Origin of the sequence: Streptomyces sp. WAC07094, assembly GCF_036320405.1 — a bacterium.
Taxonomy (GTDB): domain Bacteria; phylum Actinomycetota; class Actinomycetes; order Streptomycetales; family Streptomycetaceae; genus Streptomyces; species Streptomyces lannensis.
In genome coordinates, this window is record NZ_JAVMJZ010000004.1 from 1 (window position 1) to 56,211 (window position 56,211).

Below are 56,211 nucleotides of genomic sequence, written 5' to 3' on the forward strand. Positions count from 1 at the left end.
GGTTCAGCTGCCGACCGTGGTGGCTGGGGAGTCGCTGGCGTAGGGGGCGGGTGTGCGGGTGTCCAGGGCCGTCTGGTGTGGGAAGGAGGAGAGCACGGGGGTGGGCTGTGGGGCGGGGGCGTCTTGCAGGGCCTGGTAGAGGCCGGCGGTGGCGGCGGCGTCGTCGGTGACTTCCACGCCGGTCTGGCGGGTGCCCCACTTGCCGCGGGTCATGGTGAGTATGGCGTAGATGCGGATGGGCAGCAGCAGCACCAGGTGCAGCAGCCCGTATAGGGGGGCCAGGGAGTAGATCCCGAGTCGGCCGACGAAGGTGACGCCGGGCCGGGGCACGTCGAGGTAGCGCACGCTGCGCGCGTATCCCATGACGGCGGTGAAGACGAGGTAGCCGGCCAGGTGGGTGGGGATGTTGCCGGGGTCGGTGGCGGGTTTGACGGCCAGTGAGGTCAGTGCGGCGCCGGTGAACACCAGCCAGGTCGCGACCTCCAGGAACGTCAGGTACCAGCCGGGGCGCAGGCGCGGCAGGTTGCGCAGCGCCCACTGGGACTCGCGGAAGAAGGATTTGTTCCACCGCACCTGCTGGCGCAGGAAGTGCCCGAGGCGTTCGGGGACGGCGGTGTAGGCGACGGCGGTGGACTGGAAGAGGACCTGCCCGCGCATCAGGGAGTAGTTGGTCAGGCGGCGGTCGTCGCCGAAGACGGCCGGGCGGCCCAGGAACTTTTGGGTGAGGAAGTCGTCCAGGTTGGCGTGGACGACGTCCGCGCGGTAGACGACCAGGGAGCCGCAGCAGCACAGCACCGAGCCGAGCCGTGAGTAGGCGGCGCGCTCGAAGAGGAAGGCGTTGCCGTAGCGCAGGTCTATCAGCCGGGTCAGCAGGTTCTTGCGCTGGTTGAGGGCGAGGACGAGACCGGTGACGGCCTTGACGCGCCGGTTGGACAGCGGCTTGATCAGTTCCTCGACCGCCTGGGGGTCCAGCACGGTGTCGCTGTCCACGCACAGGTAGGCGTCGGCGCCGGGACTGGCCCTGAAGCCGACCGCGAGGGCTTCGCGCTTGCCCTTGTTCTCCCTCTGGCGGTGGATGCGCAGGCCGATCCCGGCCCGGGCGAACTGCTCGGCCATCTCCTCGGCGGCCCGCACGGCGGACAGGTCGCCGCTCGCGTCGTCGACCACGTGCACCAGGGACACCGGGCGGGACTGCGCCAGGATGCTGCGCAGGCTGCGCCGCAGGGTGCTGGGGTCCTCGTTGTAGGTGGGGATGATCGCGACCAGGTCGAGCCGGCCCGGGGCGGCGCCCCGGACGTCGGCGGTGCGTGCGGCCTGGTAGGGCCGGTAGGTCAGGGACAGCAGCAGCTTCACGGAGAGCAGCCCGATGGCGGCCATGCCGTACAGGTGGAGGGTGCCGCTGATGACGTAGGCGGCCGCCGAGCCGGTGACGACGAAGGCGAGCAGGGACAGGCGCGGCAGCCTGGAGGTCCAGGACGTCGGGCGGTCGGCCCGGTGCAGGCCGCGGGTTTTCCTGAAGGAGAGCTGGGGCACGTGGGCACGGCTTTCGTCTCGGTCGGGCGGGCGTGGCGGCAGTGCGCCGCACCGAATGCGCCCGGCTTTCCCCCCACGCATTCGCCGACAGTTAAATACGCGACACGAAACAACAGATAGGGCATAGCGGGGTGATATGACCCACAGTGTGGTATAGGCGTCCTATGTAAATAGGCGGATCATTCCGCCCTGCGGGCGCGGCGGCACCCCCGCGCCCGCCCGCACCCCCTGCAGGCGGGTGAGGGTGCTCGGCCCGGGCTTACAGCGTGGCGAGTGCGGGTGCGGGGGTGGGCACGGTGGCGGGCGGGAGGGCGAGTTCGGCCCAGATGGTCTTTCCGTCGGACTGCTGGCGGGTGCCCCAGCGTTCGGCGAGCTGCGCGACGATGAACAGTCCGCGTCCGCCCTCGTCGAAGGTGCGGGCCCGGCGTAGGTGAGGTGCGGTGTGGGCGCCGTCGGACACCTCGCAGATCAGGGTGTCGTGCCGGATCAGGCGCAGCTGCACGGGGCTGCCGCCGTAGCGGATGGCGTTGGTGACCAGTTCGCTGACCACGAGTTCCGCGAGGAATGCCGCCTCCGGCAGCCCCCAGTGGGCCAGCTGGAGCGAGGCCAGGTCGCGGGCGCGGGCGACCTCGGCGAGGTTGTCCAGCAGCTCCCAGGCGACGGTGTGCCGGTCGTCCAGGGCCTGGGTGCGGGCGATGACGAGGGCGATGTCGTCGCGGGTGCGGTCGACGACCAGCCTGTCCAGTACGTGGTCGCAGGTGTCCTGCAGGGTGGGCTTCGGCTCGGACAGGGCTTCGAGCAGGCGCTCGAGGCGCTCGTCCAGACAGTAGCGGGGAGCTTCGACGAGGCCGTCGGTGTACAGGGCGAGCAGGCTGCCCTCGGGCAGGTGCATCTCGGCGGTCTCGAAGGGCAGGCCGCCCACGCCCAGCGGGGGACCGGCCGGGACGTCGAGGAAGCGGGCGCACGTGCCGGGGTGCACCACGGCGGGCGGGGGGTGGCCGGCCCTCGCGGCGGTGCACCGCCGCGAGATCGGGTCGTAGACCATGTACAGGCAGGTGGCGACGAACTCGCCGACATCCGCTTCGGCCGCGTCCTCGGCCCCGCCCGTCGGGGTGGGACAGGTCTCGCTCTGCAGCCGGATGACGATGTCGTCGAGGTGGGTGAGCAGCTCGTCGGGCGGCAGGTCGATGTCGGCGAGGGTGCGCACCGCGGCGCGCAGCCGCCCCATCGCCGCCGAGGCGCGGATGCCGTGCCCGACCACGTCGCCCACGACCAGGGCGACCCGCGCCCCGGACAGCGGGATCACGTCGTACCAGTCGCCCCCCACACCCACCCCGACATCAGCGGGCAGGTAGCGGGCGACCGCCTGCACGGCCGGCTGCGGCGGGACCACCTGGGGCAGCAGGCTGCGCTGCAGCGCCACCGAGGTGGCGCGCTCGTGGGTGTAGCGGCGGGCGTTGTCCACACACACCGCGGCGCGCGCCGCGATCTCCTGTGCGAGCAGCACGTCGGCGGCGTCGAAGGGGTCCCGGTGGCGGGAGCGGGTGAACAGGGCCGCACCGAGGGTCACGCCGCGGGCGCGCAGCGGGACCGCCAGTGCGGAGTGCGGCGCCTTGGTGCCGGTGCCGTCCGGATCGGCGGGCCAGCACTCCTCGCCGTCGGCGGCGCCGGGGAACTGGCCGTGCACGGGGACGCCCCGCAGCAGGCTCAGGGCGGGCATCGAGCCCCGGCAGTAGGTGACGGTGCCGCCGTCGGGCGATGCGGCGGCGAGCGCGGCCGGCACCGACCGCCGGGCGGCGCGGCGCAGGGTGACCGGGCCCGCGTGCGGCCCCGGGGCAGGCTCCTCGCCCTTGAGGACGGGATCGAAGAGGTCGACCGCGGCATGGTCGGCGAAGCGGCGCACGGCGACCTCGGCGAGCTCCTCCGCGGTGCGGGCCACGTCCAGGGTGCCGCCGACCCGGGTGCTGGCCTCGCTGAGCAGCGTGAGCCGGTCCCGGGCGACCATCAGACCTTTCAGGCGCCTTTCCATGGCGATACGGGTGCGGCAGACGGCCAGGCTGACCAGGATCGAGGCGGCCAGCGCGGTGATGACGGTGATCCGGCTGGCATGGGACATGGACGGCAGCAGGATGCCGTAGGCGACGATCCCGACGACGAGGTTCGTCAGGCCCAGGATCAGGGTCAGCCGCAGCGGCAGCAGAGCGGCGCCCACGATCGGGATCAGCGTGGAGTACTCGGCCATCCCCATGACCTGCATGCCCCCGGCCGCCAGAACCAGCCGCGCACCCGCGACCACCACCACGGCGAGCAGCAGGACGACGAAGGCGGCCCGGACGGGCGGGACGGCGGTCCCGACCCGACGGGGGACCAGCGGGGTGCGGTGCATGACGTCCTCCTCGGGCCGCCTGCCGTAGGCGAGACGACCGGAAAACAGGCGGGCAGTGGCATCCGCGCGGGGCTACTACCGGCGACCGGCGAAGCGCTCGTCGGCGCCGGCAACCGAATGCAGCCAGATTCCTATTTATTATCTGATACCGGAAATTTACGCCGCCTCTGTGTGGCGCTTCCACAGCGAGGGCGTCGGGCGCTACGGCTGGGGTGGAGAGCCGGTCGTGATGCGGGCGAGCGCGCGTCTCGGCAGCACGCGCGGCACCCGAAGGGCGTGTCCGGCAGGGCAAGCCGCGGGGCGGGGGAGTGCGCCACACAGTGGTTGCGGCATCCCACCATGATCCGCGAATGGCTATGTGTCCGCCCGCCGGGCAGGTGGCCGATGACCGCGATCGTGGGAGGCCGGCGTCGGGTCAGGCGGCTCAGGGTGACGCCGTTGGGAAAGGCGGTGCGCTCGGCCATGTCGAAGACCGTGGGGTCGAAGGCGGGGATCCCGGCGCCGGCGACCACGGGATGGCTCTTGATCACCAGGTTGTCGATCTCGGGCAGGAGAGTACCCGCGAGCCTGCCGCTGCCGCACAGCCAGACGGCAGGGCGACCCTGGGTTCCTTGGGGAGGCATGCGCCGCACGCGGGGCGCCGGCTTGGCCTCGCCCCCGGAAACAGGGCTGGGCCCCTGTCCGCGGTCCGTACCGCGGACAGGGGCCCTTGTGTCGGTGGCCTGCTTCTACTTCAGGCCGAAGGCGCGGATCAGGGTCTGGCTCACGCTGTTGCCCTTGGTGTCCCGCGCTGTGGTGCGCAGGCTGGCGAAGCGGGCCCGCAAGGGCGCGGCGAGCTGCGCCGTCCAGCTGTCGCCGGATTGCCGCAGTGCCGTCCGGTGCCACGTTGCGCCGTCGTCGTAGGAGACGTCCAGCGTCACCGCGCGAATGGCTCCCTTGCCCGCCGCCCCATTCAGGTGGGAGGGCGTGAGCGTCAGTCCGGTTCGGCGGTGGGCCGTGCCGGACGGGTCGGTGGGCACCGCGTAGTCGAGTTGGACCAGCGGCAGGGTCGTGAGGGCGGTGTAGTCCGCAGTGCCGGAGGTGAAGCCCCACTCGGTGCGCGTGCGGGTCGAGTACGGACGCTCCGGCAGGTTCCGATCGCCCTCGACCACGATGCGGTAGGGCAGCGGGCCTGGTGAGAGGCCCTCGACGGTGACGATCCCCTCGTTGACGTCCTCTCCGAGCAGCTGATCGCCCTGGTACAGCGAGATCTTCGAGGTGTTTCCGTCGGCCCAGACAACGCCCGCGTGCCCGCCCGCGTCGCCCCAGGCCGGCACTACGGAGGTGCTGATGATGTCGCCGACCCGGTAGGGCGCCTGCCAGGTGATCCCGTCGTTGAGCAGGCGGGGGTGGTGGACGGGAGAGAACCAGTCCTCGCGGGTCGTACTGCGCGCCGTGTAGGCGTGGGCCGCGCCCCGCAGGCCGAGGTCCCGCATGGCCGCGGCGGAGGCCCAGCGAAGGCCCGCGCCCGCCGTCACCCAAGACGTCAGCGTGCCCTGGGCCCGGATGGGCGTGGAGGTGCTGAGCATGGCGTTGCCGGAGACCACGGAGACGTCGTCGCGGTACTGCACGGCCTCGCCCTGCTCGGTGTTGCGGAAGGACTCCTCGATCCGGGCAAGGTCGCCGCTGCGGGGACGGTAGGACGGATCCCGGGCAATGGCGCCTTCGCTCTGGCGGACCAGGTCGTACAGGTAGCGCGGGTAGGGGTGCGAGACCACGCGCAGCGTCGCCGTGCCGGGCTTGCGGATCCGCTCCAGCAGCTGCGCACTGTCGTCGGTGCCGAGCGAGGCCACCGGCAGCGGTGCGGCGTCGGGCAGTTGCGCCCAGGGATCCAGCTTGCCGTAGCCGTCGTTCAGGATGAGCAACTGCCTGGCGCCGGCCTTCGCCGCTGCGGCCGCCTGGTCAGGGGCGGAGACGGTGTCGCTGCGGCGCACGACGGCTACCTGGCCGCGCACCTTCACGGTGCGGAAGTCGGCCACCGAGCCGTCGGCGGCCCAGACGGCTCGGTAGGTTCCCGTGCCCTGCGGCAGCTTGGGGGACAAGCTCTGGATGGTGACGTCCTCATAGGTCCGGGATCCGGAGGAGAACGTCAGGGGCGGCTCGATCTGCCGCCAGCGCGTCGCGAAGTGGTACGAGCCCTCGGTCACCTTCGGCGTCGGCGTGACCCAGAGGCTGTCGTACAGCCAGTAATCGGGCATGTAGCTGTCCATGAACGGGTACAGGCCGCCGTTGGCGCGGTACTGGTCCACCCTCATGAACTGGTTGGCACTCGGCTGCGGGGTGAAGGCGGCCGCCCGGCGCAGGTCGGCGGCGTCGAAGCGGACGGTGCGATCGGCATCGAGGTCGACCTGCGGCGCCGAGAACACGGCGGAGCCCAGCGTGTGCGTGCCGTCGATGCCGGGGACGTCGGCGTACATCCAGGCCGCGTAGGTGCTCGGCGGCAGCCGCAGGTCCGTGCGGCCCGAAGCGTCGATCTCGTACACCTTGGGCAGGGTGTTGCGCTCGACGTCCTTCAGTACGAGGGTGCCGGGCAGGGCGGCGCCGCGCCGGTCCTTCGCCGTGACCGACAGTGTGACCCGTTGCCCCTCCTTGTTGAGGCCGACCGACGTACGGGCCAGGACCGTGCCGTCGCTGCCTGCCGCGGTGAGCCGGCTGGAGTAGGCGGCATTGTCCGCCGCCGCGTCGAGGTGGCTGATCACGCCGACGGTTGCGGTGCCGTGCGCGGGCACGGTCAGGCGCGAGTCGGTGAGGGTGAACAGACCCTCGGGCAGCTGGTCCTGGCCCAGCAAGAGATCCAGGGTCACCGGCGCGGCGGCGGTGTTGGTGTAGGTGACGTCCTTGCGGACCGTCTGGCCGGGCGTGTACGGGTAGCGGGTCTGCGCGAACGCGCTTCCCGACGCGAAGAGCGTGGACTTCACGGCGGCGGCGATGTCGACCCGGCCGCTGCCGGCCTGGAAGGGGCTGAACCGCTGGGTGCTCGAAGTGGTGCTGACCAGGGCGTCCTTGAGTTGCTGCCCGGTCCAGTCGGGGTGTGCCGCGGCCAGCAGGGCGGCGGCGCCGGCGACGTGAGGCGTCGCCATGGAGGTGCCGCTCATCGTCTGGTAGGCGCCCTCGCCTTCGGGCGCGTACTGGGAGCGGGCCGCGAGCACGTCCACGCCGGGGGCGGTCAGATCCGGCTTGATGGCGTTGTCGCCCACCCGCGGGCCGCGGCTGGAGAACTCCGCCAGCTGGTCCACGCCCTTGCCCGGGCCGTGGACCGCGCCCACGGTGAGCGCGGCGTCGGCCGCCCCGGGCGCGCTGACGGTGTAGGCCTCCGGTCCGGAGTTGCCGGCGGCGATGACGAAGAGGGCGCCGGTTTCCTTGCTGAGGTGGTCGACGGCCTGGCTGAGGGGGTCGGTGCCGTCGGTGGGCCCGCCGCCCAGGCTCATGCTGACGACCTTGGCATGCTGGGTGCGGGCGGCCCATTCCATGCCGGCCAGGATCCAGGAGTCCTGGCCGCTGCCGCTGTTGTCCAGGACCTTGCCGATGTGCAGCGAGGCGCCGGGGGCGACGCCCTTCTCTCTGCCGCCGGAGGCCGCGCCGGTTCCGGCGACGGTGGAGGCGACGTGAGTGCCGTGACCGTGCCGGTCGGTGACGTCCTGGCCCGGCACGAAGCTCTCCGCGGCCGCGATCCGGCCGGCGAAGTCCGGGTGCGTGGCGTCGATGCCGGTGTCCAGGACGGCGACGTCCACGCCTTGTCCGGTGTCCCCGCCGGCCCACACCGCGGGCGCCCCGATCTGCGCAGTGGTGTCGGCGAGGGTCGCGGTGACCTTGCCGTCCAGCCACACCTTGGCGATGCCGCCGGCCAGCCGCCCCTGCGACGGCGCGGAGGCCGCGTCGCTCCGGGCCCCGGCCGCGGGGGCCGGCGTGCTGCCGGTCAGGGACGACCAGAAACCGGCCGCCGTGGCGTGGTCGGCGGATATCGCCGCGCCCTGGATGCTGGAGAGGGTCAGGGTCTTGCGCGCTCCGTCCGGCGTCTTGGCGGCGCGGGAGCGGGCAGCGGCGTCGGTGTACGTCACGATCAGCGGCAGCCGGTCGCTGCGGGCATCGTCGTAACCGTCCTTCAGCAGCCCCGAGACGTTGAACAGTTGCTCGTCCAGCGTTCCTGACGCGATGTAGGGCAACGCGGCGTCGGGATACACATAGGTGTCCGGCCCGACCGTCATCACATGCGCGCCACCGGTCCTGCCACGCGGGTCGGTCACCGATGTGACCGACTGTGCACGGCCGTTGGCGGTGACAGTGACCTTGTCACCCGTGATCAGCGTGACGGTGCGGACGATCGCGGGGCCGCCGGCCGCCGCGGCGGGGGAAGGGAACGTCGCCGCGGTATCGGCCGACGCCGCAGGACTCAAGGCCGTCAGCACCACCAGGGCGGCGACGGCGGCGGTCAACCCGCGTCTGCGGGAAGGAGGCAGGGGCAAGGGGAACCTCACGAACTAGATGTGCCGGAGTTGTTCGTAGTCAGCCATCCGTTCGCATCACTGTGAAGACAGTGCTTTGGCACATGAGTGCCATGTCACCAGGTTGACACGGCCCAAATCCCTGCAATGCGCCATACATCATGCGCAGTTGGGAGAGACGCCGCTGGACTGTCCACACGCTGCCGAAAGCCGCGCGCGGTCGCATGCTACGGGCCCCGCCGACGCTCCAGACGCCGTAAGGCCCCGGTCCGTTGCTCTGCGCGTCACCTCGGCTTGTATTTTTCTGTCCGCATCACACGCGCACAGGCCAGAGGCGGACAGCGATGACGGAAGCCGACCCACCCTGGGAGGCAGTGGGGCTCGACGCACAGGCGGAGGCCGTCTACCGCCGGCTGCTGACCCACGGAGGCGGGACCGTCGACGACGTGGTCGCCTCATGCGGACTGCGGCCCGAGCAGGCACTGTCGATGCTGGAGCGGCTTCACCACTCCGGACTGCTCAGCCGCCGATCCTCGGGTGAGTTCCTCACCGTCGATCCCCGCCATGCCGTGCGGGCACTCGTGGAGTCGCACGAGCGTCAACTGGCCGCCGTACGCGACGCGGCGGAGCCGTTGGGGGCGATATTCGACGAAGTCAGGCGCTCCCATACGGCCGAACCCGCCACGAGGACGATCAGCGGGCCGGAGGCGGTCGGAGACTGCTACTACCGCCTGAAGCAGCGCGCCCGTCACGAGATCTGCGCTCTGGACCGGCCGCCGTTCCTGCTGGCTCCCAACGGGCCGCTCGACGAGGCGGCGGTCCGGCGCGGGGTACGGGTGCGGGTCGTCTACGCGGCGGCCAGCTTCGACGCCGAAGGCGGCTGGGAGGAGTTGGGCAGTCTCGTCTCGCGCGGCGAAGAGGCCAAAGTCGTGCCCGCACTGCCGATCAAGCTGGCGATGGCGGACCGGTTCGCGGCGATGGTCTCGCTGAGCCTGGACGGCGAGGGCACCGAGTGCCTCTACACCGAGGCGCCCCCCTGCTGGACGCCCTGACGGAGCTCTTCGAGCGCTACTGGGCCACGGCGGCGTCCTTGAGCGGTCCCGGTCTCGAACCCTCGCCGCCACCAGGCCCACCCGCCGAAGACGGCAGCGCCCGGATGCCCACCGACGAGGAGCGCAACCTGCTCGCCCTCTTCGCCGCCGGGGTCAAGGACGACGCCATTGCCCGCCAGTTCGGGATCTCGACGCGGACGCTGCGCCGACGGATCCAGGACCTCTATGCGGAGCTCGGGACGACGAACCGTTTCGGCGCCGGCGTTGCGGCGGCCCGACGCCATTGGGTGTGACGTCCCGGAGACGGCGGCACGAAACTCCGTTACCGGCCGGCGCGCACGCCACTGGTCCGGCCGGCCTGACGCGGATCCCCCGTTCGTGCGGGGCGCGTCCGCCCGGAGCGCCCGGGCGGACGCGTGACCCGCCTTCCTCCTCGGGTGACGGTGGTGTGCTCGCGGCAGGCGACGATTCCCTGGTGGAGCCCGGTGAACCGCACGGTGCCACTCGGCTGCCCACTTGAAACGGAAGGACTCCTCCGGTAAAGTGGAGGTGATTCTCCGCTTGAGATGGGGTCAGGGCGGGCGATGAACGACCTCGAACGCCGAGGCCCACTCTCACGCGCTTTGGCCCCGTCCGTTCCGTTTCCGCGTAGCGCCCGGCGATGGCGCGGCACCCACCTGCCGACGGGGCCTTTGGGTGATGAGCCCCGCCGGACTCGGCCTCGTAGGCCGCCACCTGAAAGCAAGGGAGTCCAGCACGATGAAGAATTCCCACGGTTCCCCCAGGCTCCGCCGCGTACGACTTCCCGGCACGGTGGCAACTCCGCCTTCTTCACCCGACAGGCGGGCGGCGTCCGGAGGCGGTGCGGACACCGTCGTCCGCGCGGCACGCAGAGACGCCCGCCGCACCGACGGACGCCCGTCGACCGGCGGGTCGCCGGCGCCCGAGCAGCCGGCGGCATCGCCCATCGCCGCGGGCGCGACAGCCGCCGCGCACTGCGAACCAGCTCCGTGAGCATTCAGCCGGCGGCCCCCGCCGTCACCCGCACTGCGTTCCGGCGACCGGGAGGACCGCTTGCGGCCCCCTTGGTGCTCGGCGGGCGGAGCGCTTGACCTGAGGTTGATGTAGATACAACATGAGGGGGTGAGTGCTTCCGTCGACGCGATCGTGCAGGACTGTCTGGCCGTGCGTATCCGGCTGATAGGCCGGGCGGTCACCAGTCTTTACGATGGCGCCCTTGAGGGTCATGGGGTGACCATTGCCCAGGTCAACCTGCTGGCCGCTCTGGGCAAGGTGGGCCCGTGTCCGCCCTCCAGGCTTGGCGAGGTGCTCCAGTTGGAGAGGTCCACGGTCAGCCGGAATCTGCATCTGCTGCTGAACCAGGGCTGGATCGAGGCCTCGGCGTCCGACGCGAAGGGCATGCGTGAAGTCGCCCTCACCGGCGCCGGCCGAGCCAAGATCGAATCCGTGATGCCGCAGTGGCGCCAGGCCCAGCAGCAGGCTGCTCGGCTTCTGGGGGCGGGCGTGGCGGCGGTCCGGGAGATTGCGGGCGGCATGGGGTATCCGCCAGGCGCATAGCGCTCAGGGAGGGGTGGTCGCAGGCCCGCTCCAGCTCCTCATGTTGTATATACAACGAGAGAGGGAATGTCATGAGTGTCTCCTTCGTGAACAAGGTTGTACTGGTCACGGGTGCATCGCGGGGAATCGGTAGAGCCGTTGCGTTGGCGTTCGCCCGGCAGGGGGCGCTGCTGGTTCTTGCGGCCCGCTCGGCTGAGCGGCTTGCCGAGGTGGAGAGCGAAGTCCGCGCTCTGGGGTCGGACGTGCTGTCGGTCCCGACGGACGTGACCTCCCCCGAGGCTGTGACGGCCCTGGTGGACGCCGCGGTGAGCCGGTTCGGGCGGATCGACGTGCTGGTGAACAACGCCGGGATCGGGAGGGTGGGCTGTGTCGAGTCGGCGGCGTTCGAAGACAACGTCCGCCAGACGATGCAGGCGAGCCTTTTCGGAATGATCAACGTGACGCAGCGCGTGCTTCCGGTGTTCCGGCGGCAGGGTTCAGGGGCGATCGTGAACATGTCGTCCGTGATGGGGCGAAAGGCGTTCGCTCGATTCGGCTCGTACGCGATCGTGATGCACGGGGTCTCCGCCTTCTCGGACGGTCTCCGCCAGGAGGTGGCCGGCAGCGGTATCCGAGTGTCGGTGATCTATCCGGCGCTCACCGCCACCGACCTGCTGCGGGAGGCGAAGGAGGCGGAGATGCCGCCCCCGTTCCGGCACATGACGCCGCTGTCGGCCAACGAAGTGGCACGAGCCGTGGTGGCCGCAGTGCGGCGAGGGAAGCGACGTGTAGTGCTGCCGCGCACGGCGAACATGCTGCTGCTCGGCGAGGCGTTGTCGCCTCGCATCGGCGACTTGATCGCGACCGCTCTGACAAAGCGGCGCATCGCCGGGCTGCTCAGGATGAGCAGCGGGAAGACCTACCACGAAACGATCGCAGGTCACCCGGGCTGATGAAGCGACGCCGGTACACACCTCGTATGTCGCCGAGGCCGTCGTCGCCCTCCCTCTGGCCTGATTCCTGATCCACCCGACACCACGCCGGTCAACGCCGCACTCCCACCCCGGCCCCCTAGTGAGCCGGCACGCATCTCCATGCCGGAGTGCTAAAGGCCGGGCCGGGGGATGCAGCTGAAGGCCGGTCGTGCTCATCTTGACGAGCCGTTGCCCACCGTTGTCCAGCGGATTCCCCGCCGTCGTCACGTGACGCAGCCGTTCGGACACACCCGTGGCGAAGGCATCCCGAATATCATGGGATGAGGCTTTTTCGGTATATGTCGGGGAGCTGTAGATGGATGCCTTGGACGAGCTCCTTCGAAGGCCCACCCCGTCGGCTCTCGTGGCCCTGGACGGATCTGTCCTCGGCCTCAATGCCGCGATGGCCAGGGTGCTGGGCAGGTCGGTGGAGCAGTGCCTGGGGCACGGCTTCGGTGATCTGTTGCCCGCAAGCCAGCTGACTGCGGTCGAGAGTCTCGTGGCCCACGCCGCCACGACGGACACGGTCGCGATGCGGGTGCTGGAGTTCCCCGGGCCGGCAACGGCATCTGTCGTCTGTCTTGTCGAGGCACGATCGGTGAACGATCCCGCAGGCCGGGAGCCGCTGGTCTGGGTGCACTCGTTGGACGCGGCAAACGACCGGGGCGGCCTGTTGATCCCGTTCCGTCTGGCGGCCAAGGCCGCCGATCTCGGCCTGTGCATGTATTCACCCCAGGAGCGCGAGCTGGAATGGCTCGGTGGCGCACCCGCCTTGGCGGCGCTGTTCCCGGAGGCCTCCATGCCGTTGTCCGAGGTGGTGCGGCGAGTCCACCCCGAGGACCGGGAGCCTTTGCGGCGGCTCGTGACGTCAACGGCCGCCCGGTCCCCCTGGATCAAGGTGCGGTTCCTCACCGAACGCGACGGCTGCCACCATCTGGTCTGCCAGAGTCGCCGGATCATTCTCGGCTCCGGCGGTCCTGAGCGGGTCCTCGGAGTGATCCGTGACGAGACCACGTGGGAAGCACGCCGACGCAGAGCACTGGTCGCGCTGAGTGCCGAGCGCCAGCGCGCCGACGAGATCGCCGCCTTCTCCTCCGCCGTGATGACCGCAGTCACGGAACAGGAAGTACGGCAGGTGGTCCTGACCCGGCTCGCCGCGACGTTCGGTGGTACCGGCGCCGCGCTGGCGCTCGTCACGAAAGACCGCCTGCGCGTCTCCTCCGATGCCGGGATCCCGCTACCGGTGGCCGCCGTGCACGGCCTGCCGCTGGACGCTCCCAGTCCGCTGCCCTACGTGATCCGCACGGGCAAGCCGCAGTTCATCCCCGACCAGGAGGACTACATCCGCTGCTGGCCCAACGGGGCCATGGTGCCGTACTTCGACCAGCTCGACACCGGCTATGCCATCTCGATCACCCCCCTCGGCCCGGCGGGTGAGCAGCCGCTCGGGGCCTGGCTGGTGACCTACGACAGCGCACACCACTCGTCCCTGGACGAGCGGGCCCTCATGGTGACGCTTGCCGACCTTGCAGGCCAAGCACTCAAGCGCGTCAGGTTGCAAGAGGCACGAGTCGAGCTGGCCGCGGCGCTTCAGCAGACCATGCTCCCCACGCTGCCCGAGCACCTGCCAGGGCTGGAGGTCGCCGCCCGCTACCGCCCGAGCCGAGACGGGCTCGACATCGGCGGAGACTGGTACGACGCCTTCGTCACGCCCGACGGTGCCGTCGCCCTGGAGATCGGTGACGCCCAAGGACACGATGTGGACGCCGCCGCGGCCATGGGACAGGTGCGCGCCTCCATGCGCGCGATCGCCGCCCACGAACCCGATCCCGCAACCGTGCTGATGCGCACCAACGAGTTGCTCCTCACCATGCAGGCGGCACGATTCGCCAGCTGCACCATGCTGTCCATCGACCCGGGCGACGGACGGGTCACCGGTGCCAGCGCCGGCCATGTGCCGCTGCTGTACGCACGCGACGACGGCAGCCACAGCATCCGTGAACTGCCGGGCGGCCCGGTACTGGGAGTCCTGCCCGGCGCCGACTACCCGGAAGAAACCTTCACACTGGACAAGGACGCCGCGCTGGTCATGGTTACCGACGGCGTGGTCGAAGGACCAGCCCTGACACTGGACGCCGGACTGGAGCGAGCCGGGAAACTGGCCGCCCAAGCCGTCCATGACGGGCTGAACGCCGAGGAGACCGCCGACCTCATCCTCGACGACGCGGTCGCGGAAAACCACCTCGACGACGTGGCCGTGCTGATCATCCGACGCACATGACAGCACCCGCGGCCTCATGTGCTCCCTGTGCGGTCCTTGCGGCGAAATTGATCAGGCGGAGCAGCCCACAGCCCACAGTCTCCGCGGGGATGTCACGCCGGATGACACCGGTCCGCAGCAGCACGCACAGGATGCCGGCGACTGCCGCTCGGTTGGGAACAGGCGACCGCCCCGGATGGCGGCGGGTGGCAGCAGCGGAGCCAGCCGCCCTCACGCGTCGTCAGGAACAAGACCGGCACGCCCTCCGGACACCTTGCTGACCAAGATCACCGAGTGCAAGAGCCGTAGCTCAACTCATTTTGAAACGATCAGTTGGTCGTAAGCGATGAGGGAGAGCTCAGGCGGCAGCCATTCGATCCTCCGCGAATGCGGAGCGCTTGCCCAGGTTGCGCCAGGCGATGGCGCCCAAAACCGGGAACAGGACCATGATGATCAGCCAGCCGGCCTTGGGCATCATGCGAATGCGCGACACCGGCGTCCTGATGCAGTCGACCAGGGCAAAGACGTACAACACCGCGACTACGAGGTAAATCGCGTAGACCAGCAAGGACGTCATCGGGTCACCTCGTGTGCCAGGGCGTCTGCCCGTTTGTGTGCGGCACCGCCTGGCCCCACTGCCCGCCCATGCTAACCGGCTTCGCGCAGCGAGGCTGCACGTCCCTTTCATCCCTGGGCAGCGGTGCGCTCGATGCCGGCACGTGTCTGGGGATTGGCGCTGTGGTGCCACGGGGAACGCAGCAACGGCGATGCGGCCGGCCGTTTTGGACATGAGCATCGCGACGGCCGCCCGCACCTACAGGGCAGGGTGCCGGGTCAGCAGCCAGATCAGGGTGAGTGCGATGACGGGCCGGTGACCCAAGACATATATCCGGTTGAGGGTCGTGGGAGGGTGTGTTCGTCGACCACCGGCTGCTGCAGCCAGGGCTCACGAGGCGGCGGGTGATGGCTTCACCACCTCGCTTGCGCGAGTTGCCTCTGCCTGCGTAGCTCGTTCGTTTGCGAGGCCGGTTGGGCGAGGGCGTTGTCGGCGGGCGGCGTACCACGCGGCAAGCACGGGCCGCAACGATGCGGGCCACCCGGTAGGTTGCTTCTCGCCGGTCAGTCCCCGACCCGTATCAGCCCGCTTTCGTAGGCGAAGATCACCGCGTGGATACGGTCCCTCAGGCCGAGTTTGGTCAGGACGCGGCCGAGGTGGGTCTTGACGGTCGTCTCCCCGACGAAGAGGCGGTCGGCGATCTCGCCGTTGGCCAGTCCTTTGGCGACCAAGGCCAGGACTTCTCGTTCCCGCTCGGTGAGCGCCGTCAGGCGGTTGTGCTGGGCGGCCGCGGACGCGGGGGCCTGCAGGACGAAGCGTTCGACCAGGCGCCGGGTGAGTGAGGGCGCCACCATGACCTCGCCGCGCAGCACCGCACGGACGGTCACCAGGATCTCCTCGGCGGGGGCGTCCTTGACGAGGAAGCCGCTCGCGCCGGCACGCAGCGCCGCGTAGGCGTACTCGTCGAGGTCGAAGGTGGTGACGACGAGGATTTGGGGCCCGTCGGGTTGCGCGCAGAGGTGTTCGGTCGCGGCGAGCCCGTCCAGTCCCGGCATGCGTACGTCCATCAGGACGAGGTCCGGCTCCAGGGCGGCCACGCTCGCGATCGCCGCGTCGCCGTCGGCGGCCTCGCCCACCACGGTGAGATCGGGCTGGCTGTCGATGACCATGCGCAGCCCCATCCGGATCAGCTGCTGGTCGTCGCAGATCAGCACCCGGGACGATGACGCCGTGGGAGCCGGGGTCGGGGTTCGGCCGCTCATGGGGTCGCCGTGGCGGGCTCGGGCTTGGTGGGGCGCAGCGTGGCGGTGACCCAGTAGCCGCCGTCGGGCGTGGGCCCGGCGTCGACGCTCCCGCCGTACAGGGCGGTGCGTTCGCGCATGCCGGTGAGTCCGCGACCGGAGGAGAACAGCGGGGCGGGGCGCTGTGCGGCGGCTTGCCCTCCGGCTCCGGCGGAGTTCTCCACCCGGACGCGGACCAGCCGCCCGGGCCCTTCGGTGCCGGTGTCGACCCGTACCTGGATGGTGGCGTCCGGCGGCGCGTGCTTGACGACGTTGGTGAGCGCCTCCTGCACGATGCGGTACGCCTGCATGGCCAGATCCGCGGGAAGGCCGCCCCGCTCTCCGTGAAAGTCCAGCCGGGCGCGCATGCCGCTGGTGTTGAGGCGTCCGACCAGCCGCCGCAGTTCGGCCGCAAGGGACTCGGTGGTCCCCCCGGGCGCAGGACCGGGGCCGTCGGCTGAGGCGTCCGCGTGGGGAGTACGCAGCACCTCCAGCAGCCGGCGCAGTTCGCCCAGGGCCTCACGGCCGGTCGCACTGATGACACCGAGGGTGCGGTCGACGACGGCGGGATCGACCTGCCGCATCAGCCTGCCGCCCTCCGCGTTCAGCACCATCACGCTCACACTGTGCGCGAGGACATCGTGGATCTCGCGGGCGATACGCGCCCGCTCCTCGGCGACGGCGATCCGGGCCAGGGCCACACGCTCCGACTCGGCCAGCTCGGCCCTCCTCTCGAACTCGGCGATGTAGGCACGCCGGGCGCGGACGTACTCGCCGAACACCCACGCCCCGGCCAGCAGGAGTGCCACCGCGAGCGAGGTGAGCCAGGCACCGCGGCCGTCCTGGCCCGTGGATTGCCGCTGCCACGCGGGAATCCACAGCACAACACAGCCTGCGGCACAGAGCACCGTTGCCGCGGCGGCCCGGCGCAGTCCACGCACCGTGAGGGTGGCCAGGACCGCGGCCAGGGCGACGGCGCCGCGGCCCGGTTCCCCTCCCCACACCTGTCCGAGGTACTGCGCCCAGAACGCCGCCGTCACCAGGGCCGCGACGAGCACCGGCCGGCGGCGGCGCCACAGCAGAGGCAGCACCAGGGCGGCATACATCCCCGCCTGTACCCAGACAGGCCGCCAGCCCGGCTGCGGGCGGATCACCGGGGGCACGGCCACCAGCACGACGAGCAGGATGTCCGTCAGCCACGGGTGGCTGCGTCGCAGGCGGGGCAGGGTCTCGATCAGCCGATGCACCGCCTCACGCTACGGCCGGGGCCCGCTGGCCCGCATCGTCCTGCGGGGCGTCGCGGGGTCCTCCCGCGGTCGTACGGACACGGGCCGGGGATACGACGTGCGGTCACCCGGGGCACTTTCAGCATGGCCGCCATGTCGATCACCACCGAGTTCCTGAGACGACCGATCACGACCGGCGCCGTGGCCGCCAGTTCACGACGGCTGGCGCTTGCGATGACCGAGGGCATCGGTCTGGAGCGTGCCCGGCTCGTCGTCGAACTCGGGCCGGGGACCGGGGTGTTCACCGACGCGATCCTCGCTCGGCTCGCGCCCGGCGCACGAATCGTCGCGGTCGAGCTCAACCCGGTGCTCGCGGCCCGGCTGGCGGCCACCCGGCGCGATACACGGCTCACCGTGGTCCAGGGTTCGGCCGCCGAGCTGACCGCGACGGTGGGCGAACCGGTCGACGCGGTGGTTTCCGGGCTGCCGTGGACGGTCATGCCGCGCGAGCGGCGCGCGCACATCCTGGACGCCGTGACCGAAGTCCTCGCGCCCGGTGGCCGGTTCACCACCTTCGCCTATCTGCACGCGGCCTGGACTTTGCCCGCCCGTCATTTCACCACCGAACTCGCCCACCGCTTTGCCCGGTTGGAACGCTCGAGGACGGTGTGGCCGAACCTTCCTCCCGCTTTCGTGCACCGGGCCACCAAGAAGCCATGAACTGTTCGAGCCCTGCTCCGGCCGATCGCGTCACGCGGACGGCCGATGCGGCGGGGATACCTCGTGCGTGCCGGGTGCGGCATTGCGTGGCCGTCATCGGCCCGCCGGTGCCTGCGCGGCGGCTCCTCGCCCTGCAGGGGAGTGCTGCCATGGGCGCGGTTTCGCCATGAGAAAGGGTGCCGACGCCTTCCGGTCCGGTGTCTGATCCTGGATGTGCGGGTGGTCCTTGCCGGGCCTGCGTGGCAGCGCCAGGAGCGTGCCGGGGCGAGGAGGCGGTGCGCGGTCGTGGGCGGCGTGTGCGGCATGGCCGTGGACCTGTCTGCTGCGCGGATCGGAGCCTGGCTATGGCAGCCCAGTCCGCACAGCGCGGGTAGGACCGTTCCCCGTACCGGTGCGGCGCATGGATGCGGGAACTGCCCGAGCTGCGCCCGGTAACGGTGCGGCGGGCATCGTCCTGCTTCGGGCGGCGGGATGTCGCATGCTCCCGTCGGTCAACCATTGCCCTCCTCCTGGCGGAGGACGGGGATGGGCCCGGTGGTTGACGCCTGGGCGAGAAGGGCGGATGAGACTTGAACTCCATTGCCGACGGGGGAGTTCATGTGGACCGATGGGATCGGGCGGGACGGGCAGCGGGATACGGGGCGGCACTGGCGCTCACACCGTACTTACTGATCAAGGTGTCGTGGGTGGCCGGTTCGCTGCTGGGGCTGCTGCCGGTGGGCGCGGGTTTCGGCAAGGCGGAGTGGGTGGTGCTGAACAGCGCAACGATCGGCATGGCGGGTATCGGGATCGTGGTCGCGCTCGCGCTGGTTCGGCCGTGGGGGATGCGCATCCCGGCGGCGCCGTTGACATTCTGTGCCTGGGTCGCAACGGGGTTCCTCGTCCCGGTGCTGCCCTACGCCGTCCTCAGCTCACTGCTGGGCTCGGCACAGGGCGATCCGCACAGCGGGAGGCAGGCAGGCCCGTCCATGCCGGCCTGGGAGGCCGCACTGGTCCAGATCGGCTTCGTGGGGATGGGGCTGGGTCTGGCCGTCGCCCTGCCGGCGTACTTGCGGCGGCGCTGGCCACAGGCATTCGCCGGAAGGCTCGGGGACGGCGGCAAGGGCTCCCTTGGGGTGCCGCCGTGGACAGCCGTGATCGGCGCCGCCGTCGGCCTCATCTGGCTGTACTGGGCGCTCGGCGGCACAGCGGGTGTCGCGCACCGTCCAGAGCGCGATCTCACCTGGCACCTGTTGTCCGGCGTCTTCGGGTTCTGGGCCCTTGTCGCTTCCGCCGCCACCTGGGCTGCCGCGCGAGGACGGCCCGCACACATGCCCCGGTGGGCTCCGATAGTGCTGGGCTGGCTCGGGTCGGGTTCATTGTTCGCCTGGAGCGGCTGGAAGCTCCCCTTCACCCTGTACGTGGCGATCGCGCAACCGGCCGATGCGGTGCTGCCGGAGGAACTCGCGCTCGCCGCGGTCCTGCACCTGGCAGCGGTGGCGGCGGGCGCCGCGATGCTGAGGACGCTCGTGCGCACCCGGCCGGTCCCCGGCACACCCGTAGCCGCCGCCTGACCCTGCCGTGCGACGGACAGAGCCCCTGGCAGTGCTGTGGCCGTGAGCCCGGCGACCACGCGTTGACCCTCCCCTTACGTCAGGCTGAAGGCTGTATGCGGACGAAAGGGGGAGGCGGATGAGCTACTCCGTGGGGCAGGTCTCGGCGTTCGCCGGGGTGACGGTACGGACGCTGCACCACTACGACAAGGCGGGGCTGCTCTCGCCCAGCGGCCGCAGCCACGCCGGCTACCGGCTCTACAGCGAAGCGGACCTGGTCCGTCTCCAGCAGATCCTCTTCTACCGCGAACTGGGTTTCTCCCTCGATCAGATCGCCGCGATCTTCAAGGATCCGCAGGCGAACGCCCTGGAGCAGCTGCGGGCCCGGCAGCGGCAGCTGAGTGAGGAGATCGCCCGGCTGCAGCGGCTGGCCGAGGTGGCACAACGGGCGATACAGGTCCAGCAGACCGGGGTGGCGCTGACTCCTCAGGAACGCTTCGAAGTCTTCGGCGAGGTCACCTTCGACCTGAGCTACGCCACCGAGGCGGAGCTGAAGTGGGCCGACTCGGACGGACAGCGCGAGGCGATGGCGCGCGCAGCCGCCCACACCAAGCAGGACTGGCGGCACCTCATGAACGAGGCCGCCGCCTGGCGCGCGGAGCTGCTCGCGGCCTTCGACGAGCAGGAGCCCGGCGAGGGCGAGCGGGCCATGGACCTCGCCGAGGAGCACCGCCTGCACATCTCACGCTGGTTCACCTCCTGCCCGCCCGACATGCACCAGCGCATCGCGGACGACTTCACCGCCGACCCGCGCGCCTTCGCCCTGGTCGTACCGCCCTCGCAGCAGCGCCCGGGCCTGGCCGCCTACCTGCGCCAGGCCATCCACGCCAACGCGGCCCGCCACACGGGCGGACCTGGCGGCATAGAGGAGGACGGATGAGGATCCTGATCGCCGCGGCCGGATCACGCGGCGACGTCGCCCCCTACACGGGCCTGGGCGCCGCACTGCGCCGAGCCGGCCACGACGTCGCCCTGGCCGCCGCGGACGGCTTCGCCCCTCTCGCACGCGACGCGGGGCTGGCATGGCGCCCTCTTCCTGCCGACCCACACGCGCACGGCGTCGTCAGGGGCAAGCGGGAACTGATGCAGGCCGCTGCCGGATTCGTCACCGAACTCGCTCAAGGCTTCGTCGACGCACTCGCCGACGGCACGGACCTGCTCCTGCTGTCGACGACCACGGCCCCGCTCGGCTGGCACCTCGCCGAGGCCACCGGCACACCGAGCCTGGGCGTCTACCTCCAACCCACCGCCCCCACAGGCGACTTCCCGCCCGTCGTCACCGGCACCCGCTCACTGGGCCGCCCCGCCAACCGCATGGCCGCACACCTCGCCTGCCGCATGGCCGACCACGTCTACGCGCAGGCGGTCACCACACTGCGCCGCCGCCTCCACCTGCCGCCCCTGTCCCCGTCCCGGATGCGCCGGCGCCGGGAAGAGGCGAACTGGCCGATCCTGCACGGCTTCAGCACCGCGCTGGTGCCCCGCCCCCGCGACTGGCGCCCGGGCCTTGAGGTGGTGGGCAACTGGTGGCCCCACCACGATCCGGTACAACGGCTGCCCACGGCCCTGGAGGACTTCCTTCGCGCCGGGCCCCGACCCGTCCTCATCGGCTTCGGGAGCATGGCGGCCGGCGACGGGGACCGGCTGAGCCGCCTCGCCGTGCACGCCCTGCGCCGCGCCGGGCTGCGCGGCATCCTCCAAGCCGGCAGCGCCCACCTCGCGGCCGACGGCGACGACGTCCTCACCATCGGGGACGTCCCCCACGCGCTGCTGTTCCCCCGGCTGGCCGCCATCGTCCACCACGCCGGCGCCGGCACCTCGGCCGCCGCACTGCGCGCCGCAGTGCCCGCGGTCCCCGTACCGGTGAGTGCGGATCAGCCGTTCTGGGCCGGGCGGCTTGCCGCACTCGGCGCCGCGACCGACCCGATCCCCTTCCGTGGGCTGACGGCCGAACGCCTCGCCGACGCCCTCGAGAGGGTGGTGAAGCAGCAGTCCTACACCCGGGCCGCCGCGAGAGCGGCACGCCACATGGCGAGCGAGGACGGAGCCGGCCGGACGCTCACGGCCATCCAGCAGCTGACCTGTGCCTGATCCGCCTGCCGCCCTCGTCGCAAGCCCCTTGCGCTCCAGCGACCCCCGGCAACGCGCTCAGAACCGCTCGATCAGCTGGTCGGCGATCGCATCGAGGTCCTGTCCGATGAGATCGGGTTGCGGGCCGACGTCGAGTGGCGCGTTGCCCTCGCGGAGGACGAGTGCCGTCTGCCGGCCGGCCGCCGCGGCGCCGATCGTGTCCCAGACGTGGCACGCCACCAGGCAGATGGCGCCGGGATCGACCTCGAGTGCGCCGGCCGCCGCGACCCGATACGTGAAGACGGCCACGAACTGCCTGGCCGGACTCCCCATCGCGGGCATCCTCCTCCGGTCCGCCCGATAAGCCGAGCGAAACCGCCTGGTCCGGCCGGCGACCTGTGGGTTGTTCAGTGGCCGATGCTGTCCAGTTCGGCCACGTCCTCCTCGGAGAGGGAGAGTCCGGCACCTGCGATGTTCTCGCGCAGGTGGGCGGTGGATGAGGTACCGGGGATGAGCAGGATGTTCGGCGAGCGTTGCATCAGCCAGGCCAGCGCGACCGACATCGGCGTCGCCTCCAGCCGGATCGCGACCTGCGAGAGGGCCTCGGACTGCAGCGGCGTGAAGCCTCCCAGGGGGAAGAACGGCACGTAGGCGATGCCGTCAGCGGCGAGGTGGTCCACGAGGTCGTCGTCGTGGCGGTGGGCGAGGTTGTACATGTTCTGCACGCACACGATCGGGGCGATGCCGCGTGCCTGGGCAACTTGCTCCGCGGTGACGTTGCTGACGCCGAGGTGGCGGATCAGGCCCTCTCGCTGGAGGTCGACGAGCGTTTCGAATGCTTCGGTGATCGAGCCGGGCTGGGGGCCCTGAGCGTCGCCCATGCGCATATTGACCAGGTCAAGGGCCTCGACGCCGAGGGATTCGAGGTTCTCGTGGACCTGCTTGCGCACGTCTTCCGGGCGCCGGGCCGTGGGCCAGCCGCCCTGCGCGTCGCGGGTCGCGCCCACCTTGGTGGCGATGAACAGCGACTCCGGATAGGGGTGCAGCGCTTCGCGGATCAGCTCATTGGTGATGCGCGGTCCGTAGGCGTCGCTGGTGTCGATGTGGGTGATCCCGAGGCTGACTGCCTCGCGCAGGACGGCCAGGGCGCCGTCGTGGTCGGCGGGCGGACCCATGACCCACGCTCCGGCGAGCTGCATCGCGCCATAGCCGAAACGCGTGACGGCCGAGTCACCCAACGTCCAGAGTCCGCCGGGAAGAGGTGTGGAGGGCGTGTTCATCGTGATGCCTTTCACTCATTGCCAGGGGTGGTGTCTCCGGCCCCCTTGCACCAGCATTGGAGACAAACTTCCTATCGGGAAGTAGGCACTCTGAAGTGCCTAACTAACCCAGAGGGTGCGAGGCGAGAGCAGTGACGACGACAAAGGCCGACAAGAAGGCGGAGTACAACGCTTTTTTGGCGGTGTGCCCCAGCCGTCAGCTCCTCGACCGGATCTCAGACAAGTGGGTGGTCCTGATCCTGTGCGCACTGGGCGGTGACGCGTCCGAACAGCCCGGCGCATCGCACGCCCCGAAGGCGATGCGCTTCTCCGAGCTCGCCCGGCTCCTGGCCGGCGTCAGCCAGAAGATGCTGACCCAGACCCTACGAGCCCTCGAACGCGACGGCTTGCTCACCCGCACCGTGACACCCACGGTCCCCGTCACCGTCACCTACGAGCTGACTGACCTCGGCCTCTCACTCCACCACCTGACACGCGGGCTCAGACAGTGGGCGCAGACCCACATGGACGAAGTCTTCGCCAACCGCGAGAAGCACGACACACGAGCCTCCTAGCGGGGGACAGCGTTCTGCGTCCCTGCTGCGGGCTGAGATGAACCCGACCCTGAGCTACGTGCAGTGGACGCGAATTGAGCCGCCATTTCCGGGACCGGACGCCGCGACCGGGCCTAAGGCCGAAACAACCGGCGGCTGATCCAAACGAAACCACCTAGTCCCGCATGCTGCGGGACAGCCACGGCGTCAGCCGTATCATCCCCGCCACCAGCTCCTGGTAGGTCTCGTCGCCGGGCAGCGGCACCACGAGCCGCAGGCCCGGGGGAAACACCCGGCCCTTGGTGTAGGCGAGGCCGCTGTAGAGGGACCGGAGGAACGCGGGGACCGAGTCGCGCGGCACGTCGTGGAAGTCCACCCCGTCCACGGTGATCTTCGCGTCGTCCTCCGGGAACAGGAGCACGCTCACCGACGGCGACCCCCCGAGTTCCACGAACGCCTCGTGCGGCAGTGAGCCGTCGGCGTCGAGCACGGTGAAGACGCCGGCCGACGTGCGCCGCGAGGTCTGGTCCGCGCCGATGTCGTCGGTGACGGACACCTCCAGCGCGTACTCCGTCGCGATCGCGCGGATCGCGGTGACGGCGGCCTCGGTGGTCGGCAGATGCGCATGCTCCATGACCCTGATCATGCCCGACACCGGCCACGGGGCGCCCTGTTGAGGACGAATCCAACTCTGCGACGCGGGAGGGCCGTTGCGGCCGCCCCGGATGCGGGGAGAGGGGCACGGGTGGAGCGCGGCGCACACCTGAAGGCGCCGTCTGTCGTGGGCGGCGGCCGGGTTGCCTGCTCGCGTGACGGGTGTTTGTGCTGGTGGGGGCCTTGCCCGGAGGGAGGGGGAGTGGGCCGTGCAGTGAATGTGGTCTGCGCTACAACCATCCGGCGGCCCGCGCGGTCTTACCTGATGACCGATACGCGTGGACAGTGCTCTTCACGGGGTGTGAAGGCTTTCGCGGCGTTTTGTCGTGTCTTGTGTGCTGTCCGGCGTGCCTGATCGTCATCAGCGACACCGTCATTCGGAGCAAGGGGGAACTTTCTCATGCGTGCTCGCAGCATCCTGGTCGTCGCGGCGGCCTCCGCCGCCGCACTGATCCCGGCGGCCTCCGCCGTCGCGGGGACGGGCCCGGCCCCGGCACCCGCCAAGCAGCACCTCACGGCCCGTTCCACCGCCCCGTCGGAGGCGGGCAACCCGCTCACCACCACCGCGCAGGCCGCGGGCGTGTGCGCGGACGCCTACCAGATCGGCGCCACCGCCTACATCAACCGGGCCGGCGCCCACGTCGCGTCCGTCAAGCAGTTCTACTCGCCCTCCTGCAAGCGCAACTACGGCTACGTGTGGGTGTGGCAGAGCTTCCGCAGCAAGATCAAGGACTACGACGTCAGCACCGGCGTCTACAGCTACTCCCGCGACCAGATCGTCGGCCAGGACTGGTGGAACGCCACCAACGGCCAGGAGTTCTGGTCGCTGCCGGCGGCCACGGTGAGCGAGTGCACCGCGGCGATCGGCACCCTGCGCGCCCCGGGTGACCCGGTGGCCGGGCAGGCCGTCACGGCCAAGCGCTGCTGAAAAAGCGTCACCCCTGCCCGGGGTCCGGCCGGCGCGCGGCGGCCGGACCCCGGCACGGTCCGCTCCCGGAGGGCAGAACGGGCTGCGTTCATGCCGGTGCGGTGACCCGCAGGACGGCCTGGCTGCCCTCCACGATGTACAGGTCGCCACTGCGGCGGTCGACGGCCACGTCGAACGGTCCGGCGAGCGCGGCCGACAGGGCGGGTCCGCCGTCGCGGCCGGTGGTGCCGAACGAGCCGCTGCCGGCCACGGTCGTGATCCGGCCGCCCTGCACACGGCGGACGACGTTGTTGAGGGTGTCCGCGATGTACAGGGTGCCGGCGTCGTCGACGTCGATGCCGTGCGGTGTGTTCAGTGCGGCGGCTACGGCAGCCCCGCCGTCGCCCGCCCCGCTGTCACCGGGCCGGCCGGGGGTGCCGGTGCCGGCGACGGTGCGGATCCGCCCGTCCGCTGCGATGCACCGGACGCGATGATTGTAGGTGTCGGCGATGTACAGGGCGCCGGACGCATCGACGGCTATCCCGCAGGGATGGTTCAACTCGGCCCGCTCCGCGCGGATGCCGTCGCCGTTGTAGCCGGCGGTGCCGGTGCCGGCGAGGGTGCGGATGGTCCCGTCGCCCGGGATCATCCGGATGCGGTTGCTGTAGGTGTCGGCGACATACACGGTGCCGGCGCCGTCCACCGCGAGGGCGTGCGGATGGTGGAGCGAGGCGTGCACGGCAGGGGTGCGGTCGCCGCTGTATCCGGCCCGGCCGTCACCGGCGACCCCGACGAGCACACCCGCCGGATCCACCTTACGGATGCGGTTGTTGTAGGTGTCGGCGATGTAGACGGTGCCGTGCGCGTCCACCGCCACACCGTGGGGGTGGTTGAGGTGCGAGCGGGCAGCAGGCAGGCCGTCGTCGTAGCCGATGCTGTTCATCACCCCGGCGACCTGTTCGGTGGCGCCGGTGACCTGGTGCTGGCGCACGACGGCGTCGAAGACGGTGACGTCGAGGGCCGGCTGCGCGGACGGGGTGCGGATCTGGAACTGGCAGGCGGCGCCGGACACCGTCGTGGTCAGTGCGAGGGTCTGCGGCGAGCCGGTCAGCACCACGGGCGCGGTGCGGACGTCTTCGGCGCCGTTGTAGAAGCCGAGATACACGGTGCCCGACCCGCGCACGCCGACACAGCAGTCGACGCGCGCGCCGGCGAGCACGCTCGGCACCGCGTACAGCCAGGTGTTCGCCGCCACGTCGGTGCCCGTGAAGCGGACGGCGCTGCGCCCGTCCACGGTGGCGGGCTCGAGCAGCAGGCGGGCCGGGCCGGTCGCGGAGGTGGCCTTCCAGACCAGTTGGCCGGTGGGCGCGCCGAATCCGCCGGCGAGTTCCTGATCGCTCCACGAGGACGGCGCCGCGATCCGCCCGACGACGCCGGCGGCACCGGCCGCAACGTAGATCCGGCCGGCCGCATCGACGCCGATGCCGTGGTTGTCCCCGAGGACGCTCTTGCCGCCGGCGATCGGCACGGCCTGGCGCAGGTCGAGACCGGCCGCCGGGCCGCCGAAGCCGCGGCGGTCGCTGCCGTCGCCGGCGATGGTGCTGATCGTCGCCACGTCTGCCCTTTTCTCCCTGAGCCCCGTCCTGGTGCGTCTTGGCTGCTTCAGCCGCTTTGGCCGACGGCGGTGACGCGGTTCAGCGGCAGCGGGACAATGACCTGACGCTGTCTCAGGTAGCGGATGAAGCCCTCGCGGTCGCGCTCGCCCCGGACCGGGTCGGTGAAGGAGGTGACCGCGCTCGTGCCGTCCGCGCCGATCAGCGTGTAGCTCAGGCCGGCCAGCCGGTAGCTGCGCCCGGTATCCAGCACGGTGTCGTCGATGAACACCGCCTGCGGGTCTATCCGGGAGCCGGGCGGCTTGCCCGGGTCGACGCTGTAGCGCACGTTGTGCGAGACGGCCAGCGGCGCGAAGGCGACGGTGCCGCCCTGCCCGGCCGTCCACTGGCCCTCCAGCGCGGCGTGGACGGCGGCCCCGGTGACGGTGACGCTCAGCACGACAGCGCCGTAGCCGAACGCGTTCCACGCCTCGCCGAAGAGCACCACACCGTCCTCGTCGCCCGGCACATCGCCTTGCGCGTAGGTGAGCCCGTCGCCGCCCAGAGCCGCCGATCCCGTGGCCGGGGCGGTTGAGAAGAGTGCGAGGTCGGCGCGGGAGCCGTCCTGGTTGGCCAGCCAGTACACCGCGTCGGCGGCGAGGTCGCCCATCGTGCTTTCGCCCAGCGCGTTGGCGGTGCGGGAGAAGCCGGCGCTCTGCCGGGCCACGGGCTGCGCGTAGCGCCGGGTGGCCTGATCGACCCAGTAGTCGGCGATGGCCTGGATCTCCGGGTCGGGCGGCACGTCGTGCGTGGTCGGGTGGTTGACCGACGTGGTCAGCTCCCGCACCACCTCACCGGTGCGCGGGTCCAGCCGCAGCACGATCTCGCTGATCAGCTGTCCGTGGCAGCCCGCCTCGACCACCGGCCGGGGCCGGCCGAGCGGGTCGGGCAGCATGCCGTTGAACGCCGCGTGCCAGTGCCCGGTGACGATGGCCGCGATATCGGGGGAGGCCTGGGCGGCCAGCTGGAAGCAGAACCCCGTCGGGTCGCTCAGGCCGTTGAAGTCCGTCCCCGCCGCGCCCCCGTCGTGCATGCTGACGACGATCGCGTTCACGCCCCTGGCCTTCAGTTCGGCCGCGTAGGTGTTGACGGTGGCGATCTGGTCGAGCTCGCCGAGATGGGGCTGGTACGACGTCGAACCGGTCACCGTCCCCAGCACGGTCAGGTGGATGAACCCCACCGGCAGCCTGCGCCCCTTGCCCGCCTCCACCCACACGATCGAGTACGGCGGCACGATCGACAGCCCCGAATCCGCGTACACGATGTTGGACGTGTAGAAGGGGAAGTTCGCGCCGCCGAATCTTTTGCCGGTGGAGTCGGTGAAAGAGCCGTCGAGTCCGGGGACGCCGTAGGGTTTGCCCTTCTCGATGTGGTCGATCAGGTATTCGGGGAAGCGCTGGTCGAGTTCGTGGTTTCCGACCGTGCTGAACTTAAGGCCGAGCTTGTTCAGCACTTCCACCGTCGGCTCGTTGGCCAGGGAGTCCGCCTCGAAGGTCCAGCCGGAGAAGTTGTCCCCGGACGAGAAGAAGATCGAGTTCTTCCGCCCGGCCCGCAGCCTCTTCAGATGGGCCGCCAGATATCCGACACCGCCCACCACGACCTGGTCCCCGGCATGGTCGGTCAGGACGTTGTAGCCGCCGACCTCCGCCGGCTGGAGGTAGCCGTGCAGGTCGGTGATGTTGAGCAGCTGCACCTCGACATGGCGGTCCGGATTCAGCTCGATCGCGTTCGCCGACGCGTACGCGTGCTGACCGACACCGGCCCATCCAGGTGCACCGACCAGCGCAGAGGCGATTGCCCGGGTGCCGGCGCGAAGAAAATTGCGCCGCCCGATGTCGTCACCGTGGGACATGCTCACCGAACTTCCCGTCCGACACGATCAGTGCCGGAAGGGAAGTTATCCACGCAACGGGACAGGCGAATGAATGCCCAGTGGTTTCCCGATGCACGCATCATGGTCCGCACCGAATGCCCGGGTGAACGGAACGATGCCGGCGGGGTGTTGCCACGTAAAGAGCCGAAAACCTTGGTGAACTCTTCCGTCGAGGGACGACGTCTCCATCGGTTTTCACCGAAAAACATAGCCGGAGCCGCCCCTCTTCCCTCCGCGGGTGGTCTCGGCGCTTCCCGGGCCAGGACAACTGCGCGCACCGGCTACCGGAAGTCGGACATACAGCAAGCGCGTGCAGGGCCCGTGCCGGCGAGGACACCGGTGACCGCACCGGGACGCCGCCCGCCGGCGAGCGCCCGCGACGCAAGCGATCCCGCTTCGGGGTGCAGGCGGAGCCCGCCTTGCCGCTCTCGCCCCGTCACAGTCCGGAACCGAGATACCGCAGAGCGCACATCCCCCCGCCCGGTGACGCTGCCCCTGCCCCCTCATCAGCGCTCCCTTGGCGCCGGAAGCCGCCCTTCCGTTGGGCCGTCCCGGTCCCGACGCGCTCCGATATCGCCGCTGCCCGCCCCGGAGGACACTGGTGGCGTACCGAGCTCTGAGGCGAGTCGAAAGCTGATGACTATGGGTGCATCTCGTACCACCGAGCGCGGCGGCCACCCCGAGGTGGCCCACCCAGAAGACCCGGCGGCCCACATCATCGTCGACGACAGGGGCACGGTGGCCGGATGGAGCTCCGCCGCCCAACGGCTCCTGGGCTACCCCGTCCACGCGATGCTGGGACGCCCGGTAACGGACCTGCTGGCCGATACCGGGCCCCCGGCAGCCCCGCGCCCCGCCGATGACGCCTTCGCAGTGCGGCTGCGGCACGCCAATGGCGCCGATGTCTCCTGCCAGGTGGGCATCCGCCCCGAACGCACCGGGCAGGCGGGAACAAGGTGGCAGGTGACGCTCGCCTGCGCACAGGAGGAAAGCCCGACCGCCGAACTCGACCACGCCCTGCTGGACACCCTCTTCACGGCCTCACCCGTAGGCCTGTACCTCCTGGACCCCGAGCTGCGGATCATCCGCTTCAACCCCGCGGCCGAAGGCATGGAGAACACCTCGATGGCAGAAGCCGTCGGCCGGCGCCCCACCGAGGTATGGCCGGACTTCGCCGTGGAGATGGTGGAACGAATCATGGAGCAGGTCCGTGACACCCGGCAGTCGGCGATCGCCGTCGAAAAGCGGATGTACCCCCCGGGAGACCCCTACCACGAACATGTCTACTCGGCCTCCGTCTTCCCACTGGAGGACAGTCACGGCCGGCTGCTGGGCATCGCGGACGCCACCATCGACGTCACCGCCCGCGACCTGGCCAAGGAGCGGCTGAACGTGCTGGCCCTGGCCGGCACCCGGATCGGGGCGACCCTCGACGTCCTCGACACCGCCCGCGGCCTGGCGGAAGTGTCCGTGCCGGGGCTGGCCGACGGCATGGCGGTGGAAGTGCTGGAGTCGGTCCTGGCCGGAGAAGACCTCGTCCCCGGCCCCGTACAACCCGACACCGTGCTGCGCCGCGCGATGGTCCGCATGCGGGACGAGGAGGACCCTGCAACGGTCGGCGACCCGGAGGGCAGGGTGAGTGCCGCCGAGGCCCTCGCCGACTTCCAGCCGCGCATCCTCGATCCGCTCAGCGCTGTCGGGCGCCGGGCCATGGCCGGCCTGCCGACCCACCGGGACATGCCCCACTCGCTGATGGTGGTCCCTCTTGTCGCGCAGGACCGGGCTCTGGGACTTGCCACGTTCTGCCGCTGGGGAGCACGCCGGCCCTTCGAACAGGACGATCTGACTCTGGCCGCGGAACTCGCCCAGCGCACCGCGGCATGTCTCGACAACGGCCGCCGCTACTTGCGTGAACGCAATTCCGTTGCTGCACTGCAGCACGCTTTGCGCCCGGACGGTGTGCTCCCCGAGCAGACCATGGACGTCGCCCATGCCTACGTGCAGGCAGGTTCCGGCGGCGACTGGGTCGATGCCGTCCCCCTCTCCGGCGCCCGCGTGGCCCTCGTCGCCGGCCGCGCGCCGGGCCACGGCCTGCAGACCGCCGCAGCGGCGGGACGGCTGCGCGCCGCGGTCCACACGCTGTCGGACATGGACCTGCAGCCGGACGAACTCCTCGCCCGACTCGACGACCTGGCACGCCGGCTCAGCAAGGAAGACGGCCACCACGCCCCACCGCCGGTCCCGGACGGCGAGGCCAGAGAGGCGGGCGCGACCTGCCTCTACCTGATCTACGATCCGGTGTCGCTGCGCTGCTCCATGGCCAGCGCCGGCCACCCCTGGCCCGTGATCGTGCACCCCGACGGCACCACCGTCACCCTGGACCACCCCATCGGCGCCCCCCTGCGCTGCTCCGACGGGCCGTTCGAAAAGATCGACCTCGACCTCCCCGAACACTCGATGCTCGCCCTGTACAGCCCGGGCCTGTTCCAGGAACAGTCCGAAGCCCTGGCCCGCGAGCGCATAGCCGACCTCCTCACCGGCTACACCGGATCCGTGCGCCAGGCGTGCAGCATGCTCACCCAGGCGCTCGTGCCACCGCACCCCCGCGAAGACGCCGTCGTCAAGGTGGCCCGCACCCACTCCCTCAGCCCCGCACGCGTTGTGTCTTGGGACCTGCCCAGCGACCCCTCCGTGGTCTCCATCGCCCGCTCCCTGGTCACCGAGCAGCTCACGAGCTGGGACATGAGCGAGACGACCTTCACCACCGAACTCATCGCCAGCGAACTGGTCACCAACGCCATTCGCTATGCCAAACCCCCCGTCCGCCTCCGCCTCATCCGCGGCCACGTCCTGACCTGCGAGGTCTCCGACGGCAGCAGCACCTCACCCCGGCTGCGCCACGCCCGCACCACCGACGAAGGCGGCCGCGGACTGCTCCTGGCCGCCCGCCTCTCCGAACGCTGGGGCACCCGCTACACCGACGACGGCAAAACCGTCTGGGTTGAACAGAGCATCCCCGAACTCGCGACCGTATAAGGACGCGTGGAAGGCCGCCGGCTGCGCTGGGGGCACGCAGTGTCCACACGGCTCAGATGTCGTCTCAGCCGGTGCAGCGGTGGCGGACGAGGGCACCCTGCGATGCCGCGGCGAAGATTGCCGACCTGGTCCCCGGCCGTCCAAGTCGGCTCCGGGCTTGCCCGTTCCCCCGGGCAGCCTAGACCTTCGCGTCCGGCTTCCATTCCTGGACCAGGAGCCCGAGCAGTACCTCGTCCAGGAACTCGCCCATCACCCAGGCCGAGGAGCGCAGCACACCCTCGCGGACGAAGCCGTTGCGTTCGGCGGAGCGCAGCATCGCGGCGTTGTCCGACAGCGTCTCGATCTGCAGTCGCTGCAGGCCGCGTACGACGAAACCGTAGTGGCACAGCACCGCGACCACATCGGTGCCGTAGCCCTTGCCGCGCGAGGACGGCCGCAGCCCCAACCCGATGTGCGCGGACCGGTTGTGATTGTCGATGCCCCACAGCGCCGCGGTTCCCACCAGCGTGCCGCGATCCAGCTCCACCACAGAGAACGGGACGATGCCCTGGTCCTTGTCGTCCACCACGAACCGCGAGTCCTTTGAACCGGGCGTGATCGGCCGCCACGGCCCGCTTTCGGCCCGCGAGGAGTTGACCACGTCGTCGTAGAGCTCGGTCCGCAGGATCGGGATGTCGTCCTCGTACCGGGCCCTCAGCCCGACCTTGCCGCCCCTTAGCATGCAGGTTTCCTATCCGACCGGGCCGGCCGGCGGCAAACCAATACTGATGCGAGCCGCCGTACCCCTTCGCACGAGATGCCCTCACCCTTCGCTTTGAATTCCCGAGTTGACCCCGGTGTGGAGCGGCGCGGCGAGCCCCACGGCCCGCTCGTAGTGTTCCAGCACAGGGACGGGTTCCGGGTTCCTGCTCAGAGTCAGGTCCTTGGAGCCGCAGCCTTGGTAGACGGTGAGGGCCGTCGGCGGGAAGGGCGACCTTCAAGGTGCTGAAGGTGCGCAGCCATCGAAGCGATCGCTGCGCAGTGGAGTGTCGACGCCTCCCGGGGGAACACGTGTGCCATCAACTCATGAAGGGGCGACAGGCATGGAGATCTCAAGCATCATCAGCGCGATCGTCATCGGCATCGTGATCGGTGTCCTTGGCCGACTCGTGGTCCCTGGCCGACAGCACATCGGCATCCTGTGGACGATCGTCATCGGCATTATCGCCGCCTTCATCGGCACGGCCATCGCAGCGGGCATCGGCGTCGCCGACACCGACGGCGTCGACTGGATCGAATGGCTCATCCAGATCGCCCTCGCGGCAGTGGGCGTGGCTGCACTCAGCAAGGTCAAGGTGCGCCACTGACAGGCGACTTCAGCCCCTTTGCGGAACCTGACCAGCTCGGTTTGCCGCGTCTGCAGGTGACACTTTGCCCCGCAGGCGCGGCGGACTGCTTTCCGGCCGATGCTACGCAGTCCTGCAGGTCAGAACGTGGCCTTCACGTTCCCTGTGGCATGCCGACCGGGGAAGCGGATCAGTTGCTGAACACGGCAGGTGACGACGTTCCTCGGGGCCCCTCAGTGAGCACCGCACGTGCCTGGCGGTTCTGCGCCCGGGAGCGCCAGCTTTTTGTCGATGCTGCGGTGCAGAGCACCCGAAGAGGTGTAGACCGCCTGGTCTGGAAAGTGCAGAGAAGAGGGGCCTGTGCCGACGTTCCCTGCTCTGTAGGCGAAGGTCTGCGTTGCAAAGGAAGGACAGGGCTGCAGCTGGCGGCGCCGCTTGCTGGAGGAAGCGTTCATGCCGAGAGCAGTACGCCATACTGGTGCAGTGACTACGCGCGGCTCCGCCACCTCTGTCCGTTGGGCTCACCTGGCCGAACGTCTTCCTACGAGCCTCGAGGAGCTGTCTGGCCCCCGCAGGGGGAGTGTCGAACTTCCTTTGCACCTGGCCTGGTCCGGGCTGACCCGCTTCGACCTCGGCGACGAACAGCTCCTGCTAGGCCTATACCGGATCGTGCTTACCAACGGTCTGCGCGAAGACCTCATTCGATACCTCAACGCTGACCTTCTCCTGCGCCACTGGTCACGACTGCGCATCGCTCTCGGCCGGCCCGTGCGCAGCTGCTGGGAGGAGCGCTTCCCGCAGTTGGTGGCTGCAGCTGCAGCATGAAGCTTCCCGACCTGCACCGTCGCCTGCTCAGCGACACCCTGACGTGCGGCAACACCTACGGCCTTGTGCTGGCGGGCGGATATGCCATCCAGGCCCACGATCTCGTCTCCCGCCTCAGCCAAGATCTCGACTTGGCCACCAACGCGGCTGCGGGCATGACTGAGATTGTCCAGACGCTTGTGTCCGGCCTCGAGGAAAAAGGGTGGGCCATCAGCGTCGTCGAGATCGCCCCCCGCATGGCCCGTCTGATCGCCACGGACCCTGTGATCAACGCACAGTGTGAGCTGGACATTCTTAAGGAGATCTTTCTCAAGCCACCAGCTCAGACGGATGCTGGGCCCACCCTCTCCCGTGACGACGCTGTCGGCCTGAAGGTCCGCGCACTGCACGATCGCGGCTTCCCTCGTGACGTCATCGATGTCTTCAGCGCCCGCGAGCTGTACACGACGGCGGAATTCGAGTGGCTTGGCGCTCAGCATGACGAGGAGTTCGACTTGGAAGAACTCCACAGCCGGCTTGAAGCGGTCGACTTCACCTCCGACCGCGAGTACGCCGCCTACGGGATGGCTTCGAACGAGATTACCGAGCTACGGATGTGGGTCCAGCATTGGCTGGACGACCTTGGGCTGCGGCTCGCACAGCCATACGACGAAAACGAGTAAGACGGGGATCGCCGATGGCCGGAAACTACTGCGCCTGCCGAGTTGCTTGAGCTACAACTCACGGTGATGCGGTAGATCCGGGCGTGAGTCGTCGACGTATCGCCTGATCCTTCGCTGCCATCGGATCTCACCGTCGTGCCATATGTCGGTGGGGGCGAGTCCGGCGGCAGCGGCGACGGCAGCCGATGCCCGATGTTCGGGATGGATGTGGGCGATGACGGTGTGCACCGGCTGCGGGCCGAGCCAGTCGACGAGTCCTTGGGCTGCTTCCGAGGCCAGGCCCCGCCCCTGCCACGGGGTCCCCACCATCCAGGCGATCTCGGCGACCAGGCCGTGCGCGGACGGACCGACCGTCGCCTGGACCGTGCCCGTCAGACAGTCTTCGTCGCGGAGCCGGATCACCCAGTTCAGCCAGGACACGGCCGGGTCGGGAGAGCCCGCGGTCATGCGCTGATAGCGCGAGCGCAGGGCGTGCAAAGTGTCCGGAGTACCGCCGATGAAGGCGTGCAGAGCCGGATCGGACAGGACCGCGGCCATCTCCTCGGCGTGCTCGACCTGCAGCGGAAGCAGCATCAGCCTCTCGGTGCCGATGGCCTCGGCCACGAGCCTGCTCACGCGGCCACCGCCTGGGGGCGCAGAAGCGTCTCGCTGCCGGACGGGTATCCGATCCCGCTGCACGCGTCGACGTTCGCCCAGGTGCCCGACGAGGCAGAGATCGACTGACGCACCCGACCGCCGCTCACAGGACCACGGGCGCCCATCCGCAGTACCTGGCCCGTGAACAGCTTCTCCGCGCTCATACCCTCCACCCTCACACCGTGCCGGTCCGCCAAGCGGCCGCCTCCACCGAGGCGCCTTACCGCGACCAGAACCCCAAGGCGAGGACCGTCTCCCGCTGCACCCAGAGCGGGCTCCAGCCCCGGCAGCGTCTGCGACGCCTGCGCCCTCTACCGGTGTGGAAACTACTACGGCAGCGCTCGTACCGACCGGTCCGGGGGCGCCCTTCCCACAGCCCGCTCGGGGTGAGCACGGCCGGCCCGGTCCGCATCGACCACGGCAGCCGAAAGACCCCGCTCCACGCCGGCCCTCACAGCGGCAAGCCCCTGCATCGGATGAGGCGGAGAGCGGCCTCGTGCGGGAGGGCGGTGCGGCCGTGTGACGCGGCCGCACCGCCCAGGGGCTTTTCTGCTTGTAGGGCGCCGTATCAGGTGGCGTGTCGGCAGTGGAGACCGTCTTCTCGGTCGGCAGGTCGCGCCGCCGTGAGGGATGCGGTCAGCCGGTGCAGCGGGGGACGCTGTGGAGGGGGGCGCAGTTGGCCGGGAAGTTCCTCACGACGGAGCTGCGCAGGAGGTCCACCGGGAACGGCGGCAGGGTCGCGTTCGGCTGGGCCTGCATGCGTGCGCTCGTGCCGATGAACAGGTTCAGGAAGCTTCCGGGGTTGGAGATGCCGCCGCCGGAGCTGCCGTTGGAGGTGTTGTCGGTGACGGTGCTGCGGTAGAGCGTCGTCCGCTCGGCGGAGCCGAGGCGGATGCCGCCGCCGTCGTTGCGGGCGATGTTTCCGCTGACCTGGGTGGAGTTCAACCGCAGCGGCCCGGTGTGGCGGTTGATCGCGAGGGTTGCGATGCCACCCCCGAGGTCACCGGAGTCGTTGTGCTCGACCGACGTGTTGGTGAGTGTGGTGTTTCCCGCGTTGGCGAGACCTCCGCCCCAGATCCCGCTCGCGTTGCCGCGCAGGGCGCCGCCCTGCATCGTCATCGTGCCGTTGGTGGCCACGCCACCGCCGAAGGCCGCCCGGTTGTAGCTGACCGTGGTGTTCCTCAAAACGAGCGTTCCCTGCTGGTTCCAGATCCCGCCGCCGGTGCCGGCCCGGTTGTTCCTGACTGTTGAGTCGGTCAGGGTGAGGGCGCCGCCGGCGTTGAGGATGCCTCCGCCGTCGGAGTCGTCGGCGCCCGTCTCGCCGTAGCGCACGGTGACCGACTTCAGGCTCAGGCTGCCGCCTGCCCGCACGTGGAAGATGCGGAAGGGGGCGGCGGCATTGCGCTCGATGGTGGTGTCGTCTCCGGTGATCCATACCCTGCCGGCGATCTCGGGCAGACCGTCACCGGGATTGTCGGCCGACGTCAGGGTGTAGACGCACCGGGGGGCAAGGACGATGTTGCCGCTGCCGCCGGTGTTCGCGTTGGTGATGGCCGTCTTCAGTGCGGCGACGTCGTTGCACGGGACGCGGGTCGCCGGCTGCGCCTGCGCGGGCGCAGCCGGCAGCAGGGTCAGGCACAGGCCGAGGCCGGTGACGGCGGTGACGGTGGCGCGTCTGAGCGTGTCAGTCATGCGGCTTCCCTTGGCTGTGGGGGAGGGGAGGTGAGGCGATCCGGGCGAGGCCCGGATACCGAGCCTTCACTCCCCGAGCGCCGGTGATCATCACTCAGGCATACCTGATGACCTGTCAGGTTTATGAGGGGTGGCCGCCCGGCGCACTGCGGTCCAGCCGTTCGGACGCACCATCGAGCCCCAAGCGGGCCATGGCTCGTTGGGTCGATGACTGTGGCTCGTGCTCCCCGCAGTGCCTGTCGGCCCCAGCCGCAAACGCCGCCCGGGGCCCCGTCTTGCAAGAAGCCGGGGCCGGCGAGTGGGGAGTCCCGCACCGAACGCCTGGGTCGAGGCTGCCCGTCTTGCCTCTTCACACGGGCCTCGAAAACGGGCCGGCCGGTGGGCGTCGAGCCCCCCAAGGCCCTCGAAGGCCGTGAATCCGCCCCGCACGTCGGTGACCATGGCGTGCCGGACGGAGAAGCCGACCGCGCCGTGGACCGGGCTGAGATGACGTACGTACCGGTCACTTTTTCCTGCGGACGAAAGTCTGAGACGGTGCTTTCCGCGCCGTTCCTGGGTAGGGCGGGTCGACCTCTTCGTACGGGGTGGACCTCGGAGGCTGCGGGTGGCCCTGCCGGCGGCAGGGCCACCCGCGGGGGCTTACCGCTGCTGCGCGAACCAGTCGGCGAAGCGGGTCGCGGCGAGCTGCGCACCGGGGCCGGGGACGAGGGAGTCGTCCTGCAACTCGGACCCGTAGTACCGGGCGTGCGGGTCCGCGACGACCTTGCGGGAGTCGTTCTGGGAGGTCAGCACGTCACGGACCAGATCGTCGAAGCGGAACACGTCCGGGCCGGCGATCTCCACCACGCCGTTGAGGGGCTCGCCGGCCGCGGTGCGGGCGACGGCCGTGGCCACGTCGTCGGAGTAGATGGGCTGGAACTTGACGGGCGCGATGTGCACCGTGTCGCCCTCGGTGCTGGCGTCCGCGATGCCGTTCACGAACTCGAAGAACTGCGTGGCGTGGACGATGGAGTAGGCGATGCCCGACGCCTTGATCAGCTCCTCCTGGGCCAGCTTGGCGCGGAAGTAGCCGTTCTCCGGGAGCCGGTCGGTGCCGACGATGGAGAGCGCGACGTGGTGGGTGACGCCGGCGTCGGCGTTCGCCTTCATGAGGTTGCCGGTGCAGGTGCGGAAGAAGTTCATCACCGCGTCGTCCTCCCACGAGGGCGAGTTGGAGACGTCGACCACGACCTGTGCACCCTGAAGGACCTCGGCCAGGCCCTCACCCGTCAGGGTGTTCACGCCGGTGTTGGGGGAGGCCGCGACGGCCTCGTGTCCGTGCGCGTTGAGCTTGCTGACGACCTTCGAGCCGATGAGCCCGGTTCCGCCGATGACTACGACCTTCATGAATGGAGTCCTCTCGGGTGCTGTCGTGCACGGGGCGCACGGGGCGGTGACCCGCCCACCGGCACCGGTAGGTAGGTATTCGCCGGTATGACCGAGCGGCAGGGCAGTTTGTGACAGGGGCCCGGCCCGGTGGCGCCCGGTACCTCGTCGGGTGTGGTGTCTGCTGGCTGCGAGCTTGCCCTCGGTGGAGATGTCCTGCGTCCAGGTGGCGATCTCGCTCTGGCGGGTGACGCCGGTGGTGGGGGACTCAGGTACCACGGGTCGGCCCCTCCCTCGGCGTGGTCCGCACATGAACAACCGCCGTCGGATGAGCGGGCAGGCGAAGCCGGTCGCTTCTGGTGGCCGGCTTCACCGGTGCGTTGGAGCGATACCTGTGGGTTTCACAGGCCGGCTTCGCCTGCCGTGGCTGCTGCACGCCGTGGGGGTGGTGACGTGAGCCCCAGCAGGTGTGGGGAGGTGCTGCTTCCGTCGGAGACTTCGCAGGTGAGTCCTGTCTCCTGGCGGATCAGACGCAGCTTGACGGGAGGACGCGCATGGTGGATGGCGTTGGTGACCAGCTCGCTCGTGATGAGTCCTGTGGTGGGTGAGTCGCTGTGGACTTGGTGGGTTCCACCTGGTTTCACCGCGTGAAGGAGTGCGCCAATCCGGATTGCACACGTCTGTTCGTCGGCCTGTCCCACTCCGGCGCCCGGCGGTGGTGCGGGATGGCCGAGTGCGGGAACAGGCAGAATGCCGCCCGCCACCGGGAGCGGAAGAAGCGGCACACTGAGTCATTTCCAACCTGATCGCGATGCTGAGGAAGAGAAGTTCCTGGTGAAGGGTTGGTTTACCGCGGCAGCCGTGTCAGTCAGGAGCCTCTCAACGCTGCCTGTGTGGTCCGAGATTGAGCAGCACTTTGTCAAGCTGGTCACCAGTGAGGGCCGGCGCGGGCAATGGGGGCGCGGTCGGGTTGGTGCGAAGGCTGTCGAGGAGCAAGGCGAGCGGGCGGAGCCATGCATCGGGCGCGACCGTGGTGAGCGCGGGTACAGCCCTGCCCAGTGCTGCCAGGGTGATGAGCAGGTCCTCGGTGGTGAGGTCCGGGCGGATGGTGCCCTGCTTTTGACCGCGCCGGAGCAGCTCGTCGATTGTTTCGCGGTTGTGGGCGTGGATCGCCGTCAGGGAAGGGACACCTTCCAGGTTCGTGGTCATGAGGTCGTTGGCGCCGCGGTCTGCGGCCAGGCCCGCGAATACTGTTCGTAGGTACTGCGTGAGTCCCATCCATGCGTCGCGGGCGGTTCGTGCCCGTTCGCCGGCTGCTGCGGTCTCCGACAGCGCATCCCGGAAGACCTCGTCGACAAGCGCAGCGCGGGTCGGGAAGTGGCGGTAAAGGGTGGCGTTGCCCACGCCCGCCCGCCGGGCGATCACATCGAGCGGGGCGTCCAGGCCTTGTTCGGCGAAGACTTCGCGGGCTTTGCTCGTCAGCAACTTCCGGTTGCGCAGCGCATCACGGCGCTCCACTGGCGGACGGTCACCCATCACGTCTCCCTTGCCTTGCCCGTACCGGGGAGTGCTCCCCGGTACGGATGCTATCGTCGGCCATATAAACGGGGAGTGTTCCCCGTTTCATTTGCTGCGGGTGTGATGTCCGTGGTCGTTCAGGGGGGAAGCATGCTCGGAACCGCACTCGTGCTCGGCGGCGGCGCACCGGTGGGCGGAGCCTGGTTGACCGGGGTGCTCGCCGGGCTCACCGAGGCCGGGATCGATCTCGGCAGCGCCGACGTCGTGATCGGCACCTCCGCCGGTGCCGTCTTCGGATCCCGGCTCCGGTCCGGCGTCCCGGCTGCCGATCTCTACGAGCGCCAGCTCTCCGGAGCAGACGCGGTCCGTCTGCCGGTGACAGCACGCCAGACGGCGCGCTTTCTCTGGGCGGCGCTCGGCTCCCGAGACTCCCAGCGGTCCATCGAACGCCTTGCCCGGACAGCACTCCGCGCCCGGACCGTCCCGGAGTCAGACGTCTTCAACACGGTCGGCGCGCTCCTGGGCGACGTACGCGGCTGGCCTGAGCGGGATCTGCGAATTGCCGCAGTCGATACGCAGAGCGGACAGAGCGAGGTGTTCGACGCGCACTCTGGTGCCACACTCCTCGAAGCGGTCGCCGCGAGCTGCGCCGTGCCTGTCGTATGGCCGCCGGTCACCGTGGCGGGCCGGCGCTGGATGGACGGGGGCAGCCGTTCGACCGCCAACCTCCACCTCGCACGCGGGTACCGCCGGGTGCTGGCGATAGCGCCGGTTCCCCGGGCGGTCGGACCGCATCCAAGCGCCTCGCAGCAGGCCGCGGAACTGTCCGATGACGGAGCGCGTGTCATCCTGCTGTCCCCGGACCGCGCCGCGCGCCGCGTGATGGGCCGCAACATGACGGACGACACACGCCGCTCGGTTGCCGCCCGCGCGGGCCACGCCCAGGCCAGTACATTGGCCCCCTCGGTGGCCGACATCTGGCAGAGCTGACTGCGTCGTCGTCAACGTCTCCTTGACCGAGGGAAGTTGAAGTCGTCCGCTGCACAGAGACGATGAAGCTCCTGGTAGGTGAGTTCTCGACCGGGGAACCGTTCCCCCCGGAGGCTGCGCGTGTTCGTTTATCGATGGCCCCGCAGTGGGCGACGTCGCATGGGCGGTCCGGCTCGCCCCCCGGGGGCCCCGCATCGAGCAGCACCCCAGGAAGCGTCGCGGCCACGCCGGCATATAAACACCGCGAGGTCGGAGCAGACTTCATGCACCCGGCACATCGAGCGCTCCCCGCAGGGGAGTTGGCGGACTTCAACAGCTCCGGCGGGGGATACGGAGCGCCGCCCGACGGGCCCCGGGGGTGCGAGAGCAACATGGCGGCCCGCCATGGGCGCGGGCCGCCACCGGTAGCTCAGTAGTTGTTCCTGGAGGCGCTCAGGCAGCTGCTCATCAGGGAGTCCCTGTCGAAGTTGGCAACCTCCACACGCGCTATGAGGATTCCGCGACTGTCGGACGCGCTCGTGTGCCAGACCTGGTAGTCACCGGACCCTCCAGTGGCCGCATGCCACGGCCAATTCACTCTCACGCCGCTGTTGGTGTAGGTGACCAGCCGGACCTCGGGGTGGCGACCGTCGGGTTCCTCATCCTGAGCGTCCAACCACAGGTCTTTGATCGATGTCGAGCTTGCCCAGTTGCCGCCCCAGCTGCCCCATGCCCCACCGTCCGGCGTGGTACAGCTACTGGTGGCGTCTATCGCGGCGGCCGGACTGGCCGCGAGAGCGACGAGCGCAGCGGCTGCAGCGACCACTCCTACTGCGGAAAAACTGCGCAACCTCATATTCATGCTCCTTTTAAAGGGAGTTGACGGGGCGTTAAGAATTCCCTGCCGGCAGAAGGTGATCAATATCCGGGACGGTACGTGACGGGGGTCACATACCAGGGCCGGAAGTGCGGGGGTCTGGGGCACACCGACAGTGGGGCCTGCCAAGGCCCCTCGGCTCGAGGTTGCGATAGACGTCGCGCCTGGGAGCGCGCCCTGGCGTTGCGACAGGGTGCGAGAAGGCGCACAGGGAGGGACGCCGGCAGACCGGCCGTGCGCTTTGGGCTGTTGGGCCATGCGCCCGCGGCGCCCATGGTGTGACACGTCGGTGCGACACGGCCTGCGGGGTCAGCCTGTCGTTGCGGCCGCCTGTTCCTTTCTGCGCTGCCGGTAGGCCCGCATGGACGCGCGGGAGGCGCACTTCGGGCCGCAATAGCCGGCCGAGCTGTTGCGCGTCCGGTCGAAGAAGCAGAAGTGGCAGGGTTCATGACGGCAGGCCCGCAGCCTGTCCCACACGCCCGCGTGGGCGAGTTCGGTGACGTTCGCGAGCACGGTCGCGAACAGCCCGGGGATGCCGGTCTGCGTGCCGGCCAGGCTGGCTCCTGCAGCGGTGACGACCGTGGTGAGGGGATACCGCGTCGAGAGGCCGCGCAGCTGCTCCTCCGCCCGGGCGATTGCCCCGGGCGGGGTGCTCTTGTCGCCTGCATGCGCCAGCAGCACGGTGATCAGAGCGTCGCGCAGTTCGCGTGCTCTGGCCGCGTCGGCTTCGGTGACGCGGGCGGTCCCCGTGACCAGTCCCTGCTCCTGCAGCCAGGTGTGCATGGTGCCGGCGTCCGCGAAGCGCTCGGGGAGCTGCCGGGGCCCCGACGCGTGCGTGTTGAGGAAACGCAGGAGTGTGTCGGCGGCTGCCGGCTGGGTCAGCGGACTGCGCTCGGTCGCGGGTGCGGGCATCGTACGCGCCTCCTTTCCCCGTCAGTCTAGGTTGCCTCCCGTTAGGGGCGAAACCACTACGGCCTTCATCCCCTCCCGGTCCGGTGAGGTGTGTCACGAAAGCCCGGAATCATGCCGGTACGCCTTGGTGAGTTAGTGGCTAATCGTCTACGGTCCTCACCATGAAGAGGGGCTGAGCCGCTCCTGGAGCACGGCTCGAAGTCTTCGGTGATCCGGCCGGTACCCGGCGTGCGCGCACGGTACGGACGGCCCCGCCGCCCTCATCTCCCCGAACCGGTGACCCGCCTGTGCGCGGCGCACCGCCGTCAACCAAGAAAGGACCTCCCCATGTACATGAAGCTGGAACTGGCCGTGCTGCCCGTGTCCGATGTCGATCGGGCCAAGGCGTTCTACGAGGCAGCGGGATTCCGCCTGGATCTGGACAAGGACGTCCATGCGGAGTGGCGCGCGGTGCACCTCACCCCGCCGGGCTCGGAGTGCTCGGTGATGTTCGGTACGGGGCTGACGTCCGCCGAACCGGGCTCCGCCCAGGGCCTGTATCTGGCCGTCCTCGACATCGAGGAGGCCCGTGCGGAGCTGATCGCCCGTGGCATCGAGGTGAGCGAGGTCTTCCACGACGCCGGCGGACTGCTGTTCCACAGTCACGAGGACGGGGAGATCACCCACCGGCAGGAGGGGCAGGGCCGGCTCGCCGGCCCCCAGCCCGACCGCGCCTCCTACGGATCGTTCGCCACCTTCAGCGACCCGGACGGCAACGGCTGGGTGCTCCAGGAGATCAAGCAGCGCTTCCCCGGGCGCTGACGCCCCCCCGCAGGGCCCGTTCGTTCCGGCGGGCCCTGCACTCAAATAAGAGCATAGGCTCGTTTTCTGTGAAAGGAATTCCCGTGAACATGCCCCCGCGCAGTTCAGCCATGTTGCCCGGCCAACGTGAGCTCTGATCCCGAGGCAATCTCCTTTTCTTCTGGGTGGCACCGTCACCCAGAAGCACGGATCGCTCCCAGCGTGACGAAGCGAGACCACCGATTCAGCGAACCACACCGTCATAGCGGGCCGGACCGGGCGCTCCGGAACAGGGCTTACCGGCCCGCCTCCTGAAACGCCGGGGAAGGGGGGTGCCAGCCCAGCTCGGGGGCGATCAAATGCCGTACGTCGTGCAGGATCTGTTCGTACTCCTCGCGGTGGAATTCGTACGGCAGCTCCAGGCGCAGCTCCGACACCTGCGCGAGGACGGGATCGGCCGCCAGCTGCTCCAGGATCTGCTCCGCGGTGCCGACCACGTCCGGGGCGAACAGGAACCGCTTCGAGCCCAGCGCCGCCAGGGTCTGCGGCTTCAGGGTGCGCTCGTGCCGACTGGCCGCGTAGTCCCGGTAGCGGGCCCGGGTTGCTGCGTCGGCGCTGTCGAACGGCACGATCACCCGCCCGAGCGCTACCCGCGCGGCCGGCCGGTCGTCGCCCAGGCTGCGCCGGTACTCGGAGAGCAGGTTCAGCTGGGCGGTGGTGAAGTCGTCGGCGTCCTGGCCGGAGACGATGTTGCCGGACAGCAGGTTGAGACCGTTCTCGGCGGCCCAGCGGACCGATTGCAGGCTGCCTGCGCCGTACCAGATCCGCTTCGCCAGAGCGGGGTTGTGCGGCTGCAGTCGCGGCCGTTGGGTGTTGCCGGGCGAGTGGATCACGGTGTCCGGGCCGCCGAGGTAGCCGCCGCGCAGGTTGTCGACGAGGCGGGCGATCCTGCCGTATGACAGGTCGAAGCTGCGCCAGTCGCCGTCGTACACCAGGTCGCCGAGCAGTTCGGCGTGCGGCATGCCGGTGCTGAAGCCGACCTGGAGGCGGCCGCGGGACAACACGTCAGCCAGCGCGAGGTCCTCGGCCAGGCGGAACGGGCTCTCGTATCCGATGGGGATGACTGCGGTGCCCAGCTCGAGCCGCTCGGTGCGCTGACCGGCCGCGGCGAGGAACACCGCGGCGGAGCCGACGCCGTGCTCGAGGTGGCGCTGACGGATCCAGGCACCGTCCAAGCCCAATCGCTCTGCGTAGGTGAAGAGTTGGAGTGTTTCCTCCAGGCCGGTGTACGGATCGTCGTCGGCGAAGTTGCCCGGGGTGAGAAGGGCCAGTGAGGTGATGGTGGGCGTGCTCATGCGATGTGGTCCTCAGCTCGTGGCCTCTCGGCGGTGGGGGCGGGGACGCGGCCGCCGGGGATCGCCGCGAGCAGTTCGCGGGTGTACTCGTGGCGGGGGCGGGTGAACAGTTCCTCCGGCGGGCCTGTCTCGACGACACGGCCGGCCCGCATGACGGCGACCTGGTGAGCGATCTGCCGTACGACGGCCAGGTCGTGGGAGATGAAGAGGTAGGCCACCCCCAAGTCGGTCTGCAACTCGGTGAGCAGTTCCAGGACTTGGCTCTGCACGGACACGTCGAGCGCGGAGACCGGCTCGTCGCAGACCACCAGGTCGGGGGAGAGGGCGAGGGCGCGTGCGATCGCCACGCGCTGTCGCTGGCCGCCGGACAACTCCGCCGGCCGGCGCTCCAGTGCGGCGGCGGACAGGGCCACCCGGTCGAGCAGTTCGCGGGCCCGGGCGAGCCGGGAGGTGCGGTCGCCGATCTTGAAGGCGCGTAGCGGCTCGGTGATCACTTCGCCGATGGAGAAGCGCGGGTCGAGTGAGGCGTACGGGTTTTGGTAGACGAGTTGGGCGCGGCGGCGCAGCTGCCTGGCCCGGGCGCCCTTGGCGGTGGTGACGTCGGTGCCGTCGAACAGGATGTGCCCGGCGCTCGCGTCGGTGAGGCGGAGCACCAGGCGGGCCGTGGTGGACTTGCCCGAGCCCGACTCGCCGACCAGGGCGAGGGTCTGGCCCCGGTGGAGGGTGAGGCTGACGTCGTCGACGGCGCGCAGGGTGCGGGGCCCGTCCCCGGTGCGTGGCAGCCTGAATTCCTTGACCAGGTTGCGGACTTCGACCAGGGGCGCCGTCTTCGCTTTGGGGATGGAGGCCGGGGTGCGGGGCCGGGCGGTGGTCAGGCTTGTGGCGCTGGCCAGCAGGTGCCGGGTGTAGTCGTTCTGCGGGTCGGCCAGGATGTCACCGGTGGGGCCCGCCTCGACGACCTTGCCCTGGGACATCACCACCAGCCTCTGTGCCCGCTCGGCGGCGACCTGGAGGTCGTGGGTCACGAGCAGGACCGCGGTGCCCGACACCTCGGTGAGGCGCTGGAGATGGTCGAGGATGACGCGCTGCACGGTGACGTCGAGCGCGCTGGTGGGCTCGTCGGCGATGATCAGCTCGGGCTGTGCTGCGATGGCGATGGCGATCAGAGCGCGTTGCCGCATTCCGCCGGACAGTTCGTGCGGATACTGCCGGGCCCGGACGGCCGCGTCGGGCAGCCCGGCCCGGTCCAGCACGGCGACCGTCTCGGCGGGAGCCGAGCGGCGGGTTGCCAGACCGTGGATGAGCAGCACCTCGGCGACTTGGTCGCCGATCCGCTTGACCGGGTTGAGGGAGACCGTCGGATCCTGGGGGACCAGTCCGATCCGTGCTCCGCGGACGGTGCGCAGTTCCGCCTCCGACAGGGTGGCCAGGTCGTGACGGCCGAAGCGGACCGTGCCCGCGTCGATGCGGCCGTTCGCCGAAAGGAGCCGGGTGATGGCGTGTGCGGTGGTGCTCTTGCCGGAGCCGGACTCGCCGACCACCGCTGTGACCTGTCCCGGCCACACGTCGAGGTCCACGCCGCGGACGGCTGTGATCGTGCCGCCTCGGGCGCGGTATGACACGGACAGGTCGCGTATCTCCAGCAGGGGTGTGGTCACATCCTCACCGTTCTCACGTTCGTCGGTCATGGCTGCCGGTTCCATTCGCCGTCCAACGCGCGGGCGATGCGGTTGGTGGCCAGCACGGTCGCGGCGATCGCCAGCCCGGGCAGCGCGGTCAGCCACCAGGCGTTGGCGAGGTAGTTGCGGCCGTCGGAGATCAACGTGCCCCACTCCGGGGCCGGCGGGGGAGCGCCGTAGCCGAGGAAGCTCAAGGCCGACACGGCCAGGATGGAGGAGCCGAAGTCGAGGGTGGCCAGCACGATCACCGGGCCCGCCGCGTTGGGCAGCACATGCCGGCCCAGCACCGCGTACCAGCGGGCCCCGCTCGCGTGCGACGCCTCCACGAACACCGCCTGCCGTACCCGCAGCACCTCCGCGCGCGCCACTCGCGCGAATGCGGCGACGCTGGCGATGCCGACCGCGACCGCCACCTTCACCGTGCCGTAGCCCAGGGCGGTGACCAGGGCCAGGGACAGGAACAGTGCGGGGATGGACAGCAGCACGTCGACGAAGCGCATCAGCACGTCGTCCACCCAGCGGCCCGCGAACCCGGCGACCACCCCGAGCAGCCCGCCGGCCACGAACGCCACCAGCACCGCGATCAGCGTGGCCTTCAGGGACAGTTGGGCGCCGTGGACCACCCGGGAGAACACATCGCGGCCCAACTCGTCGGTGCCGAACCAGTGACTGCCACTCGGGCCGCGGAAGTTCTGCGACGGCACGCCCTTCAGCGGGTCCTGCGAGGTGAACAGGTCGGGCCAGAACGAGGCCAGCACCACCAGCACGAGGACGACCACCGACAGCAGCAGCCCCGGGCGGCGCAGAACGAACCGCAGCAGCCGTCGTACGTCCACGCGGCGCCCGGGATACGGCTCCGGCCCCGCCCCGATGGGGCGGGCCAGTGCCAGTGCCGCTTCGGCGGGGTCGTCGACAAGGCTCTGGCTCATGCGAGGGCCGCCTTTCTGTCCGAGGCCACCACGAGCCGGGGGTCGAAGAGTGGATAGACCAGGTCGATGACCAGGTTCGTCGACACGAAGATCAGCGCCCCGAACACCACCACCCCCTGGACCAGGGGGATGTCCTGGGCCGTGACGGCCGCCGCGGTGACGCGGCCGAGGCCGTCGCGGGAGAACACCGTCTCGACGACGACCGAACCGGCGATCAGCTGCCCCACCAGCAGGCCGACGACCGTCAGCGCCGGCAGGGCCGCGTTGCGCAGCGCATGCCGCAGATGGACCCGCCACCGGCCGGCGCCCTTGGCCCGGGCGGTCTCCACGTACGCCTGGTCCAGTGCGGTGAGCAGGCTCTTGGCGAGCACCTGCGCGATCTGCGCACCGGTCGGCACCGCCAGAGTCAGCGCCGGCAGTACCAGCCCCTTGAATCCGTCGTTGCCGAACGCGGGGAACCAGTGCAGCCGGAAGGAGAACGTCTCGACGAGCAGCAGTCCCACCCAGAACGTCGGGACGGACACCCCCAGCGGCGGCAGCGACAGCAGCAGCTGCCGCAGCCAGCGCTGAGCGGTGTAGGTGGCCAGCACCGCCAGAGCGCCGCCGAGGACCACGGCGAGCAGCAGTGCCGCGCCGGTCAGCTGCAGTGTCTGCGGCAGGGCGTCGGCCAGCGCCGAGGTGACAGGGCGGCCGGTGGACACCGAGTCGCCGAAGTCCCCGCGCACCGCCCGGCCGAGGTATTCGGCGTACTGCACCAGCACCGGTTTGTCGAAGCCGTACTCGTGCCGCAGGGCGGCGATCTGCTGCGGGTCGACCTGCCCCGAGTCCATTCCGGCACTGGCCATCGCCGTGACCGGGTCGCCCGGCAGATAGTCCAGCACCAGGAACGAGACCGTGTAGGCCGCCCACAGCACCCCGACCGCCTGGCCGAGCCGTTTGATCGCATAGAGGCGCATGCGCTACCCGATCCAGGTGTCGTGCAGCTGGATCCGGCTGGAGGCGTCGAAGTTCACATCGTGCACCTTCTTCGCCACACCCAGCTGGGTCTGGAGTTCCACCACCGGCACGTAGTAGGCGTTCTGCACGAGCGACTGCTGCGCCTGGGTGACCAGTTGCCTGCGCTTGGCCGCATCGACGGTCGCGGCCTGCTCGGACAGCGCCGTGTCCAGGGAACTCGCAGGCAGGTGGTAGAAGTTGGCCAGCTTGGTGGAGAAGGAGCTGCGCAGGATGTCCGGGTCGGCGCGGGTCACGTTCCCCCACACCGCGTCGAAGTCACCCGACTGCAGGGTGGGGGCGAACTGCGTGACCTGCAACTGCTTGAGGACCACCTCCACACCGACGGCCTTGAGCTGCTGCTGGATCAGCTCCAGCGCGGGCTGGTTGGTGGAGGCGTTGGGGAACCACTTCACGGTCAGGCTCAGCTTCTTGCCGTCCTTGCTGCGGATGCCGTCGCTGCCCATCTTCCAGCCGCTCAGGTCCAGCAGCGACCTGGCCTTGGCCGCGTCGGACCTCAGGTCGGAAGCGAGACTGGTGTAGTCGGGTGTGGTCTGCGCGAGGACGCTGGTCGCCGCCTGCGTGCCGGTGGGGAAGACGGTGTCGGCGATCTGCTGCCGGTCGACGGCCGACACAATCGCCTGGCGCACCCGCGTGTCCTTCAGGACAGGCCGCGAGTTGTTGAGGCCCAGACCGAACACGACGCCGGGATTGGCCCGCCGCTGCAGGGTGACCTGACCGCCCTTGAGCGCCGCCTCGTTGGCCTTGCCCACGCTGCTGATCGCGTCGACCTGGCCGGACTGCAGACTTCCGGCCCGTACGCCCGCCTCCGGGACGACCTTGAAAACCAGCTTGTCCAGGTACGCCTCGCCCTTCTTGCTCCACCGCGAGGAACCCCACGCGTATCCCGTGCGCTTGGCCAGCGTGATCGACTGGTTCTGCACGTACTGCTTCAACACGAAGGGCCCGGACCCGATCACCCCGTCGCTGCACTTCTGCTGCGGGGTCCTCTTCACGCTCGCCGACGACTCGATCCCCAGCGAGTGAGTCGAAGTGGCCTGCAAGAACTGGGCGTTGGGCTGGCTGAAGGTCACCTTGACGGTGAGCGGGTCGACCACCGTGGTGCTCTTGACGCCGCTCAGATAGCCCTCGGCGAGCGTCCCCAGAGCGCCGAGCTTCGGCACCGCGTCGAAATTGTCCTTGACCACCTGCGCGGTCAGCTTCGAGCCGTCGCTGAAGGTGACGCCCGACCTCAGATGGAACGTGAACGTCGTGGCGTCGGAGCTGACATCCCAGCTCTTGGCCAGCCACGGCACGATCGTGCCGGTCTTGGGGTCCTGGTCCGTCAGCGAGTCCACGATCTGGCGCACCGAGTAGATGGTCTCGTTGCTGGCGACCTGCTGCGGATCCACGCAGCCGGCGTCCGAGCCCACCGCGAAGGTCAGGGTGCCGCCGGACGTGGGCCGTCCGGCGCCACTGCCGGAATCGCCGCCGCCGGAGCCACAGGCGGTCAGCACCACACTGGTCGTCACAAGGGCGGTCAGTACCGCCCACCGGGAGGTTCTGACATCGAAAAGTGCAGTCACGGAGGGCTTCTCCTACTCGTATCACCAGGCACGGATGGTGCAGGGCACGGCCGTGCGTGGGCGTGCGGCCCCGGCCGGCGCGACGCCGGGACCGGGGGAGCGCCGTGCAGACGAGGATCAAAGGGCAAAAAAAGGGGGGATCAACGACAGAACGAGATCAGGCGCAGGCGGGTGCGGCGACGGCGGGTGCCGTACTGCGACCAGCGGCGGGAAGGCCCGTCAGGCCTGACAGAGACAGCTGGTCGAGCGCTTGAGGTCGATGTGGCGCCGACGCGAGAGCCGGGAGAACACGGTGGCGCCGGCGAAGCGGGCGCTGAGGTCACCACCGTGCCGCATATCGGTCCTCCACCTATCCGAACCCCGGTCACGGGGCCCCGCGCTTGCGGAGATCGTCGCTGATCCCGCCGGGCTTTCACCTGGAGCACCCCACCGCGGGGGAGGGTTGCCGGTCAGCGAGCCAGGGCTTGACGCTGACACTCAATGCCAGTTTGTGATCGTACGGAGCGGTCTTGTCGTACGTCAATGGCGCACAAGGACGCCCTGTAAAAGGGGAGTCGGTGCGAGAGTGCGCGTCCGGCTCAGGAGCCGCCACGCTCGCGCGGGATCTTCTGGCCGGCCTCGATCGCCACCGGCAGCCGGTTCTCGGCCGGGGGCAGCGGGCAGGTGGCCAGGTCCGTGTAGGCGCACGGCAGGTTCGCGGCCCGGTTGAAGTCCAGGACGACCGTGCCGTCGGCGGCGGGCGGATCGAGGGCCAGGGACCGGTTGGCGGCGTAGGTGGTGACCCCGGAGGTCGCGTCGGTGAACAGCACCAGCAGACGTCCCGCACCATGGCCGGGGAACGCGGTCAGCGACAGCGGGCGCCCCTCGAGCTCGAACTCGACCCTGCCCGGGGCGTCGTAGACATGCTCAAGGCCCTCGACCGCGGCGCCCACGGTGGTCGGCCGCGGAGTGTCGAAGGGGATGTAGCGGCCCCTCACAGCCCACCGCGGGTCGGGGGCGTAGGCGGGCGTTCCGGTGAAGGCCGTGCGCAGCGGCGCGTCCGGGTGCCGGGGGCGCACGATGTCGTGCCCGCCGCGCTTGGCGACCTCGATGACGGCGTCTGCCCACAGGGCGTCGACGCCGCCGCGCTCGGGAAGCACGCCGAAGCGGTGCTCGCCGCGCACCGGCGTGCCGTCGACGACCAATTCCTCGCCGTCGTCGAGGTCTACGACGACCCCTTCGGGGCCCGTGCGCCACGCGCCGGGCGCGTCCGGAAAGCGCTGGGGCCGGTCGTCGAGCCAGTGCAGGCCGGTGATCGCCAGGAACCCGTGCGGGGCAGCGAGCCGGGCCTCATGGGCGCGGTACCACTGCAGCCAGGTCTCGGTGAAAGCCTGGAGGTCCGTGGTGGTGGCCTCGGTGGTCATGGGGAATCTCCTTCGCAGCCGGGGGTGCCTTCGTGCAGGGCAGGTGCTGTCGGGCCGACGGGCGACTTCAGCCGGCCAGTTCGCCGAGGAGGCGCCAGGTGCGTTTGCGGTCGTCTTCTCCCGCGATGTCGGTGCCCGAGAACACGACCTCGGTGGCGCCGGCGTCGCGGTAACGGCGTACCTCGGCCCCGACGGTCCTCTCGTCGCCGATCACCGCCAGGTCGGCGGCCCGCCGACCGCCGGAGAGTTCGATGACCCGCGCGTAGGACGGGATCTGTTCGTAGAAGGCGAGGTTCTCGGTGGCCTTGGCCCGCACCGCGTCGACGTCGTCGGTGACCACACCGGGCACCAGGGCCACGATCCTGGGCGCGGGGCGGCCGGCGGCCTCGGCCGCGGCGATCAGGGCGGGCACGATGTGCTCCGCCAGGGCGCGCGGTCCCGCCAGGTAGGGCAGGATCCCGTCCGCCAGCTCCCCGCTGACCCGCAGCGCTTGCGGCCCCATCGCGGCGACCAGCAGGGGGACACCGCTCCCGGCACCCGGTACCCGCGCCGGGACCGGGGTGGTCGCGGTGAGCAGCTCACCGTGGAAATCGGCCGTACCGGTCTGGGTCAACTGCCGCAGGGCGGTGAGGAATTCGCGCAGCCGGGCGACGGGCCGCTCGAAGGGCAGGCCGAAGCCGGTCTCCGTCAGCAGTTTCGTGCCCAGGGCCAGACCGAGGTGGTAGCGGCCGTGGGTCGCGGCCTGGGCGGTCTGGGCCTGGCTGGAGACCAGCAGCGGGTGGCGGCCGAAGACGGGGATCGCCGAGGTGCCGACCTGCAGTGTGGGCACTTCCCGCCCGACGATCGCCGCGAGCTGGGGCGAGTCCGCGCCGAAGGTCTGCCCGAACCAGGCCGACGTAAGACCGAACTGCGCTGCCTCCTGGGCCAGTTCTACGGTGGCGTCGACCTGGTTCGGCGCGTCGGATGCGTTGAGCGCTACTCCAACAGTCATGTCAGTCACAACGGGCGCCGGTCGAACCGGCATTCCGGTCCGTGTGTGACAGCTTCTTGTCAGTCATGTGTACTGCGTCCTGAGTGGAAGGGCGTCCCGGCGCTCAGCCCGCCTGCTGTTCGGTCCTGTGCGGAGCGGTGCGTGAGGGGTTCGCGCGGGCCGAGGTTCTCGCGCAGGGTGCCCGGCAGTTGGGCATTGCGGCAACCGAAGGCATCAACGTCCTGGTGGACACCGTGGGCGGCAAGCAACTGACAGCGCCACTCACAGCGGCGCGCCGCGGCGCCCGATCAGCGCTCGTCGGCGCGCTGTCCGGCCAGTCCACCTGGTGGACCCGGCGTTGACATCTGTTCGGGCCGTTGTCTTAATTACGGCTCAGAACGGTCATGAGTGTCAGCGACAAGCCCTGGCTTGCTGACCGGCAACCCTCGCACCGCGGTGGGGTGCCCCAGGTGACGACCGGACCGGATGACGTTTCGGTAAGCGCGAGGCCCACAGGGCCGGAACAGTGACGGTGACGCCATGTATGCAGCTCCCAGGACGGCGATGTGCCGCCTGCAGGGCTGCGTACCGTCGTACGCGAACCTGCTCGTCGCTGATCGCGCCGTCGATCTGCTCCGCGTGAACAGCGCACTGTGTACCGCACCGGGCCGCGCCCGCTGTCGGGGCTGACACCGCCCCGCAGCCCCCGCACTTCCTGACGAACACCGCACCCGCGGTGTGCCTTTGCCCTCCCCGGTATCTCGCCGCCGTGCGCGCCGCTGCAAGCCGCCGTGCTTCCGGGGTGTTCCCACCCAGCCGGAGCCCACCATGAGTGAACCCCCTGGCGCCACCGTCACCCTCACCGAGCAACCGACCGCCGGCGAGCCGTCAAAACTACTCACCGCTCAGCGGGTTCTTCCGCTGCGGCGGCCAGGCCGCTGGATCGCCACCGCGGTCGTGCTGGTCCTGGTCGCCCAGTTCGTGCACGGACTGATCACCAACCCCTTCTACCAGTGGGACCGCTGGAGCTACTGGTTCCTGCGCCCCACCATCCTCGACGGCCTGCTGATCACCCTCGAAGTCACCGCCTACAGTGCGGTGCTGGGTCTTGTCGGCGGCATCGTGCTCGCACTGGGCCGGCTCTCGAAGAACCCGGTGCTGCGCGCGGTCAGCTGGACCTACGTCTGGGCGCTGCGCTCCATCCCGCTCATCGTGGTGCTGATCTTCCTCTACAACTTCAGCGCCCTGTACAAGACGTTGAGCGTCGGCATCCCCTTCGGCCCGGCCTTCTTCTCCTTCGACGAGTCCAGACTCGCCACCGACATGGTCGTCGCGGTCATCGGGCTCAGCCTCAACGAGGCCGCCTACGCGGCCGAGGTGGTACGCGGCGGCATCCTCTCCGTCGACCAGGGCCAGCACGAGGCGGCCGCGGCGCTCGGCCTGCCCAAGGGCTACCAGTTCAGGAAGATCGTCTTTCCGCAGGCGCTGCGCTCGATCATCCCGAGCTATGTCAACCAGCTCATCGGCCTGATCAAGGGCACCTCGCTGGTCTTCTACGTCTCCCTGCTCGACCTGTTCGGCTCCGCGCAGACCATGGGCTCCACCTACCCCGGCGACATCGTGCCGCTGCTGCTGGTCGTCACCGTCTGGTACCTGATCCTGACCAGCGTCGTCTCCGTCGTCCAGTTCTACGTCGAGCGGCACTACGCCCGCGGTGCCACCCGCAGCCTGCCGCCGACCCCGCTGCAGAGGCTCCGCACCGGTCTCACCGACCTGCGGGCCCGTATCCGCCGGGAGGCCGCCCTATGACCGCCAAGACGCTCGACGCCCTGACGGACGTCGAAGCCGCCACCGTCGAGGTCCACGACGTGCACAAGTGGTACGGCACCCACCGGGTACTGGACGGCGTCGACCTGAGGGTCCGCCCCGGCGAGGTCACCGTCATCCTGGGCCCCTCCGGCTCCGGCAAGTCCACCCTGCTGCGGGTCATCAACCACCTGGAGAAGCCAGAGATCGGCCACGTCAGCATCAACGGCGAGCTGATCGGCGTGAGGCGGCAGGGCGAGCGGCTGAAGGAACTGAGCGAGCGGGCCATCCTCACCCAGCGCAGCCGCATCGGCTTCGTCTTCCAGAACTTCAACCTCTTCCCGCACCTGACCGTCCTGGACAATGTGGCCGCCGCCCCGGTCGCCACCGGGAAGCTCGGCAAGCCCGAGGCCCGGGAACTCGCCCGGGAACTCCTTGGCCGGGTCGGCCTCGCCGACAGGACCGGCGCCTACCCGCGCCAGCTCTCCGGCGGCCAACAGCAGCGCGTCGCCATCGCCCGCGCCCTCGCCCTGCGCCCCGGCGTCATCCTCTTCGACGAGCCCACCTCCGCCCTGGACCCGGAACTGGTCGGTGAAGTACTCGCTGTCATCAAGGACCTGGCGTCCAGCGGCACGACCCTCGTCATCGTCACCCATGAGATCGGCTTCGCCCGCGAGATCGCCGACCGGGTCGTCTTCATCGACGGCGGCCGGATCGTCGAGCAGGGCCCGCCCTCCGAGGTCCTCGACAAGCCCCGGCACGAGCGGACCAGGGACTTCCTCAGCAAGGTCCTCTGACCCGCCGCCGCACCCCTCGACTTCCCCCCACGCCCGCCCCTCATCACTTCCAGCGACAAGGAACGGCCATGTCTGCCCACTTCACCCGACGCAGCCTGATACGCGGCATCACCGCGGCGATTGCCGTCGCCACCCTCGCCACCGGGCTCGCCGCCTGCGGTGGCGACAGCGACGCCGCCACCACGACGAGCGACAGCGCCGGCACGGTCACCGTCGGCCGGCTGTCCAACGGCGCCGCCAAGGAGACCACCCTGAAGGTCTCCGAGGTCAAGTCCATCAGCGACCAGCTGCCCGACGCGATCAAGAAGAGCGGCAAGCTGGTGATCGGGTCCGGCACCCTGCCCTCCGGCTCCCCACCGCTGGGCTATGTGGGCAGCGACCAGAAGACCCTCACCGGCTCCGAGGTGGACCTGGCCCGGCTGGTCGCGACCGTCCTGGGCCTGGAGCCCGAGGTCAAGCGGTTCACCTGGGAGAACCTCTTCGTCGGCATCGACAGCGGCAAGGTCGATGTCGGCTTCTCGAACATCACCGACACCGAGGAACGCAAGCGGAAGTACGAGTTCGCCTCCTACCGCAAGGACGACCTCGCCTTCGAGACGCTCAAGTCCTCGAAGTTCGCCTTCGACGGCGACTACACAACCCTCGCGGGCAAGACCGTCTCGGTCGGCGCGGGCACCAACCAGGAGCGGATCCTGCTGGAGTGGCAGAAGAAGCTCCACAGCGAGGGCAAGAAGCTCACCATCAAGTACTTCCAGGACAACAACAGCCTTTACCTGGCCCTGAACAGCGGCAAGATCGACGCCTACCTGGGCCCCAGCCCCAACCTCTCCTACCACGTCACGCAGACCGCGAGCACCCCCAACGCGACCAGGATCGCGGGCCAGTACTCCGGCGCCGGCGCGAGCCTCCAAGGGCTGATCGCGGCCACCGCGAAGAAGGACAGCGGCCTGGCCAAGCCGCTCGCCGACGCCATCAACCACCTGATCGAGAACGGGCAGTACGCCAAGTGGCTCGCCGCCTGGAACCTCTCCAGCGATGCCGTCACCGAGTCCGAGGTCAACCCGCCGGGACTGCCCCTCGACAACTCCTGACCACCGCGTGCTTGGGGCCCCACCACCACCCCGGTGGAGCCCCCGGGCACGCGCGACACCCCGAGCCGAGCCGCACCCCGGAGACCGCCACACCATGTCCGTCACCACCCTCGACGCCCGCTCCTCGCACATCCTGGACAACCCCGCCTGGGCCGCGCTCACCGGCCCCCACGCCCACTTCGCCGAACGAATCGGCCACGCCGCCCGCTACCACCAGGACGTGGCCCCCTTCTACGCCGTCCCCGACGAGGACGACCCGCGCGCCTGGACCGACCTCGCCACGCTCGTCGGTCCCGGCGGCACCGCCTCGGTACGGGGCGTCACCCAGGCACCGCAGGGCTGGGAGGTCGTACGCACCGGACACGGCGTCCAGCTCGTGGACACCTTTCTGCGTGCCGAACCCGACGCCGACGCCGTAC

Annotated in this window: 48 protein-coding genes, 4 pseudogenes and 2 riboswitches (1 of these 54 only partly in view); of the genes and pseudogenes, 22 read left to right on the forward strand and 30 right to left on the reverse strand. The window is 70.0% G+C overall.

The annotated features are described in order from the left end of the window. Nucleotides 1–3: 3 nt before the first annotated feature. From RCR19_RS41885 to RCR19_RS41900, 4 genes and pseudogenes are all read right to left on the reverse strand, one after another. On the reverse strand, nt 4–1,533 hold the full coding sequence (locus RCR19_RS41885) for a glycosyltransferase (RefSeq protein ID WP_331270348.1): 1,530 nt from the start codon (nt 1,531–1,533) through the stop codon (nt 4–6). 259 nt (nt 1,534–1,792) lie between these two features. Beyond that, on the reverse strand, nt 1,793–3,919 hold the full coding sequence (locus tag RCR19_RS41890) for a SpoIIE family protein phosphatase (protein ID WP_331270349.1): 2,127 nt from the start codon (nt 3,917–3,919) through the stop codon (nt 1,793–1,795). A 410-nt stretch (nt 3,920–4,329) separates the two neighbouring features. Then, nucleotides 4,330–4,509: pseudogene (locus RCR19_RS41895) on the reverse strand (dihydrofolate reductase); the annotation flags it as partial. A 138-nt stretch (nt 4,510–4,647) separates the two neighbouring features. Beyond that, a complete protein-coding gene (locus RCR19_RS41900) occupies nt 4,648–8,421 on the reverse strand; it encodes a S8 family serine peptidase (RefSeq protein ID WP_331270350.1) in 3,774 nt (1,257 codons plus the stop codon). 323 nt (nt 8,422–8,744) lie between these two features. Between RCR19_RS41900 and RCR19_RS41905 the strand changes: the two genes are divergently transcribed. The 5 genes from RCR19_RS41905 to RCR19_RS41925 all read left to right on the forward strand — a co-directional run bounded on the left by RCR19_RS41905 (nt 8,745) and on the right by RCR19_RS41925 (nt 14,264). After that, entirely contained in the window at nt 8,745–9,452 is a 708-nt protein-coding gene (locus RCR19_RS41905) for a hypothetical protein (protein ID WP_331270351.1), read from the forward strand. Further along, nucleotides 9,413–9,745 carry a LuxR C-terminal-related transcriptional regulator gene (locus RCR19_RS41910; RefSeq protein ID WP_331270352.1) on the forward strand — a complete coding sequence of 111 codons (333 nt, stop codon included), beginning with the start codon at nt 9,413–9,415 and terminating at the stop codon, nt 9,743–9,745. The genes RCR19_RS41905 and RCR19_RS41910 overlap by 40 nt, the downstream gene beginning before the upstream one ends. A gap of 850 nt (nt 9,746–10,595) precedes the next feature. Further along, the gene (locus tag RCR19_RS41915) at nt 10,596–11,030 is read left to right on the forward strand and encodes a MarR family winged helix-turn-helix transcriptional regulator (RefSeq protein WP_331270353.1); all 435 of its coding nucleotides are present in this window, start codon (nt 10,596–10,598) and stop codon (nt 11,028–11,030) included. A gap of 71 nt (nt 11,031–11,101) precedes the next feature. Next, nucleotides 11,102–11,962, forward strand: a complete 861-nt coding sequence (locus RCR19_RS41920; protein WP_331270354.1) for an SDR family oxidoreductase — start codon at nt 11,102–11,104, stop codon at nt 11,960–11,962. A gap of 337 nt (nt 11,963–12,299) precedes the next feature. Next, nucleotides 12,300–14,264, forward strand: a complete 1,965-nt coding sequence (locus RCR19_RS41925) for a SpoIIE family protein phosphatase (protein WP_331270355.1) — start codon at nt 12,300–12,302, stop codon at nt 14,262–14,264. Between the two features lie 64 nt (nt 14,265–14,328). Here the strand turns inward: RCR19_RS41925 and RCR19_RS41930 are convergent. The 4 genes and pseudogenes from RCR19_RS41930 to RCR19_RS41945 form a co-directional block, all read right to left on the reverse strand. Then, nucleotides 14,329–14,468: pseudogene (locus RCR19_RS41930) on the reverse strand (IS5/IS1182 family transposase); the annotation flags it as partial. 133 nt (nt 14,469–14,601) lie between these two features. Next, nucleotides 14,602–14,820, reverse strand: coding sequence for a PLD nuclease N-terminal domain-containing protein (locus tag RCR19_RS41935; protein WP_331270356.1), 219 nt, complete (start codon nt 14,818–14,820; stop codon nt 14,602–14,604). Nucleotides 14,821–15,362: 542 nt separating this feature from the next. Next, entirely contained in the window at nt 15,363–16,061 is a 699-nt protein-coding gene (locus RCR19_RS41940; protein ID WP_331270357.1) for a response regulator transcription factor, read from the reverse strand. Continuing rightward, complete coding sequence (locus RCR19_RS41945) at nt 16,058–17,326, reverse strand: histidine kinase (protein ID WP_331270358.1); 1,269 nt, start codon at nt 17,324–17,326, stop codon at nt 16,058–16,060. Before RCR19_RS41945 ends, RCR19_RS41940 begins: the two co-directional genes overlap by 4 nt. A gap of 132 nt (nt 17,327–17,458) precedes the next feature. On the opposite strand from RCR19_RS41945, the gene RCR19_RS41950 reads away from it, so the two are divergent. The 4 genes from RCR19_RS41950 (at nt 17,459) to RCR19_RS41965 (ending at nt 21,708) form a co-directional block, all read left to right on the forward strand. Continuing rightward, nucleotides 17,459–18,025, forward strand: a complete 567-nt coding sequence (locus RCR19_RS41950; protein ID WP_331270359.1) for a methyltransferase domain-containing protein — start codon at nt 17,459–17,461, stop codon at nt 18,023–18,025. A 599-nt stretch (nt 18,026–18,624) separates the two neighbouring features. Beyond that, a complete protein-coding gene (locus RCR19_RS41955; RefSeq protein WP_331270360.1) occupies nt 18,625–19,578 on the forward strand; it encodes a hypothetical protein in 954 nt (317 codons plus the stop codon). 118 nt (nt 19,579–19,696) lie between these two features. After that, a complete protein-coding gene (locus RCR19_RS41960; RefSeq protein ID WP_331270361.1) occupies nt 19,697–20,497 on the forward strand; it encodes a MerR family transcriptional regulator in 801 nt (266 codons plus the stop codon). Continuing rightward, the gene (locus tag RCR19_RS41965; protein ID WP_331270362.1) at nt 20,494–21,708 is read left to right on the forward strand and encodes a glycosyltransferase; all 1,215 of its coding nucleotides are present in this window, start codon (nt 20,494–20,496) and stop codon (nt 21,706–21,708) included. The genes RCR19_RS41960 and RCR19_RS41965 overlap by 4 nt, the downstream gene beginning before the upstream one ends. A gap of 57 nt (nt 21,709–21,765) precedes the next feature. Here RCR19_RS41965 and RCR19_RS41970 read toward each other — a convergent pair whose 3' ends face one another. Next, a complete protein-coding gene (locus RCR19_RS41970; protein ID WP_331270363.1) occupies nt 21,766–22,020 on the reverse strand; it encodes a hypothetical protein in 255 nt (84 codons plus the stop codon). A 74-nt stretch (nt 22,021–22,094) separates the two neighbouring features. Further along, nucleotides 22,095–22,967, reverse strand: a complete 873-nt coding sequence (locus tag RCR19_RS41975; protein ID WP_331270364.1) for an aldo/keto reductase family oxidoreductase — start codon at nt 22,965–22,967, stop codon at nt 22,095–22,097. Nucleotides 22,968–23,098: 131 nt separating this feature from the next. On the opposite strand from RCR19_RS41975, the gene RCR19_RS41980 reads away from it, so the two are divergent. After that, nucleotides 23,099–23,521, forward strand: a complete 423-nt coding sequence (locus tag RCR19_RS41980; protein WP_331270365.1) for a helix-turn-helix domain-containing protein — start codon at nt 23,099–23,101, stop codon at nt 23,519–23,521. 154 nt (nt 23,522–23,675) lie between these two features. On the opposite strand, the gene RCR19_RS41985 is transcribed toward RCR19_RS41980, so the two are convergent. Further along, entirely contained in the window at nt 23,676–24,134 is a 459-nt protein-coding gene (locus RCR19_RS41985) for a hypothetical protein (RefSeq protein ID WP_331270366.1), read from the reverse strand. A 420-nt stretch (nt 24,135–24,554) separates the two neighbouring features. On the opposite strand from RCR19_RS41985, the gene RCR19_RS41990 reads away from it, so the two are divergent. Continuing rightward, the gene (locus tag RCR19_RS41990) at nt 24,555–25,082 is read left to right on the forward strand and encodes a hypothetical protein (RefSeq protein ID WP_331270367.1); all 528 of its coding nucleotides are present in this window, start codon (nt 24,555–24,557) and stop codon (nt 25,080–25,082) included. An 88-nt stretch (nt 25,083–25,170) separates the two neighbouring features. Here RCR19_RS41990 and RCR19_RS41995 read toward each other — a convergent pair whose 3' ends face one another. Further along, a complete protein-coding gene (locus tag RCR19_RS41995; RefSeq protein ID WP_331270368.1) occupies nt 25,171–26,676 on the reverse strand; it encodes a hypothetical protein in 1,506 nt (501 codons plus the stop codon). Nucleotides 26,677–26,723: 47 nt separating this feature from the next. Further along, complete coding sequence (locus RCR19_RS42000; protein ID WP_331270590.1) at nt 26,724–28,565, reverse strand: 5'-nucleotidase C-terminal domain-containing protein; 1,842 nt, start codon at nt 28,563–28,565, stop codon at nt 26,724–26,726. A gap of 663 nt (nt 28,566–29,228) precedes the next feature. Between RCR19_RS42000 and RCR19_RS42005 the strand changes: the two genes are divergently transcribed. Then, nucleotides 29,229–31,622, forward strand: coding sequence for a SpoIIE family protein phosphatase (locus tag RCR19_RS42005; protein ID WP_331270369.1), 2,394 nt, complete (start codon nt 29,229–29,231; stop codon nt 31,620–31,622). Between the two features lie 178 nt (nt 31,623–31,800). On the opposite strand, the gene RCR19_RS42010 is transcribed toward RCR19_RS42005, so the two are convergent. Next, the gene (locus RCR19_RS42010) at nt 31,801–32,343 is read right to left on the reverse strand and encodes a GNAT family protein (protein ID WP_331270370.1); all 543 of its coding nucleotides are present in this window, start codon (nt 32,341–32,343) and stop codon (nt 31,801–31,803) included. A 361-nt stretch (nt 32,344–32,704) separates the two neighbouring features. On the opposite strand from RCR19_RS42010, the gene RCR19_RS42015 reads away from it, so the two are divergent. Further along, nucleotides 32,705–32,968 (forward strand): hypothetical protein, encoded by a 264-nt coding sequence (locus RCR19_RS42015; RefSeq protein WP_059132809.1) that lies wholly within the window; start codon nt 32,705–32,707, stop codon nt 32,966–32,968. An 800-nt stretch (nt 32,969–33,768) separates the two neighbouring features. Continuing rightward, nucleotides 33,769–34,434: a nucleotidyl transferase AbiEii/AbiGii toxin family protein gene (locus tag RCR19_RS42020; protein ID WP_331270371.1), complete on the forward strand. Its 666-nt coding sequence runs from the start codon at nt 33,769–33,771 to the stop codon at nt 34,432–34,434. A 51-nt stretch (nt 34,435–34,485) separates the two neighbouring features. Here the strand turns inward: RCR19_RS42020 and RCR19_RS42025 are convergent, their stop codons facing one another. The 5 genes and pseudogenes from RCR19_RS42025 to RCR19_RS42045 all read right to left on the reverse strand — a co-directional run. Then, nucleotides 34,486–35,049: a GNAT family N-acetyltransferase gene (locus tag RCR19_RS42025; protein ID WP_331270372.1), complete on the reverse strand. Its 564-nt coding sequence runs from the start codon at nt 35,047–35,049 to the stop codon at nt 34,486–34,488. Further along, nucleotides 35,046–35,234, reverse strand: a complete 189-nt coding sequence (locus tag RCR19_RS42030) for a hypothetical protein (RefSeq protein WP_331270373.1) — start codon at nt 35,232–35,234, stop codon at nt 35,046–35,048. Before RCR19_RS42030 ends, RCR19_RS42025 begins: the two co-directional genes overlap by 4 nt. A gap of 472 nt (nt 35,235–35,706) precedes the next feature. After that, nucleotides 35,707–36,762: a hypothetical protein gene (locus RCR19_RS42035; protein ID WP_331270374.1), complete on the reverse strand. Its 1,056-nt coding sequence runs from the start codon at nt 36,760–36,762 to the stop codon at nt 35,707–35,709. Nucleotides 36,763–37,401: 639 nt separating this feature from the next. Beyond that, entirely contained in the window at nt 37,402–38,148 is a 747-nt protein-coding gene (locus tag RCR19_RS42040) for an SDR family oxidoreductase (RefSeq protein ID WP_331270375.1), read from the reverse strand. 443 nt (nt 38,149–38,591) lie between these two features. Next, nucleotides 38,592–38,729: pseudogene (locus RCR19_RS42045) on the reverse strand (ATP-binding protein); the annotation flags it as partial. 45 nt (nt 38,730–38,774) lie between these two features. On the opposite strand from RCR19_RS42045, the gene RCR19_RS42050 reads away from it, so the two are divergent. After that, complete coding sequence (locus tag RCR19_RS42050) at nt 38,775–38,933, forward strand: CGNR zinc finger domain-containing protein (RefSeq protein WP_331270376.1); 159 nt, start codon at nt 38,775–38,777, stop codon at nt 38,931–38,933. A gap of 73 nt (nt 38,934–39,006) precedes the next feature. On the opposite strand, the gene RCR19_RS42055 is transcribed toward RCR19_RS42050, so the two are convergent. Next, nucleotides 39,007–39,663 (reverse strand): TetR/AcrR family transcriptional regulator, encoded by a 657-nt coding sequence (locus tag RCR19_RS42055; protein WP_331270377.1) that lies wholly within the window; start codon nt 39,661–39,663, stop codon nt 39,007–39,009. Nucleotides 39,664–39,795: 132 nt separating this feature from the next. On the opposite strand from RCR19_RS42055, the gene RCR19_RS42060 reads away from it, so the two are divergent. Beyond that, nucleotides 39,796–40,635, forward strand: a complete 840-nt coding sequence (locus RCR19_RS42060; protein WP_331270378.1) for a patatin-like phospholipase family protein — start codon at nt 39,796–39,798, stop codon at nt 40,633–40,635. 409 nt (nt 40,636–41,044) lie between these two features. On the opposite strand, the gene RCR19_RS42065 is transcribed toward RCR19_RS42060, so the two are convergent. Continuing rightward, entirely contained in the window at nt 41,045–41,290 is a 246-nt protein-coding gene (locus RCR19_RS42065) for a hypothetical protein (protein WP_331270379.1), read from the reverse strand. Between the two features lie 510 nt (nt 41,291–41,800). Continuing rightward, nucleotides 41,801–42,403, reverse strand: coding sequence for a CGNR zinc finger domain-containing protein (locus RCR19_RS42070; RefSeq protein WP_331270380.1), 603 nt, complete (start codon nt 42,401–42,403; stop codon nt 41,801–41,803). Nucleotides 42,404–42,730: 327 nt separating this feature from the next. Here RCR19_RS42070 and RCR19_RS42075 point away from each other — a divergent pair, with 327 nt between their 5' ends. Further along, complete coding sequence (locus RCR19_RS42075) at nt 42,731–43,204, forward strand: VOC family protein (RefSeq protein WP_331270381.1); 474 nt, start codon at nt 42,731–42,733, stop codon at nt 43,202–43,204. Between the two features lie 275 nt (nt 43,205–43,479). Here RCR19_RS42075 and RCR19_RS42080 read toward each other — a convergent pair whose 3' ends face one another. The 8 genes from RCR19_RS42080 to RCR19_RS42120 all read right to left on the reverse strand — a co-directional run bounded on the left by RCR19_RS42080 (nt 43,480) and on the right by RCR19_RS42120 (nt 52,119). After that, the gene (locus RCR19_RS42080) at nt 43,480–44,538 is read right to left on the reverse strand and encodes an LLM class flavin-dependent oxidoreductase (RefSeq protein ID WP_331270382.1); all 1,059 of its coding nucleotides are present in this window, start codon (nt 44,536–44,538) and stop codon (nt 43,480–43,482) included. Continuing rightward, nucleotides 44,535–46,226, reverse strand: coding sequence for an ABC transporter ATP-binding protein (locus tag RCR19_RS42090; protein WP_348541443.1), 1,692 nt, complete (start codon nt 46,224–46,226; stop codon nt 44,535–44,537). Before RCR19_RS42090 ends, RCR19_RS42080 begins: the two co-directional genes overlap by 4 nt. Continuing rightward, nucleotides 46,223–47,146: an ABC transporter permease gene (locus tag RCR19_RS42095; RefSeq protein ID WP_331270383.1), complete on the reverse strand. Its 924-nt coding sequence runs from the start codon at nt 47,144–47,146 to the stop codon at nt 46,223–46,225. Before RCR19_RS42095 ends, RCR19_RS42090 begins: the two co-directional genes overlap by 4 nt. Continuing rightward, on the reverse strand, nt 47,143–48,102 hold the full coding sequence (locus tag RCR19_RS42100) for an ABC transporter permease (RefSeq protein ID WP_331270384.1): 960 nt from the start codon (nt 48,100–48,102) through the stop codon (nt 47,143–47,145). The genes RCR19_RS42095 and RCR19_RS42100 overlap by 4 nt, the downstream gene beginning before the upstream one ends. Nucleotides 48,103–48,105: 3 nt before the next feature. Further along, complete coding sequence (locus RCR19_RS42105; RefSeq protein WP_331270385.1) at nt 48,106–49,725, reverse strand: ABC transporter substrate-binding protein; 1,620 nt, start codon at nt 49,723–49,725, stop codon at nt 48,106–48,108. A gap of 219 nt (nt 49,726–49,944) precedes the next feature. Continuing rightward, a complete protein-coding gene (locus RCR19_RS42110; RefSeq protein ID WP_023551189.1) occupies nt 49,945–50,061 on the reverse strand; it encodes a putative leader peptide in 117 nt (38 codons plus the stop codon). A 35-nt stretch (nt 50,062–50,096) separates the two neighbouring features. After that, nucleotides 50,097–50,210, reverse strand: a riboswitch (SAM riboswitch). Between the two features lie 93 nt (nt 50,211–50,303). Further along, the gene (locus RCR19_RS42115; protein ID WP_331270386.1) at nt 50,304–51,128 is read right to left on the reverse strand and encodes a DUF1684 domain-containing protein; all 825 of its coding nucleotides are present in this window, start codon (nt 51,126–51,128) and stop codon (nt 50,304–50,306) included. 67 nt (nt 51,129–51,195) lie between these two features. Next, a complete protein-coding gene (locus tag RCR19_RS42120; RefSeq protein WP_331270387.1) occupies nt 51,196–52,119 on the reverse strand; it encodes an LLM class F420-dependent oxidoreductase in 924 nt (307 codons plus the stop codon). Nucleotides 52,120–52,298: 179 nt separating this feature from the next. Between RCR19_RS42120 and RCR19_RS42125 the strand changes: the two are divergent. The 5 genes and pseudogenes from RCR19_RS42125 to RCR19_RS42145 form a co-directional block, all read left to right on the forward strand. Further along, nucleotides 52,299–52,436: pseudogene (locus RCR19_RS42125) on the forward strand (NADP-dependent oxidoreductase); the annotation flags it as partial. Between the two features lie 62 nt (nt 52,437–52,498). Next, nucleotides 52,499–52,608, forward strand: a riboswitch (SAM riboswitch). A 318-nt stretch (nt 52,609–52,926) separates the two neighbouring features. Next, complete coding sequence (locus RCR19_RS42130) at nt 52,927–53,907, forward strand: amino acid ABC transporter permease (RefSeq protein ID WP_331270388.1); 981 nt, start codon at nt 52,927–52,929, stop codon at nt 53,905–53,907. Further along, nucleotides 53,904–54,701: an amino acid ABC transporter ATP-binding protein gene (locus RCR19_RS42135; RefSeq protein WP_331270389.1), complete on the forward strand. Its 798-nt coding sequence runs from the start codon at nt 53,904–53,906 to the stop codon at nt 54,699–54,701. Before RCR19_RS42130 ends, RCR19_RS42135 begins: the two co-directional genes overlap by 4 nt. 68 nt (nt 54,702–54,769) lie before the next feature. Beyond that, on the forward strand, nt 54,770–55,792 hold the full coding sequence (locus RCR19_RS42140) for a transporter substrate-binding domain-containing protein (protein ID WP_331270390.1): 1,023 nt from the start codon (nt 54,770–54,772) through the stop codon (nt 55,790–55,792). A gap of 94 nt (nt 55,793–55,886) precedes the next feature. Further along, nucleotides 55,887–56,211: the 5' end (the start) of a GNAT family N-acetyltransferase gene (locus RCR19_RS42145; RefSeq protein ID WP_331270391.1), read on the forward strand. It continues 401 nt past the right edge of the window; the window shows 325 of its 726 coding nt (coding positions 1–325); it begins with the start codon at nt 55,887–55,889; its stop codon lies beyond the right edge, outside the window.

What these genes read in the sequence shown, in the direction of transcription:
- RCR19_RS41890 (WP_331270349.1), bottom strand. Translation starts at nt 3,919, where the DNA reads ATGCACCGCACCCCGCTGGTCCCCCGTCGGGTCGGGACCGCCGTCCCG.
- RCR19_RS41905 (WP_331270351.1), top strand. Translation starts at nt 8,745, where the DNA reads ATGACGGAAGCCGACCCACCCTGGGAGGCAGTGGGGCTCGACGCACAG.
- RCR19_RS41920 (WP_331270354.1), top strand. Translation starts at nt 11,102, where the DNA reads ATGAGTGTCTCCTTCGTGAACAAGGTTGTACTGGTCACGGGTGCATCG.
- RCR19_RS41925 (WP_331270355.1), top strand. Translation starts at nt 12,300, where the DNA reads ATGGATGCCTTGGACGAGCTCCTTCGAAGGCCCACCCCGTCGGCTCTC.
- RCR19_RS41935 (WP_331270356.1), bottom strand. Translation starts at nt 14,820, where the DNA reads ATGACGTCCTTGCTGGTCTACGCGATTTACCTCGTAGTCGCGGTGTTG.
- RCR19_RS41940 (WP_331270357.1), bottom strand. Translation starts at nt 16,061, where the DNA reads ATGAGCGGCCGAACCCCGACCCCGGCTCCCACGGCGTCATCGTCCCGG.
- RCR19_RS41950 (WP_331270359.1), top strand. Translation starts at nt 17,459, where the DNA reads ATGTCGATCACCACCGAGTTCCTGAGACGACCGATCACGACCGGCGCC.
- RCR19_RS41960 (WP_331270361.1), top strand. Translation starts at nt 19,697, where the DNA reads ATGAGCTACTCCGTGGGGCAGGTCTCGGCGTTCGCCGGGGTGACGGTA.
- RCR19_RS41965 (WP_331270362.1), top strand. Translation starts at nt 20,494, where the DNA reads ATGAGGATCCTGATCGCCGCGGCCGGATCACGCGGCGACGTCGCCCCC.
- RCR19_RS41970 (WP_331270363.1), bottom strand. Translation starts at nt 22,020, where the DNA reads ATGGGGAGTCCGGCCAGGCAGTTCGTGGCCGTCTTCACGTATCGGGTC.
- RCR19_RS41975 (WP_331270364.1), bottom strand. Translation starts at nt 22,967, where the DNA reads ATGAACACGCCCTCCACACCTCTTCCCGGCGGACTCTGGACGTTGGGT.
- RCR19_RS41985 (WP_331270366.1), bottom strand. Translation starts at nt 24,134, where the DNA reads ATGGAGCATGCGCATCTGCCGACCACCGAGGCCGCCGTCACCGCGATC.
- RCR19_RS41990 (WP_331270367.1), top strand. Translation starts at nt 24,555, where the DNA reads ATGCGTGCTCGCAGCATCCTGGTCGTCGCGGCGGCCTCCGCCGCCGCA.
- RCR19_RS42000 (WP_331270590.1), bottom strand. Translation starts at nt 28,565, where the DNA reads ATGTCCCACGGTGACGACATCGGGCGGCGCAATTTTCTTCGCGCCGGC.
- RCR19_RS42005 (WP_331270369.1), top strand. Translation starts at nt 29,229, where the DNA reads ATGGGTGCATCTCGTACCACCGAGCGCGGCGGCCACCCCGAGGTGGCC.
- RCR19_RS42010 (WP_331270370.1), bottom strand. Translation starts at nt 32,343, where the DNA reads ATGCTAAGGGGCGGCAAGGTCGGGCTGAGGGCCCGGTACGAGGACGAC.
- RCR19_RS42015 (WP_059132809.1), top strand. Translation starts at nt 32,705, where the DNA reads ATGGAGATCTCAAGCATCATCAGCGCGATCGTCATCGGCATCGTGATC.
- RCR19_RS42020 (WP_331270371.1), top strand. Translation starts at nt 33,769, where the DNA reads ATGAAGCTTCCCGACCTGCACCGTCGCCTGCTCAGCGACACCCTGACG.
- RCR19_RS42030 (WP_331270373.1), bottom strand. Translation starts at nt 35,234, where the DNA reads ATGAGCGCGGAGAAGCTGTTCACGGGCCAGGTACTGCGGATGGGCGCC.
- RCR19_RS42035 (WP_331270374.1), bottom strand. Translation starts at nt 36,762, where the DNA reads ATGACTGACACGCTCAGACGCGCCACCGTCACCGCCGTCACCGGCCTC.
- RCR19_RS42040 (WP_331270375.1), bottom strand. Translation starts at nt 38,148, where the DNA reads ATGAAGGTCGTAGTCATCGGCGGAACCGGGCTCATCGGCTCGAAGGTC.
- RCR19_RS42055 (WP_331270377.1), bottom strand. Translation starts at nt 39,663, where the DNA reads ATGGGTGACCGTCCGCCAGTGGAGCGCCGTGATGCGCTGCGCAACCGG.
- RCR19_RS42060 (WP_331270378.1), top strand. Translation starts at nt 39,796, where the DNA reads ATGCTCGGAACCGCACTCGTGCTCGGCGGCGGCGCACCGGTGGGCGGA.
- RCR19_RS42070 (WP_331270380.1), bottom strand. Translation starts at nt 42,403, where the DNA reads ATGCCCGCACCCGCGACCGAGCGCAGTCCGCTGACCCAGCCGGCAGCC.
- RCR19_RS42075 (WP_331270381.1), top strand. Translation starts at nt 42,731, where the DNA reads ATGTACATGAAGCTGGAACTGGCCGTGCTGCCCGTGTCCGATGTCGAT.
- RCR19_RS42080 (WP_331270382.1), bottom strand. Translation starts at nt 44,538, where the DNA reads ATGAGCACGCCCACCATCACCTCACTGGCCCTTCTCACCCCGGGCAAC.
- RCR19_RS42090 (WP_348541443.1), bottom strand. Translation starts at nt 46,226, where the DNA reads ATGACCGACGAACGTGAGAACGGTGAGGATGTGACCACACCCCTGCTG.
- RCR19_RS42095 (WP_331270383.1), bottom strand. Translation starts at nt 47,146, where the DNA reads ATGAGCCAGAGCCTTGTCGACGACCCCGCCGAAGCGGCACTGGCACTG.
- RCR19_RS42100 (WP_331270384.1), bottom strand. Translation starts at nt 48,102, where the DNA reads ATGCGCCTCTATGCGATCAAACGGCTCGGCCAGGCGGTCGGGGTGCTG.
- RCR19_RS42110 (WP_023551189.1), bottom strand. Translation starts at nt 50,061, where the DNA reads ATGCGGCACGGTGGTGACCTCAGCGCCCGCTTCGCCGGCGCCACCGTG.
- RCR19_RS42115 (WP_331270386.1), bottom strand. Translation starts at nt 51,128, where the DNA reads ATGACCACCGAGGCCACCACCACGGACCTCCAGGCTTTCACCGAGACC.
- RCR19_RS42120 (WP_331270387.1), bottom strand. Translation starts at nt 52,119, where the DNA reads ATGACTGTTGGAGTAGCGCTCAACGCATCCGACGCGCCGAACCAGGTC.
- RCR19_RS42130 (WP_331270388.1), top strand. Translation starts at nt 52,927, where the DNA reads ATGAGTGAACCCCCTGGCGCCACCGTCACCCTCACCGAGCAACCGACC.
- RCR19_RS42135 (WP_331270389.1), top strand. Translation starts at nt 53,904, where the DNA reads ATGACCGCCAAGACGCTCGACGCCCTGACGGACGTCGAAGCCGCCACC.
- RCR19_RS42140 (WP_331270390.1), top strand. Translation starts at nt 54,770, where the DNA reads ATGTCTGCCCACTTCACCCGACGCAGCCTGATACGCGGCATCACCGCG.